The organism is Collinsella sp. AF36-3AT, from assembly GCF_003475205.1.
GTDB classification, from domain to species: domain Bacteria; phylum Actinomycetota; class Coriobacteriia; order Coriobacteriales; family Coriobacteriaceae; genus Collinsella; species Collinsella aerofaciens_AF.
In genome coordinates this window covers 57,672-115,207 of the sequence record NZ_QROZ01000001.1, presented here as the reverse complement: position 1 = coordinate 115,207, position 57,536 = coordinate 57,672, and the positions used below count along the sequence as shown (strand labels likewise).

Annotated in this window: 50 protein-coding genes, 1 tRNA gene and 1 pseudogene (2 of these 52 cut by a window edge); 32 read left to right on the top strand and 20 right to left on the bottom strand. The window is 60.5% G+C overall.

Annotation, left to right across the window (positions count from 1 at the left end):
* The 5 genes and pseudogenes from DW003_RS00485 to DW003_RS00465 all read left to right on the top strand — a co-directional run.
* Nucleotides 1-683: the 3' portion of an SDR family NAD(P)-dependent oxidoreductase gene (locus tag DW003_RS00485; RefSeq protein ID WP_006235414.1), read on the top strand. It extends 118 nt beyond the left edge of the window; the window shows 683 of its 801 coding nt (coding positions 119-801); the start codon falls outside the window, past its left edge; the stop codon is at nt 681-683.
* Between the two features lie 425 nt (nt 684-1,108).
* Nucleotides 1,109-2,248, top strand: coding sequence for a tRNA guanosine(34) transglycosylase Tgt (tgt, locus tag DW003_RS00480; RefSeq protein WP_055285790.1), 1,140 nt, complete (start codon nt 1,109-1,111; stop codon nt 2,246-2,248).
* A 213-nt stretch (nt 2,249-2,461) separates the two neighbouring features.
* Nucleotides 2,462-3,220, top strand: a pseudogene (locus DW003_RS00475) (TIGR00730 family Rossman fold protein).
* 112 nt (nt 3,221-3,332) lie between these two features.
* Nucleotides 3,333-3,632 carry a type II toxin-antitoxin system RelB/DinJ family antitoxin gene (locus DW003_RS00470; RefSeq protein WP_118386983.1) on the top strand — a complete coding sequence of 100 codons (300 nt, stop codon included), beginning with the start codon at nt 3,333-3,335 and terminating at the stop codon, nt 3,630-3,632.
* Nucleotides 3,633-3,634: 2 nt separating this feature from the next.
* Nucleotides 3,635-3,943 (top strand): type II toxin-antitoxin system YafQ family toxin, encoded by a 309-nt coding sequence (locus DW003_RS00465; RefSeq protein WP_118386981.1) that lies wholly within the window; start codon nt 3,635-3,637, stop codon nt 3,941-3,943.
* A 63-nt stretch (nt 3,944-4,006) separates the two neighbouring features.
* Here DW003_RS00465 and DW003_RS00460 read toward each other — a convergent pair whose 3' ends face one another.
* Both DW003_RS00460 and DW003_RS00450 read right to left on the bottom strand, forming a co-directional pair.
* On the bottom strand, nt 4,007-6,991 hold the full coding sequence (locus DW003_RS00460) for a DEAD/DEAH box helicase family protein (RefSeq protein ID WP_158573163.1): 2,985 nt from the start codon (nt 6,989-6,991) through the stop codon (nt 4,007-4,009).
* Nucleotides 6,992-7,731: 740 nt separating this feature from the next.
* Nucleotides 7,732-8,592, bottom strand: coding sequence for a DegV family protein (locus DW003_RS00450; protein WP_118386975.1), 861 nt, complete (start codon nt 8,590-8,592; stop codon nt 7,732-7,734).
* A gap of 156 nt (nt 8,593-8,748) precedes the next feature.
* On the opposite strand from DW003_RS00450, the gene DW003_RS00445 reads away from it, so the two are divergent.
* The 9 genes from DW003_RS00445 (at nt 8,749) to DW003_RS00405 (ending at nt 18,296) form a co-directional block, all read left to right on the top strand.
* Complete coding sequence (locus DW003_RS00445) at nt 8,749-9,411, top strand: HAD hydrolase-like protein (RefSeq protein WP_118386973.1); 663 nt, start codon at nt 8,749-8,751, stop codon at nt 9,409-9,411.
* A 53-nt stretch (nt 9,412-9,464) separates the two neighbouring features.
* Nucleotides 9,465-10,901 carry a M20 family metallopeptidase gene (locus tag DW003_RS00440; RefSeq protein ID WP_118386971.1) on the top strand — a complete coding sequence of 479 codons (1,437 nt, stop codon included), beginning with the start codon at nt 9,465-9,467 and terminating at the stop codon, nt 10,899-10,901.
* Between the two features lie 293 nt (nt 10,902-11,194).
* Entirely contained in the window at nt 11,195-12,133 is a 939-nt protein-coding gene (locus tag DW003_RS00435) for a phosphate ABC transporter substrate-binding protein (protein WP_117818366.1), read from the top strand.
* A 25-nt stretch (nt 12,134-12,158) separates the two neighbouring features.
* Nucleotides 12,159-13,067, top strand: coding sequence for a phosphate ABC transporter permease subunit PstC (gene pstC / locus DW003_RS00430; RefSeq protein WP_055252651.1), 909 nt, complete (start codon nt 12,159-12,161; stop codon nt 13,065-13,067).
* On the top strand, nt 13,060-13,986 hold the full coding sequence (gene pstA / locus DW003_RS00425; protein WP_233545411.1) for a phosphate ABC transporter permease PstA: 927 nt from the start codon (nt 13,060-13,062) through the stop codon (nt 13,984-13,986). Before pstC ends, pstA begins: the two co-directional genes overlap by 8 nt.
* Nucleotides 13,983-14,858, top strand: a complete 876-nt coding sequence (pstB, locus tag DW003_RS00420; protein WP_117564461.1) for a phosphate ABC transporter ATP-binding protein PstB — start codon at nt 13,983-13,985, stop codon at nt 14,856-14,858. The genes pstA and pstB overlap by 4 nt, the downstream gene beginning before the upstream one ends.
* A 203-nt stretch (nt 14,859-15,061) precedes the next feature.
* The gene (locus tag DW003_RS00415) at nt 15,062-16,921 is read left to right on the top strand and encodes an ABC-F family ATP-binding cassette domain-containing protein (RefSeq protein WP_118386967.1); all 1,860 of its coding nucleotides are present in this window, start codon (nt 15,062-15,064) and stop codon (nt 16,919-16,921) included.
* Nucleotides 16,922-16,927: 6 nt separating this feature from the next.
* Nucleotides 16,928-17,698: a Cof-type HAD-IIB family hydrolase gene (locus DW003_RS00410; protein ID WP_118386965.1), complete on the top strand. Its 771-nt coding sequence runs from the start codon at nt 16,928-16,930 to the stop codon at nt 17,696-17,698.
* Between the two features lie 208 nt (nt 17,699-17,906).
* Nucleotides 17,907-18,296: a metal-dependent transcriptional regulator gene (locus DW003_RS00405; protein ID WP_055252669.1), complete on the top strand. Its 390-nt coding sequence runs from the start codon at nt 17,907-17,909 to the stop codon at nt 18,294-18,296.
* Between the two features lie 279 nt (nt 18,297-18,575).
* Here the strand turns inward: DW003_RS00405 and DW003_RS00400 are convergent, their stop codons facing one another.
* The 5 genes from DW003_RS00400 to DW003_RS00380 form a co-directional block, all read right to left on the bottom strand.
* Complete coding sequence (locus DW003_RS00400) at nt 18,576-20,528, bottom strand: heavy metal translocating P-type ATPase (protein WP_118386963.1); 1,953 nt, start codon at nt 20,526-20,528, stop codon at nt 18,576-18,578.
* A gap of 100 nt (nt 20,529-20,628) precedes the next feature.
* Nucleotides 20,629-20,847, bottom strand: coding sequence for a cation transporter (locus DW003_RS00395; RefSeq protein ID WP_006235433.1), 219 nt, complete (start codon nt 20,845-20,847; stop codon nt 20,629-20,631).
* Between the two features lie 63 nt (nt 20,848-20,910).
* The gene (locus DW003_RS00390; RefSeq protein WP_117634970.1) at nt 20,911-21,276 is read right to left on the bottom strand and encodes a helix-turn-helix transcriptional regulator; all 366 of its coding nucleotides are present in this window, start codon (nt 21,274-21,276) and stop codon (nt 20,911-20,913) included.
* Nucleotides 21,277-21,665: 389 nt separating this feature from the next.
* Complete coding sequence (locus tag DW003_RS00385; protein ID WP_117817598.1) at nt 21,666-22,787, bottom strand: hypothetical protein; 1,122 nt, start codon at nt 22,785-22,787, stop codon at nt 21,666-21,668.
* A 641-nt stretch (nt 22,788-23,428) separates the two neighbouring features.
* Nucleotides 23,429-24,397 carry a DNA polymerase III subunit epsilon gene (locus DW003_RS00380; RefSeq protein WP_089572078.1) on the bottom strand — a complete coding sequence of 323 codons (969 nt, stop codon included), beginning with the start codon at nt 24,395-24,397 and terminating at the stop codon, nt 23,429-23,431.
* A gap of 171 nt (nt 24,398-24,568) precedes the next feature.
* On the opposite strand from DW003_RS00380, the gene DW003_RS00375 reads away from it, so the two are divergent.
* Nucleotides 24,569-25,657 (top strand): putative manganese transporter, encoded by a 1,089-nt coding sequence (locus DW003_RS00375; RefSeq protein WP_118386962.1) that lies wholly within the window; start codon nt 24,569-24,571, stop codon nt 25,655-25,657.
* 164 nt (nt 25,658-25,821) lie between these two features.
* On the opposite strand, the gene DW003_RS00370 is transcribed toward DW003_RS00375, so the two are convergent.
* Together DW003_RS00370 and DW003_RS00365 are read right to left on the bottom strand one after the other, a co-directional pair.
* A complete protein-coding gene (locus DW003_RS00370) occupies nt 25,822-26,304 on the bottom strand; it encodes a DUF188 domain-containing protein (protein ID WP_118386960.1) in 483 nt (160 codons plus the stop codon).
* Complete coding sequence (locus DW003_RS00365; protein ID WP_118386958.1) at nt 26,305-26,907, bottom strand: HdeD family acid-resistance protein; 603 nt, start codon at nt 26,905-26,907, stop codon at nt 26,305-26,307.
* Between the two features lie 235 nt (nt 26,908-27,142).
* Here DW003_RS00365 and DW003_RS00360 point away from each other — a divergent pair, with 235 nt between their 5' ends.
* From DW003_RS00360 to DW003_RS00350, 3 genes are all read left to right on the top strand, one after another.
* A complete protein-coding gene (locus DW003_RS00360; RefSeq protein WP_158573162.1) occupies nt 27,143-27,814 on the top strand; it encodes a nitroreductase family protein in 672 nt (223 codons plus the stop codon).
* Between the two features lie 83 nt (nt 27,815-27,897).
* The gene (locus DW003_RS00355) at nt 27,898-28,440 is read left to right on the top strand and encodes a histidine phosphatase family protein (RefSeq protein ID WP_055252053.1); all 543 of its coding nucleotides are present in this window, start codon (nt 27,898-27,900) and stop codon (nt 28,438-28,440) included.
* Between the two features lie 17 nt (nt 28,441-28,457).
* A complete protein-coding gene (locus tag DW003_RS00350; protein WP_118386954.1) occupies nt 28,458-29,093 on the top strand; it encodes a histidine phosphatase family protein in 636 nt (211 codons plus the stop codon).
* Nucleotides 29,094-29,224: 131 nt separating this feature from the next.
* On the opposite strand, the gene DW003_RS00345 is transcribed toward DW003_RS00350, so the two are convergent.
* Both DW003_RS00345 and DW003_RS00340 read right to left on the bottom strand, forming a co-directional pair.
* Complete coding sequence (locus tag DW003_RS00345) at nt 29,225-29,905, bottom strand: DUF1015 family protein (protein WP_118386952.1); 681 nt, start codon at nt 29,903-29,905, stop codon at nt 29,225-29,227.
* Nucleotides 29,906-29,944: 39 nt separating this feature from the next.
* Nucleotides 29,945-31,165: a M20 family metallopeptidase gene (locus DW003_RS00340; RefSeq protein WP_118386950.1), complete on the bottom strand. Its 1,221-nt coding sequence runs from the start codon at nt 31,163-31,165 to the stop codon at nt 29,945-29,947.
* A gap of 397 nt (nt 31,166-31,562) precedes the next feature.
* Here DW003_RS00340 and DW003_RS00335 point away from each other — a divergent pair, with 397 nt between their 5' ends.
* Nucleotides 31,563-32,369 (top strand): hypothetical protein, encoded by an 807-nt coding sequence (locus DW003_RS00335; RefSeq protein ID WP_147352169.1) that lies wholly within the window; start codon nt 31,563-31,565, stop codon nt 32,367-32,369.
* A gap of 347 nt (nt 32,370-32,716) precedes the next feature.
* Here DW003_RS00335 and DW003_RS00330 read toward each other — a convergent pair whose 3' ends face one another.
* The 3 genes from DW003_RS00330 to DW003_RS00320 all read right to left on the bottom strand — a co-directional run bounded on the left by DW003_RS00330 (nt 32,717) and on the right by DW003_RS00320 (nt 36,906).
* Nucleotides 32,717-33,880: a phosphoglycerate dehydrogenase gene (locus tag DW003_RS00330; RefSeq protein ID WP_118386946.1), complete on the bottom strand. Its 1,164-nt coding sequence runs from the start codon at nt 33,878-33,880 to the stop codon at nt 32,717-32,719.
* Between the two features lie 72 nt (nt 33,881-33,952).
* Nucleotides 33,953-35,077 (bottom strand): 3-phosphoserine/phosphohydroxythreonine transaminase, encoded by a 1,125-nt coding sequence (serC, locus tag DW003_RS00325; RefSeq protein WP_118386944.1) that lies wholly within the window; start codon nt 35,075-35,077, stop codon nt 33,953-33,955.
* Nucleotides 35,078-35,304: 227 nt separating this feature from the next.
* A complete protein-coding gene (locus DW003_RS00320) occupies nt 35,305-36,906 on the bottom strand; it encodes a potassium/proton antiporter (RefSeq protein WP_118386942.1) in 1,602 nt (533 codons plus the stop codon).
* Nucleotides 36,907-37,226: 320 nt separating this feature from the next.
* On the opposite strand from DW003_RS00320, the gene DW003_RS00315 reads away from it, so the two are divergent.
* Complete coding sequence (locus DW003_RS00315; protein ID WP_118386940.1) at nt 37,227-38,066, top strand: metallophosphoesterase; 840 nt, start codon at nt 37,227-37,229, stop codon at nt 38,064-38,066.
* 318 nt (nt 38,067-38,384) lie between these two features.
* Here the strand turns inward: DW003_RS00315 and DW003_RS00310 are convergent, their stop codons facing one another.
* Complete coding sequence (locus DW003_RS00310) at nt 38,385-39,965, bottom strand: lipopolysaccharide biosynthesis protein (RefSeq protein WP_233545409.1); 1,581 nt, start codon at nt 39,963-39,965, stop codon at nt 38,385-38,387.
* Between the two features lie 379 nt (nt 39,966-40,344).
* On the opposite strand from DW003_RS00310, the gene pckA reads away from it, so the two are divergent.
* The 5 genes from pckA to DW003_RS00285 all read left to right on the top strand — a co-directional run bounded on the left by pckA (nt 40,345) and on the right by DW003_RS00285 (nt 44,955).
* Entirely contained in the window at nt 40,345-42,015 is a 1,671-nt protein-coding gene (gene pckA, locus DW003_RS00305; RefSeq protein ID WP_118386938.1) for a phosphoenolpyruvate carboxykinase (ATP), read from the top strand.
* 227 nt (nt 42,016-42,242) lie between these two features.
* Nucleotides 42,243-42,962 (top strand): B3/4 domain-containing protein, encoded by a 720-nt coding sequence (locus DW003_RS00300; protein ID WP_118386936.1) that lies wholly within the window; start codon nt 42,243-42,245, stop codon nt 42,960-42,962.
* Nucleotides 42,963-43,130: 168 nt separating this feature from the next.
* On the top strand, nt 43,131-43,580 hold the full coding sequence (locus DW003_RS00295; protein WP_022093866.1) for a MarR family winged helix-turn-helix transcriptional regulator: 450 nt from the start codon (nt 43,131-43,133) through the stop codon (nt 43,578-43,580).
* Nucleotides 43,581-43,699: 119 nt separating this feature from the next.
* Complete coding sequence (locus tag DW003_RS00290; protein WP_117716817.1) at nt 43,700-44,554, top strand: DegV family protein; 855 nt, start codon at nt 43,700-43,702, stop codon at nt 44,552-44,554.
* A gap of 107 nt (nt 44,555-44,661) precedes the next feature.
* Entirely contained in the window at nt 44,662-44,955 is a 294-nt protein-coding gene (locus tag DW003_RS00285; RefSeq protein ID WP_255413725.1) for an MGMT family protein, read from the top strand.
* 385 nt (nt 44,956-45,340) lie between these two features.
* On the opposite strand, the gene trpS is transcribed toward DW003_RS00285, so the two are convergent.
* Together trpS and DW003_RS00275 are read right to left on the bottom strand one after the other, a co-directional pair.
* Entirely contained in the window at nt 45,341-46,390 is a 1,050-nt protein-coding gene (gene trpS, locus DW003_RS00280; RefSeq protein ID WP_117806382.1) for a tryptophan--tRNA ligase, read from the bottom strand.
* A gap of 161 nt (nt 46,391-46,551) precedes the next feature.
* Nucleotides 46,552-47,751 carry an MraY family glycosyltransferase gene (locus DW003_RS00275; RefSeq protein WP_117778434.1) on the bottom strand — a complete coding sequence of 400 codons (1,200 nt, stop codon included), beginning with the start codon at nt 47,749-47,751 and terminating at the stop codon, nt 46,552-46,554.
* A gap of 525 nt (nt 47,752-48,276) precedes the next feature.
* On the opposite strand from DW003_RS00275, the gene DW003_RS00270 reads away from it, so the two are divergent.
* From DW003_RS00270 to proB, 5 genes are all read left to right on the top strand, one after another.
* Complete coding sequence (locus tag DW003_RS00270) at nt 48,277-49,215, top strand: radical SAM protein (protein WP_118386934.1); 939 nt, start codon at nt 48,277-48,279, stop codon at nt 49,213-49,215.
* 151 nt (nt 49,216-49,366) lie between these two features.
* Nucleotides 49,367-49,439: transfer RNA gene (locus DW003_RS00265), tRNA-Ala, on the top strand.
* 64 nt (nt 49,440-49,503) lie between these two features.
* Nucleotides 49,504-49,956, top strand: a complete 453-nt coding sequence (locus DW003_RS00260; protein ID WP_118386932.1) for a hypothetical protein — start codon at nt 49,504-49,506, stop codon at nt 49,954-49,956.
* An 84-nt stretch (nt 49,957-50,040) separates the two neighbouring features.
* Nucleotides 50,041-51,546 carry a nicotinate phosphoribosyltransferase gene (locus DW003_RS00255; RefSeq protein ID WP_117583751.1) on the top strand — a complete coding sequence of 502 codons (1,506 nt, stop codon included), beginning with the start codon at nt 50,041-50,043 and terminating at the stop codon, nt 51,544-51,546.
* 79 nt (nt 51,547-51,625) lie between these two features.
* On the top strand, nt 51,626-52,753 hold the full coding sequence (proB, locus tag DW003_RS00250) for a glutamate 5-kinase (RefSeq protein WP_118386930.1): 1,128 nt from the start codon (nt 51,626-51,628) through the stop codon (nt 52,751-52,753).
* 101 nt (nt 52,754-52,854) lie between these two features.
* On the opposite strand, the gene DW003_RS00245 is transcribed toward proB, so the two are convergent.
* Complete coding sequence (locus DW003_RS00245; protein ID WP_118386928.1) at nt 52,855-54,273, bottom strand: alpha/beta fold hydrolase; 1,419 nt, start codon at nt 54,271-54,273, stop codon at nt 52,855-52,857.
* 112 nt (nt 54,274-54,385) lie between these two features.
* Here DW003_RS00245 and DW003_RS00240 point away from each other — a divergent pair, with 112 nt between their 5' ends.
* On the top strand, nt 54,386-55,672 hold the full coding sequence (locus DW003_RS00240; RefSeq protein ID WP_118386926.1) for a glutamate-5-semialdehyde dehydrogenase: 1,287 nt from the start codon (nt 54,386-54,388) through the stop codon (nt 55,670-55,672).
* 71 nt (nt 55,673-55,743) lie between these two features.
* Here DW003_RS00240 and DW003_RS00235 read toward each other — a convergent pair whose 3' ends face one another.
* Together DW003_RS00235 and DW003_RS00230 are read right to left on the bottom strand one after the other, a co-directional pair.
* Nucleotides 55,744-56,343, bottom strand: coding sequence for an HD domain-containing protein (locus tag DW003_RS00235; protein WP_117648366.1), 600 nt, complete (start codon nt 56,341-56,343; stop codon nt 55,744-55,746).
* Nucleotides 56,344-56,460: 117 nt separating this feature from the next.
* Nucleotides 56,461-56,946, bottom strand: a complete 486-nt coding sequence (locus tag DW003_RS00230; RefSeq protein ID WP_022094807.1) for a CarD family transcriptional regulator — start codon at nt 56,944-56,946, stop codon at nt 56,461-56,463.
* Between the two features lie 342 nt (nt 56,947-57,288).
* Here DW003_RS00230 and argS point away from each other — a divergent pair, with 342 nt between their 5' ends.
* A protein-coding gene (gene argS / locus DW003_RS00225) for an arginine--tRNA ligase (protein WP_118386924.1) crosses the window boundary here: on the top strand, nt 57,289-57,536 show its 5' end (the start). Its footprint extends 1,606 nt past the window's final position; 248 of the gene's 1,854 nt are visible here — the first part of the coding sequence; the start codon lies at nt 57,289-57,291; the stop codon falls past the right edge of the window.

Below are 57,536 nucleotides of genomic sequence, written 5' to 3'. Positions count from 1 at the left end.
CGAACCTCGTCATCACTGGCCGCAACGTCGCCAAGCTCGAGGCCGCCAAGGAGTCTCTCGAGGCTGAGTACGGCGTCAAGGTTCTTCCTGTTCAGGCCGATGTCTCCGCCGGCCAGGACAACGAGGCCGTCGTGCAGAACGTTATCGACAAGGCGATTGAGGAGTTCGGTCGTATCGACGCCGTCGTCAACAACGCTCAGGCCAGCGCCTCGGGTGTGACCATCGCCGACCACACCATGGATCAGTTTAACCTGGCCATTTATTCCGGTCTGTATGCCACCTATCTGTACATGCAGAAGGCCTATCCGCACCTGAAGGAGACCAAGGGCTCCGTGGTCAACTTTGCTTCGGGCGCCGGCCTGTTTGGCAACTACGGCCAGTGCAGCTATGCTGCCGCCAAGGAGGGCATCCGCGGCCTGACTCGCGTCGCCGCCAACGAGTGGGGCAAGGACGGCATCAACGTCAATATCGTTTGCCCGCTTGCTTGGACCGCTGCGCTCGAGAACTTCCAGGATGCCTATCCCGAGGCGTTCAAGGCCAACGTCCACATGCCGCCGGCGGGCCACTACGGCGACGTCGAGAAGGAGATCGGCCGCGTGGTCGTTCAGCTCTGCGGCCCCGACTTTAAGTATATGAACGGCGAGACCGTCACCCTCGAGGGCGGCATGGGCCAGCGGCCCTAACAGTTACGCGGTTCTACGAACCGCGTAACCAGTTGACGCTGCAAACCCGCCAGAGCGGCAATCTGCCTTTCAACTTCGGCGGCATGATCGAAAGATCAATGCCGCCTCGTTTCAAGGCACCTTGCTCGCTCTGGCGGGTTTTCGCTGTCGGTGCCATAGCATCGGCGTTTGTGTTGTTGACAGAAGGCCTCTCATGGGTAGCCGTTGGGGGTGTTCTTAAATGACTAGTCGAAAGGGACACTCTTGTCGGCACTTGGGGACAGTCCCTGAGTGCCGGCAGATTGGGACACTCCTTTGCAAGATGGCTGCGAAGACTGTCCCCAACGACTAGTCGTTTAATGCGCCAGTTTCTGTCGAGTCGGTGCGGTTCGATGGTTGCTCGTATAATGGTCTGCGTATGAACCGCAACCAAGGAGTTCCAGTTTATGGACCAGAGCCTCTTTAAATTCGACCTTATCGCCGAGGACCCGACCACGCACGCGCGCGCCGGCGTGCTGCATACCCCGCACGGCGACATCGAGACGCCGATTTTTATGCCCGTGGGCACCAAGGCAAACGTCAAGGGTATTCCCACCGAGACCGTCAAGCAGCTCGGTGCCCAGATCGTGCTTGCCAATACCTATCACCTGTCCATGCGTCCCGGCGAGGACACCATCGCCGAGCTGGGCGGACTGCACAAGTTCATGAACTGGCACGGCCCCATCCTCACCGACTCGGGCGGTTTCCAGGTCTTCAGCCACAACGACGCCGTCAAGCTCACCGACGAGGGCGTGCGCTTTATCGTCAACGATTACGACGGCCGCCACGTGTTCTGGACGCCCGAGGACAACATGGAAATCGCCATGAAGCTCGGCTCCGACATCTGCATGCAGCTCGACCAATGCCCCGGCTATCCTGCCACGCGTGCCTATGTCGAGCGCGCCGTGGAGCTGTCGAGCATGTGGGCCGAGCGCTGCTACAAGGCTCATACCCGTGATGACCAGGCACTTTTTGGCATCGTTCAGGGTGGCATGCATCTGGATCTGCGCCTGCGATCGCTGCGCCACCTGGAGGAGTGCGGCGACTTCCCCGGCTACGGCATCGGCGGCTACTCGGTGGGCGAGGACCATGAGACCATGTTCGAGACGCTGGCGCCGCTGGTTTCCGAGTACATGCCTAAGCACAAGCCGCGCTACCTCATGGGCGTCGGCAACCCTACCACGCTCGTGCGCGGCGTTGGCGTGGGCATCGACATGTTCGACTGCGTGCTGCCGACGCGCACTGGCCGCATGGGTACCGCGTTTTCGAGCGAGGGTCGCCTCAACTTCCGCAACGCGCGCTTTGCGCACGACGACGGCCCCATCGACCCCACCTGCACCTGCCCGGTGTGCACGGGCGGCTACAGCCGCGCGCTCATCCGTCACATGGTCACGCAGAAGGAGATGCTCGGCGGTATTCTGCTGTCGATGCACAACATCTACTACCTGCTCAACCTTATGCAGCGTGCCCGTCAGGCCATTATCGAGGGCCGCTACGGCGCGTTTGTGAGCGACTGGATGAACAGCCCTGCGGCGGTGGACTACTAAGAGCGGCGCGGGCGCTTGCAAAGCGCGGGCAACGGCAAGGGACGAGCGCCGGCCGGTCATCACGTTCGCTAACACCGTCTGCGCGACCGATGACCGATAGCTTGCAAGCACTTGATGCATCGTGGGTACCATACCGAATAGTTGATGTTCGGGCGGGTGTTTGGCGCATGGCGTCGACCCCGCCCGTTTTTCTTTTTCTCGATAGGAGTACCCATGATTAAGAATGAAAACGTCGAGGGCGAGCCTGCCTACGACGAGACGTACCGCCGCGGCCCCGTGGTCATGCGCGGCCCCATGATTCCTAAGGACAACACCTATGCCAACTTGCTGGCGCCCGAGGAGTCGACCGACTGGCTGCATGCCGATCCGTGGCGCGTGCTGCGCATTCAGGCAGAGTTTGTCGATGGTTTTGGCGCGCTTGCCGAGCTTGGTCCTGCAGTGACCATCTTCGGCAGCGCCCGCACGCCCAAGACCGATCCGCTCTACAAGGCCGCGCGCACGGTCGGTCGCAAGATCGCCCAGCGCGGCGTGGCGGTCATCACCGGCGGCGGTCCCGGCGTCATGGAGGCGGCTAACAGGGGAGCGGCGAGTGTCAACGGCAAGTCGGTCGGCTTGGGTATCGAGCTTCCGCACGAGCACGGGCTCAACAAATACGTGAACCTTGGCATGGACTTCCGTTACTTCTTTGTGCGCAAGACTATGTTCGTCAAATACAGCTCGGGCGCCATTGTGTTTCCCGGCGGGTTTGGCACGCTCGACGAGATGTTCGAGGTGCTCACGCTGGTGCAGACGCACAAGGTAAAGCGCATGCCGCTCGTGCTGGTGGGCACCGAGTACTGACAGGGTCTGTTCGACTGGCTCAACGGCCCGGTGATGGACGCCGATATGATTAGCCCGCTCGATCCGGAGCTTGTGCACATCACCGACGACCTCAACGAGGCCGTCGACATTGCCCTGAGTGGGCTGATGTAGGGTGCTGTGACTGTTGTTATAGTAATGTGAACGGCATACTGATGCTATTTAACATCAGTATGCCATCTAAACTGGGTATACTGATGCAAAAGACGAGGCGAGGAGGTCGCGTATGTCTACTGCAACGGTTAAGCCTACGACGGTTCGCATCGAAGAGGGGCTCAAGGAACAGGCGACTGAGTTCTTGGATACGGTTGGTCTGAGTCTCAATTCGTATCTCAACCTTGCTGTTCGGCAGCTGGTAAATCAACGAAAGATTCCTTTTGAGATTGTTGGTCGATCCGAAGTTCCCAATGAGGCAACGAGGCGTTCCATGGTGATTGCCGAGGCTCATGAGTTGGGGATTTTGCTGGACGATAGTCCGTCATTCAACAACGCTGATGAGCTTATGTCATTCCTCGATGAGGACTAGCGATGTTCGAGATTAAAGTCGAGGCTCAATTTAAGGCGGACTACAAACGAACGATGCGCATGCATCCGCAGTTAAAAACCGAGTTTAGGGCGGCGGTCGCAGAGCTTGCAGCTCGCGGCTCGCTTCCCGCGGAATATGGCGCCCATGAGCTTTCAAACCCGGGCGGAAACTACAACGGCCACATCGATTTCCATCTATCCGATGGCTTGGTCGATGTGGTCGTGCTCTACTTGCCGTATAAGACTAATCCTGTGATCCGACTGGTCAGAATGGGCTCGCATGAGGAGCTGTTTCAGGGCCCGCAGGGCTGATTGCTCGCTTATGATTCGCAGGGGATAGGGATTGATTCGCGGCCGATTGGCCAAAAACGGCCCCTATTCCACCGTAACTGTTGGAGACGTCCCGTTCGTGGCTGCGACCTCCGGTTCTCCTCTTCGCTGGATTTCGCTTAAAAGCTCGGCTGCAACTTCGCTGCTTTTGAAACGGATGCTGCAGTCCTCTTTCTTAGGAAAGGCCAGTAATGGAATGGTTCCGTACCAGACGGTTTCCTCGTCAATTACTGACGCGCACAGGCGCCCTTCGTCTTTGATGGAATAGTCGACGTTTATCTCGGTAAAAATCGCTTTCACGTCATTGTGCGGAGTCGAGGCAATTAAAATCTCAAGGGCAATCCCACGGGCGGCGGCGCCTGTGAGTACGGCAGCGAGCTTTGCGAGGCATGCAGCGGATGCGTAGGGCGCGGCAATAAAAATGCTTTTCGTTGCGCGCGCGATGTCATCCGCTAAGGCCTCCACGGCCCTTGCCGGCCTAACGAGGATGTTTTGATCGGCCCGTTTGTTGTCATTTGCTGCAAAGACTTCATACCCTAGCTTTGCGTAGGTCTTGAGTCTCTTCTGGTACATACGCGCGAGCATGGGTATCGACAAATCAACATAGTCGAATATCTCAACCCGCTGCTTGCCCTCGTGACTTCTATGTAGTCTGCCTGCCTGCTGCGTTATGCTGCCGTCCCAAGATATCGGTGTGGCAATGAGCAGAGTGTCAAGGTAAGACAGGTCGAAACCCTCGCTCAGAAGGCTTTCGGTTGCGATGATAATTCGATGCTCATGCTCGAAGCCGGGAAGGCTGTTCAGTATTGCCTTTCTTTCTTTGGCGTCGATTTCTCCGGTTAAGAGTATAGGTTCGTGTCCGCGGCTTTGAAGCAGTCTACATAGCTCTTCGGCATGTTTTTTCCTTTTGGATAGCACAAGCGGATGTCGACCGTTTGACGCGGTCTCGAGGGCATCGTCGACAATCGCTTCGTTTCTCGCTGTGTGCGCACACAGGAGATCGAGAACTTGATTAAAGGACGCCCCTGGTTCGTAGGCGGGTAGTCGAACTCCGGTAAAACGCGGCCTAACAACGCGCTGAATTCCCTGTTGGATTGCTTGCGTTTTTGGATCAATGACATGGCGAAGCGGGCCGCAGAGCATTGAGAGTGCTCGCGTGAGTCCGTCCGAGCGTTCGGGCGTCGCGGAAAGGCCGTATACATATTTGGCTGGAGCGGACTTGAGGACGAGCTCAAGCTGTGGTGCGGCTGCATGGTGACATTCATCACAGATGATGAGGCCGTAATCACGAACGAACTCCTTGGCTATTGGTTCTCCGGTCTGGGGGTCCTTGCTGGACAAAGACTGGAATGAAGCAATGTCGATGAGATGGCTTATGGCGGTTTTGCCTCCTCCGATTTGGCCAATGAGCGGAGGCTGCCTTTTACTGATTCGTCCTTTTGGGGTTCGAACTGGCTTTCTGTTATCCGTAATGTCGATAAACCGTTCGAGCTGGGATTTCCATTGGGCAATGAGCGCAGTCTTGGGAACGATGACAAGCGTTGGAAGACCGATGGCAGCAATAAGATAGGCTCCAATGACGGTTTTCCCGAAACCCGTCGGCGCGGACATGATCCCGTCTTCACAGTTGAGCATCTGTTCGGCGGCAATTTGCTGTTCAGGGCGAAGAGCCCCTTTAAATGTCATCACAATTGGATTGCCCGACATGCGCTTGTCTGAATAGTGAGCAGAAGCGCCGGCTTCTTGAAGCAGCCGCTCGAGTTGTGCTTTACAGCCTCTGGGAATCGCAACGCAGCCATCTCTAAGTTCGCTGAGGTCTATGTACCGCGGTTTGCCGAATACCGATTGGTGCATTGATTGGGCACGGAAGAATTCCGGGTTGGCAAATGTTGCAAGCCTGCGAACCTCCATCTGGGCGGCCGGGCTCAGAGATTTTTCGGTTATGTAGAGCATATCGGCTTGCGTGACGGGTAGCGATGACGGGAAGTCCTGCGGCGCGAGCGGAAGCCGCTTTCGCGGCCTCTGAGAATGTGGCGCGGCGGTGTTTCCCGCCACTGCAGCTGATATTCCATGCGGTTTATTGTCGATGCTTTCGATCAGATTTTGCACCGTTGCATGTGGAATCAGCTGAATTTGCGAAAGGTAAAGCCATTGATCGGGAAAGGGCTCAAATTGCTCGTCAACAAATACACTGTTCCCTTTTCGCTGCGCTTTTCCTTGAAAAGGCAGTGCTATGAGATTTCCGAAGCCGCCCTCAGGAATGGTGGACTGCGCGGGCAGCATCCGGTCAAAAGCTTCAAAGGTGATTGTCTTGTTGAGCGCCGCCGCTTCGGTGATAAGGCTGCTTCCAAATTCTCGTGCGATCTTTGCGCTGGTGAGCTCTAGGAAGAAAAACCAGACATGTGCGCCGTTACCTGATCTCGATCGCTCGACTGCAGCATCGATTCCATGGTTTTTTGCGACAAGCCGAATGGCGTTTGTCGCTTCTTTCCAATCGGATCCGTCAAAGTCGATGACCAGGACTTTTGTGTTGCTGTCACTATCGAGAACGTATTGACCTATGACGTCTCGGAGCCTGTCGTCGTTGCCTTTGAAATGGGCGATGATCGTGGCATCGCTCAGCTCGGGGAAGATGCGGTTGCCGCATTCCGCGCATTTGGTTTTCTGACGATTTAGTTTGGGGCAAATGCCTGCCTTCCACTCATTTGCGCAGGCTGGTGTATAGCCGATTCCCCCGTCTTTTCTGCGGTACCCATGAGCGTAAACATCTTTGCGGCCAGTAAAGAGATTGCGAAAGAGTTCCAATTTGTCGCGCGCTGTGCTCGCACTGGTGACGATTCCCTCGACCTGTGCCCGTCTATCGAAAGATTCGCCAGCTTTCTCCCATTCTTCCAGTGTTGCGTAACGGATGTCTGGACCGTTGCCGCAGATGACGATTTGGCTGTGCGGCTCCGATACATGGGCGACGGTTTTCTTGAATTGGAATAGCGTGCCCCCGATGAGGGCGTATTGATGCGTGACGGTGCTCATGTAAATGCCGTTCTTGTCGGAGTTCATTGAAATGAGGGTACGTTATTTTGATTTTTAAGGGACTCGACTCTGATTTTGGTTCGGCGATAGCGGAGTACACCTCCGTGAGTGGTGTTTGGCTGGTGTCAAAATGTGCGGTAGCTGTTGCTGAATGGGTTTTGGCGGCCATGAGGTGGGCTGGAGGCGCAGGAAACTATCCTCGAATAGACCCTGTGGGCAAAAAATGGTAAATATGAGTACTGTGGTTTGAGCAGTAACATATCATCTGGAAAGTATTTAAGACCAATCGATTCGGATTGGATAGAATCAACCCTCTAAATATGACGATTCGGGACTTTATGACGCTCGGAATTGACAGAAGATGGCAAATTCAGCCAGATTGCGCTGTTACTAAACTGGTAACAGTACTCATATTTGCCATTTTTTGCCCAGAGGGTATCGCAAGGGGGTTGGACAAAGCATCGATCGCCGCCAATTTCTCGATTGGCTGGTTGGGCGGCAATGAAGTTGCGGCGTAATGGGAAGCGTTTCGCGGCCTTTTGGCTAAAACGGCCCCTTTTCCGCCGCGACTCCTAAAAAGACGCCGGCGCGCCTTGAGTTGCGGCGCGTCGGCGTGATGGCTTTGTTGTGGCTGGGTGTACTTCGGTTGTTCGACGGCTTTGGCATGTCCGATCTTGCCAGGCAAGCCTTGTTACCGTTTAACGTTTGCCCAGATAAAACCTGCCAAAATAAACCTGTCCCTAATTGGCAGGTTGGTAGCGGGGGCAGTAGCTGATGGCGATGGCGTCGACGCCTACGTGGGTGGCGATGGTGCAGCCGATGGGGCCGGTGCCGGCATCGGCGTAGTCCTGGCCCGCGAGCGCCTGGCTGACGAGCTCCTGCTCCTCGGCGGCGCCGGTCGTGAGCACGCGCACGCTTGAGCCCGGATGCTCCGCCAAAAATGCGAGGCAATCGGCCATGGTGTTCGCAACGATGCGCTTGGCACCGCGGCCCTTTTTGATGGCCTTGATCTCGCCCGATTTCCACTCCGGCGAAACGGCCAGGCGAATGTTGAGCATCTGCGTCAGCTGGCCGGCGAGCTTGGGGGCGCGGCCGTTTTTGACCAGGTTCTCGAGCGTGCGAGGAATCAGCAGCAGGTGTGCGTCGGGTAGCGTCGCGCGGATCTGCGCCTCGGTCTCGTCCAGGCTGCGACCGTCCTCGCGCATGGCGAGCGCGTACTCCACCAGCAGGCCCTCGGCACCCGAGCCTGTGCGCGAATCGATGCAGCGCACGTCGAGCTCGTGGGTCTCGGCGACCAGACATGCGTTGGAATAGCAGGCGGACCACTCGCTGCACAGCGAGATGAAGATGGCGTTATCGTGGCCATCGGCGCGCATGCGGTCAAAGAGTGCCTTGAACTCGCCGGCGCTCGGCTGCGAGGTGTGCGGCAACTGCTCGGCGCCGGCCATGCGGGTGACGTATTCCTCGGCGGTAATCTGCACCTGGTCGAGCAGGTCCTCGCCCTCGATAATCACATGCAGCGGAATCACGTAAATGCCGAGCTCTTGGGCGCGGGCGGGGGAGATGTCCGACGTGGAGTCGGTTATGATGGCAAAAGACATAATTGCACCTTTCGTTGGGGCGCGGCAGCGCCGCCTTCTGAAAGCAAAGTGCGACAAGTATAGTGGAGTTGCTCTACATTGCTAGGTTCAATTGTTGAATAGTCAACAGTTTGAAGCGGTGGTGTGGAAATCATCAACTGGGGAAGAGGGGTGCCGATGGCGGCATTGCAACTTTGCGAGCGGCCGGTTGTGCTGTTCGATTTTGACGGCACGGTGGCCGATACGGGTCGGGCAGTGATGACCTCGACGCGCAAGACGCTGGCTGCGCGCGGGTTTTCGGAGGCGCGGATGGGTGACCTGCGCCGCATGATCGGGCCTCCGCTGTGGAAGAGCTTCCACGACTTTTACGGCTTTACGCGCGAGGAGGCTCTCGTGGTGGCCGACGAGTACCGTGCCTTTTTTGACGAGCTAGGACCGGAAGAGTACCCAGTGTTCGATGGGATCCCCGAGCTGCTCGACGGGCTGGCCGCCCAGGGCAAGCGTATGGCCGTGGCGACGTCTCGCATGGAGGCGAAGTGTATTGACATGGTGCATGAGCTGGGGCTTTGCCAGTTCGAAGCCGTGGTTGGCATGAATCCGCCTCAGGGACGCGAGACCAAGGCCGATTCGGTCCGCGACGCCCTGGCGGCGCTTGGCGCGACTGCCGACGAGGCCGTGATGATTGGCGACCGTTTTAACGATGTGGAGGGCGCGCACGCGATGGGCGTGCCGTGCGTCGGCATCTATTCGGGCGCAGCGGCGCCGGGTGAGCATGAGGCCGCGGGCGCCGATGCGGTGGTGCACTCGGTGGCCGAGCTTGCTAAACTTTTCGCTATATAAGTATGTGATGTGAGGGGCGGGCACGCTGCCGCTCATTGGTAAGGAGGTCGTCCATGAATCAGGTGGAGCAGAGCGTCGCTGAGTATGTCGACGAGGTCTGGGAAGATGTCGTCGCCGATATTGAGCAGCTGGTGAGTTATCCGTCCGTGGCAGTTTCTGCCGATGCAGAGCCCAGCGCGCCGTTTGGCCGCCCGGTCCGTGACGCGCTCGATTGCGCGCTCGGCATTGCGCAAAAGCTCGGCTACCAGACGAGCGACGACGAGGGCTATGTGGGCATTGCCGATATCCCGGGCCGCGGTGACAAGCAGCTCGCGACCATTTGCCATGTGGACGTGGTGCCCGCCGGCCCCGGCTGGAACACCGACCCGTTTGCGATGGAGCGTCGCGAGGGCTGGCTGCTCGGCCGCGGCGTTATCGACGACAAGGGTCCTGCCGTGCTGTCGCTCTACGCCGGCGCCTATCTGCTCAAGCACGGTATTACCCCGCGCTACACCTTCCGCGCGCTGCTGGGCTGCGATGAGGAAGTGGGCATGTCCGACGTTCACCATTATCTGGAGAACCACGCGAACCCCGACTTTCTGTTTACGCCCGATGCCGAGTTCCCGGTCTGCAATGCCGAGAAGGGTCAGTTTGGGGCGACGTTTGTGAGCTCCAAGATCGACGGCGGGCGCATCGTGTCGTGGAGTGGTGCCGAGGCGAGCAACGCCATTCCGTCGCAGTCTATTTGCGAGCTTGCGATTGCCGCCGATGAGCTGCCTGCCCCGGTCGAGAACGCTGACCGCCTGGAGATCACAGCACTCGATAACGGGCATGCGCAGATTTTCGCCCACGGTATTGGTGGCCATGCTTCAATGCCCGAGGGCACTATCAATGCCGTCGGTCTGATCGTGGCGTATCTGCGCGAGGCCGAGGACACGTTTGGCGCCCGTGACGAGCGCTTGCTGACGCCTGCCGAGCACGAGTTCGTCAAATTCTTGGCCTTTGTGCACGCGGATGCCTATGGTCGCGGCTTGGGAATCGATGCGACGAACGCGGCGTTTGGCCCGCTCACGTGCAACCCCGGCGTCATCCGCGTGGTGGATGGCCACATTGAGCAGGTCATTGACGTGCGTTTCCCCGACAGCACGAGTGCCGATACCATCCGCGAGCAGCTCGAGCCGCTCGTGGGCCGCTTTGGCGTGACGTGCCGTGTGGGTCGTGCCAAGGTGCCGTTCTCGGTCTCTGCCGACGATCCGGCCGTGAAGGCGCTTATCGATACCTATAACGAGTTTACGGGCAAGCATGCTGAGCCCTTTGCCATGGGCGGCGGCACGTACGCGCGCAACTTTGCCCGCGCCGTGTCGTTTGGCCCCGAGGAGACCGGCCTGGAGCTGCCCGCGTGGGGCGGCCAGATGCACGGCCCCAACGAGTGCGCCAACGAGGAACAGCTCAAGCAGGCGCTCAAGATTTATATCGTGGCGATCCTCCGTTTGAATGAATTAGAGCTTTAAGGTTTCGCGGTTTCCCAATCTAAGTTGCGGTGGAATAGTTCCTAAAATGGGCCATTTGATGGCCAAGCAGGAACTATTTCACCGCAACTTTGTTTTTATTGGTGTAAAAGGTGCGCCATGCTTGGGTGGGGATTGTTATCCGTTTGTAAAGGCTGGACAGAGCTTGCGGTAAGGGTCTATCAGATGCCCGTAAAAAACCGCAGTTGGCGCGGGCGCTGCCCGGTCGGGGCCGTATCTTTCCAAACAGCAAAGCGGGCAGGGTGCCCGCGAGTCGCATGTATGAAAGGAAGATCATGCTCGATCAGGCTTATTCTCGTCGTCAGTTCCTCGGCCTCGCTGGTGGTCTTGCCAGCATCGTCGGTCTCGGTCTCGTTGGTTGCGGCGGCTCCAACGCCGCCAACACCGCTGCTGAGGGCAGCGCCGCTGCTGCCGAGTCCGTCTCGGGCGAGGTAACCTACGACGGCGCCTCCTCGTTCCAGGCTCTCGTCGAGGCTGCTGCCGAGAAGTTTATGGATGCCAACCCCGACGTCTCCGTCTCCGGTTCGGGCAACGGTTCGGGCAAGGGCCTGACCGCTGTCGCCGCCGGCACCGTCACCATCGGTAATTCCGATGTCTTCGCCGAGACCAAGCTCGAGGCCGATCAGGTCAAGAACCTCGTCGATCACGAGGTCGCTGTCGTGGGCATGGGCCCCGTCGTCTCCAAGAACGTGACAGTCGACGACCTGACCCTCGAGCAGCTCAAGGGCATCTTCTCCGGCCAGATCACCAACTGGAAGGAGGTCGGCGGCGACGACGCCAAGATCGTCGTTCTCAACCGCAAGGCCGGCTCCGGCACCCGCGCCACCTTCGAGGCCGCCGTCTTTGGCGACGAGGCCGTCGACTTTAAGGGCGACGCCGAGCTCGACAAGTCCGGCGATGTCCAGACTCAGATGGGCAGCACCGACAACGCCATCTCCTACCTTGACTTCTCGCACTTCGATGACTCCAAGTTCAACGCCATCATGGTCGAGGGCGTCGAGCCCAAGAGCACAAACGTCACCGACGACTCCTTCAAGATCTGGGCGACCGAGCACATGTACTGTGCTAAGGACGCCGACGAGGCCACCAAGGCCTTCCTGGAGTTCATGCTTTCCGACGACGTCCAGGGCAAGCTCGTCGAGGAGCAGGGCTTTATTCCCGTTTCTGCCATGAAGGTCGTCAAGGACGCCAGTGGCAAGGTCTCCGCTAAATAAGTAATCGCCCCCGGAAAGGTTTGCAATGGCAAAACAGCTGCCAAAGCGCGAGCTTGAGAACGTGGGCCTGGGCGTCACGGGTGCGTGCGTAGCGCTCGTGACGCTTGTCGTTGCCGCGCTCATCTTTATGGTCGCCCAAAAGGGCCTCTCGGCTTTTTTCAAGGACGGCGTCTCGATCGTCGAGTTTTTTACCGGTACCAAGTGGGACCTGGCCAACACGGCCGAAAACGGCCTGCCCTACACTGGCGCCCTTCCCCTGATCGTCACCTCGTTTGCGGTCATGGTGCTCTCCACGCTCATCGCACTGCCCATCGCCATCGGCTCTGCCATCTTTGCGGTCGAGATCCAGCCTAAGTTTGGCTCCAAGGTTTTTCAGCCGCTCATTGAGCTTTTGACCGGTATTCCCTCGGTCGTCTTTGGCCTGATCGGTTTTCACGTGGTCGTCGGCCTTATGAAGAGCGTTTTCCACGTGAGCACAGGCCTGGGCATCTTGCCCGGCGCCATCGTGCTGGCCGTCATGATTCTGCCGACGATGACCACGCTTTCGGTCGATGGCCTGCGCGCCGTGCCCGATAGCTACCGCCAGGGTTCGCTCGCGCTGGGCTACACCCGCTGGCAGACCATCTGGCACGTGGTGCTCAAGTCCGCCATGCCGTCGCTCATGACCGCAGTCATCCTTGGCATGACCCGCGCCTTTGGCGAGACGCTCGCCGTGCGCATGGTCATTGGCGGCATCGAGGCCATGCCGACGTCGCTGCTGTCGCCGGCGTCTACCATCACCACCACGCTCACCACGTCCATGGCGGTCTATGCCGAGGGCTCGGCCCAGGACGACGTCCTGTGGGCGCTCGGCCTGCTGCTGATGGGCATGAGCCTCATCTTTATCCTGATCATCCATCTCATTGGCCGCAAGGGGGCGAAGGCTCGTGGCTAGCACGCGCATCCATATCGACGAGGCGAGACTCGGGCGTGTCCAAAGGCAAGACCGTATCGCCACGGGCATGCTGACGGCGATTGTCGCCATCGTCATGCTTATCGTCGTCTCCATGGTGGCCTACATCCTGTTCGAGGGTATCTCGACGCTGTTCCAGCCGGGCTTTCTCACGCAGCCCGCACGCGCCAACGGAACGCAGGGCGGCGTGCTCTACCAGCTGTTCGACTCGTTCTATCTGCTGCTGATTACCCTGATCATCTCGGTGCCCATCAGCCTGGGCGGCGCGGTCTTCCTAGTTGAATACGCGCCCGACGGTCCCATTCGCGACATCGCCTCCACCGCCATCGAGACGCTGTCCTCGCTGCCCTCCATTGTCGTGGGCATGTTCGGCTTTCTGGTGTTCTCGGTGCAGCTGGGCTGGAAGTACTCCATCATCTCCGGCGCCGTCGCGCTTACCATGTTCAACATCCCCATCCTGGTGCGCGTGATCCAGCAGGCACTCGAGGACGTGCCGCAAGCCCAGCGCGATGCGTGCCTGGCCATGGGCCTCACTCGCTGGGAGGCCACACTGCACATCCTGATTCCCGAGGCCATGCCCGCCATCGTGACCGGCATCGTGCTTTCGGCCGGCCGCGTGTTTGGCGAGGCCGCGGCGCTGCTCTTTACCTCGGGCATGAGCTCGCCGGTCCGCCTCAACTTCTTGAGCTTTAACCTGTCGAGCCCCACCTGCGCCTGGAACGTGTTCCGTCCCGGCGAGTCGCTGGCCGTGCACATCTACAAGATCTATGGCGAGGGCAGCCCCGAGGCCCAGCAGATCGTCTGGGGCACCGCGGCACTGCTGATGATTTGCGTGCTGCTGTTTAACGTAGTCGCCCGTATCGTGGGCAAGCAACTGGCAAGGAAGATGACGGCCGAATGAGCGATATGAATGCAACGCCCGCAACCGAGGCGGCCACGTCCGACACCCCCCAGGACTTTCTGTCGAGCGTGGGGGAGAGCGAGAGGCGCGTGCGCGTGAGCGGCAAGGCCGTGAGCGACGAGGTCGTGCTCTCCGCCAAGGACGTCAACGTGTACTATGGCGACCACCATGCGCTGCACAATACGTCGCTCGACTTCCACAAGGGTGAGATCACGGCGCTCATCGGGCCTTCGGGCTGCGGCAAGTCGACCTTCTTGCGTAGCCTCAACCTGATGAATCGCGAGATTCGCCGCTGTCGCGTGGAGGGCGAGATCAACTACCGCGGGCGCAACGTGAACACCAAGACCGAGAACACGTACGAGCTGCGTCGCTCCATCGGCATGGTGTTCCAGCAGCCAAACCCCTTCCGCAAGTCCATTCGCGACAACATCACCTTTGCGCCCAAGCGCCACGGCATCACCGACCGTGACGAGCTCGACCGCATGGTCGAGGAGAGCTTGCGTGGCGCCGCGCTGTGGGACGAGGTCAAAGACAAGCTCGACAAGAGCGCCTACGCGCTTTCGGGCGGTCAGCAGCAGCGTCTGTGCATTGCGCGCACGCTGGCGCTCAACCCCGACGTAATCCTGTTTGACGAGCCCTGCTCGGCGCTCGACCCCATCTCGACGCTGGCGATCGAGGACCTCATGTCGTCGATCGTGGCCGACCGCGCCATCGTCATCGTGACGCACAACATGGAGCAGGCGTCGCGCGTGTCCAACCGCACGGCGTTTTTCTACATGGGCGATATGGTCGAGTACGACGAGACCGACGAGATTTTCCAACGGCCCAAGGATAAGCGGCTGAATGATTACCTCACCGGCATGTTCTCCTAGTCCGGGACATGCTTGAGGCCCGCGGCGGCCACGGTTGCCGCGGGACTGATTGGAGAGGCGGGTCATCTCTTGCGGGAGATGGCCCGCCTTTTTGTGTCGTGTGCTGGTGCGCTTGCCCAAAACCACCACGAAGGCGCCCGTCCCCTTTGTGGTGGTTTTCGCTATCATGGAGAACGTTGAATTTCTACGAAGGAGCAGGGCATATGGCGATTCTTTTGGGATGCGATTCCGTCAGCCTAGAGTTTCCCACCAAGCATATTTTCGATAGCGTGACGCTCGGCGTGGACGAGGGCGACCGTATTGGTATTGTCGGCAAAAACGGCGACGGCAAGTCGACGCTGCTGAGCGTGCTCGCCGGCACGCTGGAACCCGACGACGGCCGCGTGACGCACCGCCGCGGCACGACGATCGGATTGCTCGGCCAAAAGGACCAGCTTGTCGACACCGATACCGTGCATCATGCCGTCGTGGGCGACACGCCCGAGTATGAGTGGGCGTCGAGCCCCCGTACGCGCCAGATCCTCGCCGGCCTCATTAGCGATGTGCCCTGGGAGGGCATGGTAGGCGAGCTCTCGGGCGGTCAGCGCCGCCGCGTGGACCTCGCGCGCCTGCTGATCGGCGACTATGACGTGCTCATGCTCGATGAGCCCACCAACCATCTGGACATGCGCACCATCAACTGGCTTGCGCGTCACTTAAAGGCCCGCTGGCAGCGCGGTCAGGGCGCGATGCTCGTGGTCACGCACGATCGCTGGTTCTTGGACGAGGTCTGCACCAGCATGTGGGAGGTTCACGACGGCCAGGTCGATCCCTTCGAGGGCGGCTATTCGGCATATATCCTGCAGCGCGTGGAACGCGACCGCATGGCCGCGGTTACCGAGGAACGCCGTCGCAACATGGCACGTAAGGAGCTCGCGTGGCTGAGCCGCGGTGCCCAGGCGCGCTCCACCAAGCCCAAGTTTCGCGTGGATGCCGCTCGCGAGCTGATCGCCGACGTGCCGCCCGTGCGTGACGAGCTGGAGCTCAAGCGCCTGGCCGTGAGCCGCCTGGGCAAGCAGGTTATCGATGTGGTCGACGTGGACGCCGGCTATGCGGATACCGATGGCGCGCCCAAGCAGGTGCTCAACGACGTGACCTGGCTCATTGGTGCGGGCGACCGCTATGGTCTTTTGGGCGAGAACGGCGCCGGCAAGTCGACTTTGCTCGACGTGATCCAGGGCAAGATCGCGCCCCTGCGCGGCCGCGTGAAGATCGGCCAGACGGTGCGCTTTGGCGTGCTGTCGCAGCAGCTCGAGGAGCTCGAACCCTACATGGGCGACACGATCCGCGAGGTGCTCAGCCACTATAAGAAGTACTACGTCATTGACGGCAAGGAGACTTCACCCGAGAAGCTCTGCGAGCGTCTGGGCTTTACGACGCAGCAGCTCTGGAGCCGCATCGGCGATCTTTCGGGCGGCCAGCGCCGTCGCCTGTCGCTGCTGCTGACGATCCTGGACGAGCCCAACGTGCTCATCCTGGACGAGCCCGGCAACGACCTGGATACCGACATGCTGGCGATTGTCGAGGACTTGCTGGACGGCTGGCCCGGCACGCTGATTCTGGTGACGCACGACCGCTTTTTGATGGAGCGCGTGACCGACCAGCAGTGGGCGCTGCTCGACGGCCACCTGACGCATATGCCCGGCGGCGTCGACCAGTACCTGCGCCTGTGCAACGCCACCGCCGAGGGCGAGCCCGTGGGTGCACCGAGCGCCAAGACCGGTACGTTCGACACCGGTGCCGCGGCGGCTGCGGCCGAAAAGCCCAAGTCGAGCGGTCAGCCCAACGGCCTTTCCAATGCCGAGCGCCAAAAGCTCCGTCGTGAGGTGAGCTCGCTCGAGCGCAAGATGGAAACGCAGCGCGCTCGCGTGGAGGAGGCCGAGGCCGCCATGGCCCAGGTCGATCCCACCAACTACACGGCGCTGGGCGAGCAGCAGGCAAAGATCGACGAGGCCCACGCCGCCATGGACGAGCTGGAGATGGCGTGGCTCGAGGCGAGCGAAAAGCTTGAGGGCGAGGAGTAGGCGAGAATGATCAAAGCCGCGTTTTTCGATATCGACGGTACGCTGCTGAGCTTTAAGACCCACCGGATTCCGGCGTCGGCGCAGCAGGTGCTCGACAGCTTTCGCGAGCAGGGGATTGCGTGCGTGATCGCCACGGGCCGTCCGATCTACCAGATGCCGGACTGGCTGTTCGACCTGGGCTGGGATGCGTACATTACGCTTTCGGGCCAGCACTGCTTTGATGCCGAGGGGGTTTACCGCAGCTGCCCGATCGATCCGGACGACGTCGCGGTGATTGTGGACCAGGTGGCGCAGGGGCGCTACGACTCGCTGTGCATGCAGGGCGAGAACTCGTTTGTGAACCGCCTGTCCGAGCGCGTGGTGACGGCCGGCAGCAACGCGGGAATTGTCTACCACGAGGAGCCGTTTGAGCACGCCTTTGACGCGCCGGTCTACCAGTTTTGCGCCTTTGTGGATCCGGCCGACGAGCATATCGTGACCGACGCCGTGTCGCATTCGCTCACCACGCGCTGGTGCGACCTGTTCTGCGACATTATTCCCGCTAACGGCGGCAAGGACCTGGGTGTGGCAGCGACGCTGGAGCGCCTGGGTGTCGACGCGAGCGAGGCGATCGCCTTTGGCGACGGCGAGAACGACCTGTCGATGTTCTCGGCCGTGGGCACAAGTGTGGCCATGGGCAACGCGCAGGATACCGTGAAGGCCGCAGCGACCTACGTGACGACCGCCGTAGACGACGACGGCATCTACAACGCCGCGAAGCACTTTGGCCTCGTGTAGCTGCGACCCGGCACTTGGGGACGCTCCTTATCTGCCGGCAGCTGGGGACACTCCTTGCGGGGCGTTCCCATTTTGTTTTCATCTCGCACGTTTTGTGAAACGCGGCTAACTTTTTGGTCAATGCAGTAAGACATGGTCAACTTTTGCGGTAAAGTAAGCCAAGGAAAGTATCCAAAGGCTAACTAGCAATCATCGCGAAAGGCGGCCCATGGCCCTACGTGAATCCGGAGAAGACTATCTCGAATCGATCTACGTCCTATCGGAACGTCAGGGCATCGTGCGCTCGATCGACGTTGCCGAATACTTGGGCGTAACCAAAGCAAGCGTCTCTAAAGCCATGGCGGCCTTGGAGAGCACCGGCTACGTGGAGATGGGCAAACGCGACGTGCATCTGACGGAACGCGGTCTTGAGGTTGCCCGTCAAATGTGGGAGCGCCACTGCTTTTTTGTAGGTCTGCTAGAGGACGCAGGCGTAACGCCCGAGGTCGCGTCGCAAGAGGGCTGCCACATGGAGCACTGCCTGAGCGAGGAGAGCTTCGAGAAGCTAAGATCGATGCTGAGACGGGAAGATGTAGCGGGTCCAACAACAGAAGCCTAACTGACCCACAGTAGCGCGGAGTTCACGCAAAGCGCGAACCAGCGACCGGGACCAGCGGCCCTTTCGGCCAAGTCCATTTCAGCAAAGGAACCCCGCCAGCAAGCGATGCCCAAGAACCGCCAGCTGTGTCAATGCAGGCCGGGGCCGGGCTTGGTTTTGAAAACACTCCGCAGCGCGAGGCCCGCCTTTCCGTTGCTCCGCAGGAGCAAGAAAGACGGGCCTCATGCGCGAGGACGTTTTCAAAACCAAGCCCGGCCCCGGCCGGAGGGACCACGAGCGCTACAGGTTCTTGACACCCATCGCGCGCATGGCGTTCAGGATGGCGATGATCGCCACGCCCACGTCGCCAAAGACGGCAAGCCACATATTGGCGATGCCCAGCGCTGCCAGCACAAGGATGAGCAGCTTAATGCCCAGCGCAAAGATGATGTTCTGCCAAACAATCGACATGGTCTTGCGCGCCACGCGAATAGCGCGGGAAATGTCGGACGGCTTGTCGTCCATCAGCACCACGTCGGCGGCCTCGATCGCGGCGTCGGAACCCATGGCGCCCATGGCAATGCCCACATCAGCGCGCGTAAGCACAGGCGCGTCGTTGATACCGTCGCCGACAAAGGCGAGCTTGCCCTTGCCACTTTCGGCCGCGAGCAGCGCTTCAACACGCTCGACCTTGTCGCCCGGCAGCAGCTGCGCGTGGAACTCGTCGAGGCCGAGCTGCTTGGCCACAGACGCCGCAACCTCCTCGCGGTCGCCCGTGAGCATGACGGTGCGGTTGATACCGGCGGCATGCAGGTCGCGAATCGTTTGCTCCGCATCGGCCTTAACGGTGTCTGCAATCACGATGTGGCCGGCGTACACGCCGTCAACGAGCACGTGGAGGATCGTGCCGACAACCTCACAGTCCGGTGCTTCAACGCCGGCCGCGGCGAGCATCTTGGCGTTGCCAACGACGACGTGCTTGCCGTCGATGGTTGCCGTCACGCCGTGGCCCGCGTCGTTGGCGGAGTCGCTCACGCGCTTGGGGTCGACCTCGCCCTGGTAGGCGTCGCGCACGGACTGCGCGATGGGGTGATCGGAGAACGACTCAGCAAGGGCTGCGACTTCGAGCAGCGACTGCTCGGTATAGCCAGCCTCGGGGTGCACCGCGACGACTGAGAACGTGCCGTTGGTGAGGGTGCCCGTTTTGTCGAAGACGATGGTGTCCACGTCGGCGAGCGTCTCGAGGTAGTTGGAGCCCTTGATGAGAACGCCCAGCTTGGACGCGCCGCCGATGCCGCCAAAGAAACTCAACGGTACGCTGATCACGAGGGCGCACGGGCAGCTGACGACCAGGAAGGTCAGGCCGCGCAGGATCCAATCGGACCAAGCGCCAGTCACCAGGCCGCCGCCAAGCGCGAGCACCGCGGCAGCGCCAGTGACGGCGGGGGTGTAGACGCGGGCAAAGCGCGTGATGAAGTTCTCGGTGCGCGCCTTCTTTTCGCTGGCATTCTCCACGAGCTCCAGAACACGCGCGACGGTTGACTCGCCAAAGGGCTTGGTGGTGCGCACGTGGATGAGGCCCGTCATGTTGATGCAACCGCTGATGATATCGTCGCCGGTCTTGGCCGGGCGGGGGACCGACTCGCCCGTGAGTGCGGCGGTGTCGAGCTGGGTTTCGCCCTCGACGATGACGCCGTCGATAGGCACGCGCTCGCCGGGCTTGACCACGATCACGGTGCCGACGGCGATGTCATCGGGAAAGACCTGTTCGAGTGTGCCGTCGGCTTGCTCGACGTTAGCGTAGTCGGGCGCGATGTCCATCATGGCACTGATCGACTTGCGGCTCTTGCCCACGGCGTATGCCTGGAACAACTCGCCGACCTGGTAGAACAGCATGACAGCGGCGCCTTCGGCCATGTGCGGGTCGGTGTCGGGGAAGAGCACCATGGCAAACGCGCCGATGGTCGCGACGGCCATGAGGAAGCTCTCGTCGAAGGCCTTGCCGCGGCGGATGTTATTGAATGCCTTTTGCAGTACGTCGTAGCCGGCAATCAAAAACGGCAGGAGGGACAGCACAAAGCTGGCGTAGATGTCGCCCGGGGTGCCGAATGCGGCGGTGAGGGTGCCGAGCTCATCGAGGGCGTACACCACGGCAAAAATGCCTAGCGCTACCAGGATGCGGTTGCGCTTATGCTCGAGTGACTCTTTTTTCTTGCGCTTCTTCTTTTCCTTTTTGGGGTCGGCGGTGGCCATGACTCGTATCCTCCCATTTGAATGTATGAACACTCGCTCATATAATTTCGCGAGCAAAGGCCGCGGCAAGCGCGGCCTTGCAGGTTGGCGTAAACCTGGGCTAGAGAATGATCTCGCAGTCCGGCTCGGCATCGGCGGTGAACTCAACGACGCGGTCCAGGACCTCGTCGAACTCGGCGTCGTCGGCCTCGAGCGTCAGCTTCTGGGTCATAAAGTTGACCGAAACGGACTTGACGCCATCGAGCTTAGCCAGCTCGTCCTGAAGTTCACGCGCGCAGTTGGCGCAATCGATCTCGTCGAGCTTAAACTGCTTTTTCATGGTGGGTTCCTTTCCCTGTGTTAGCGGTCTGGGTGCCGGCCGCGCTGATACCGTGGTTGATTGCTATTCGCAGATATGGCTCATGCCCTGGTTGAGCATGGTGTAGACATGATCGTCGGCGAGCGAGTAGAGAATGTTGCGGCCGTCGCGGCGGAACTTGACCAGGTGCGACTGCTTAAGCGTGCGCAGCTGGTGCGACACCGCAGACTGCGAGGTCGCGGTCGCTTCGGCGATGTCAGCCACGCAGAGCTCGCGACCCATGAGGGCATAGAGAATCTTGATGCGTGTGGTGTCGCTGAAGACCTTGAACAGGTCGGCCAGGTCGTACAACAGCTCCTCGTCGGGAAGGTCCTCGGGCGAGCAGCTGGTGGGAATCACGGGCTCGGTGGCCTCGATGTCGGGTTTCGTTTCATCAACGCGGATGCTCATTGCAATATCCTTTCATATGAACATGCGCTCATATAACTTACTTCCGATTATATGAGCGCATGTTCATATGTCAATACAATTTACGTTAATTTCGATGACTGCTTGCCGCCTCTGCGATTTTCTGCGGGTTGGGAGACATCGACGCAATGCTCGCCAACATATTTCGAGATGTTCGGCCAGCATGCTAAGAAAGCCACCTTGAGAAGCATTAGAACTGTTCATATTTGTACTTTATCGTGTTGAATACCGCGAGAATCAGTTCTTCCTCTACGGGAGTTCCTGCAGAATCAGTTTTATCTAAAGTTATATTGAGCATTGCTGCAGCCAATCTGGCACATCGGTGGCCGAATAAGTCGAAAAATGTAGGTGGACATCCGCAGAGATCGCCTTTAGAAGAGCGAATTCTCAATTAGATCAATAATCGTGTCGTCTTCCGTGCGGTTTTCATCGATTTTTGCGAACATGTCGCATTCCCAAGGCCCATTGATTTCCTCAGCAAGGGCCCCGACGTGTTGCATGTCGTCGGGTTCTGGTACATCGTTGATGCTCGGGTCATCAGCTTGCGGATATTGGCTTGCAATTTCGCGCTTGGCGGCCTCTTCTTCTTTGAGTGTCTCCAGGACGCGGCGACCGTATTCGAAGTAGCGCCGCAAGACAAATTGACGAAGAGTTTCTTGCAGGATGGCGAAGTTATCCGGGAGTCGACCGGGCCATATCTTCTCGCGAATGCGAATCGCTTCCATGACCCGCCTAAAAGCGGACTGCTTGAAAAACGAATGACGACTAACTGTGATAACGGCATATCCCATGTTTCGCAGCGTGTTTCGGCGTTCCTCGTCAATTGATTGCTGTTCGGGCTCGTCGTGGTAAAAGCCGTTGTATTCGATATCGGTCATCGAATTTTCGAGCAGCGCGTCGAGGTAGAAAACCGTCCGTCGCGTTAGGGCGGCGTATCTTTTGGGGACTGGGATCGGATAGTCCGTTTTGATAGCGCGTATGGCTAAGCCACCCATTGACTTGGGCATTGTCAGCATCATGACAAACGCCGTTTCGAGTGGGGAGCGACAGCCTTCGCGTACATAAGAAAGTGCCTTAAGTGCTTTATTAGATCCACGATACCCCGATGCCTCTGAAAAGAAGGCTCTGAGCTCTTCAACGCTGGTTAGGGCTGGGCGCTCGCGATATTGAGTTTCGTCGGACGTTCCAAGCGCGTAGGAGCCGCAGATTTCAAAGTAATACTCAACGAGCTCCGAAAGGTTGAGGTCGGCTGCTGCTTCTAACGCGCACAGCTTGATATCGACGATGTAGACGTTCGGCTCGAGTTCTAGGTAGCTTTCTGCATCAAACGTATAGCGCGTGCAGTGGCAGATGCAGCCCTTGCGGTGCCTTTTGGCATTATTGGAAAACGTCAGCACATGGATGCTTTCAGAATCGACATTCTTTCTGTTGAGCCATGCTCGCGCCGCTTCCAGGTTGGACGTGGTCGGCGCAGACACCTTGATCTTTTCCATAGATATGGGATCGGTCGCGTGGCTTGCGAGCGAGTTGACTGTTTGGTATACAGCGCGTGCCGTGGTATGTGACAGAACGATTCCCATACGCGCATGATGGCATAGCGGACGCCATATACGCTCGAAACTTCGGGCAACGGTATTGGGGCGCGGCTTATCTTCTGCGAACGGTGGGTTTTTGAGCTGTCGTATTGAGGGGGGGGCAGCTTCGGCTGGGGAGGTTTCTGTCGGCTGCCCCATTTTGGTGAACTTTAGTTGCGGATTCGTAGCTTCTAAGCGTTTTTGCCGACCGCTCAGATGCCTCACCAACATAATTTGAGTTATTCGGCCTTATCCTATACGAATGGTGCGATCGCAACGTCCTATTCGAATTGATTCAGGTAGATTTATAGGGCTTGGTTGCGAAATTGGGGCGACTATAGCGCTCGATTGCGGTTCAAGGGGCCTTAACTAGTGGTTCAGCTGGCCGAACAACTCGAAAAATGTAGGTGGGCCAACCTGCCGACTATGTGAAGCACGCGTATTTGCTCGTTTTGATGAAAACTAGGGTGCAGCCATAAGGCTGCGCCCTAGTTTACTGCGTGCCGGTGTGCCCAGACGGATTGCGCTGTGCCTGGCAGGCGCTCCCGCAGATGGATCGGTTATTTCGCGAATAGGTTCTTGAGGTTGAACTCGGCTTGGACGGTGCGGAGCATGAGGTCGGTGTCGTCCAAGCCCAGGTGCTGCTCGTTGGCGTCGGCGGCGAGGGTTCCACGGCGGCGCGCCCAGTTCTCGAGCGCGGCTGGGGCGGACTCGCGGGGGAGCGAGCGCACGTCGGCGTCCAGGCTGCGGCAGATCTGGCGCGAGTCGATGACGATGATCTTGCCGGCGCGGCGTGCCTCGGCGTAGCCGTCCAGGTGGATCTTGAACCAGCTGTCCTCAAAGGCGGCGTTGTGTGCCATGTACGGGTACTTCTTCATAAGCTTGAGCAGCTGCTTTTGCAGCTCTTTGTTCTCGCGGAACGGCTTTTTGCCGTCGATGTCGTCCCAGGTGATGTGGTGGATATTCGACAACGGCACATCCTCGCCGCGGTAGATGTCGGGCAGGCCGCAGTAGTGTGCCTCGGCGTCATGCGGGACGGCGTCGCTGGTGAGCTCCATGATCTCCCAGCCCACGTTGATGATATAGCCGCGCTCGGGTGCACGGCCGGTGGTCTCGATGTCGATACCGAGCACGGTGCCCTGGATGGGCTTGCGGGCGTAGGCCACGCCGAGCGCGTCGCGGTCGCCGCGGATTTCGCGCATAACGGACGCGGCGGTGCGCTTTTGCATCTTGCCGATGGCGGCGCAGGTGTCGGCATCGGACAGGCCGCGCGAGAGCGTCGCGGGCGTCACGTTGCGCAGACGCGCCTCGCCAATCTGGTCGCACAGGTCGCGGTTGCGGTCGGCCAGGTCGCGCACGGTGGCAAAGTCGAAGCCGGGGTCGCCCTCGGCGGTAAAGTACTCGGTCTCGAGCACCTTGAGGGCCTCCTCGCCCTTCTGGCGCTCGGACTCCATGGCGCCGTGGTCGCCGTAGATAAACATGGGGATAAACGGCTGGCGCTCGTATTCGAGTGCTTGCGATACGTTCATATGCTACTCCTTGGACGGGCCGCGTTGTGCGGCTCGAGGTTACTGAGTTATGGCGAGATGATAGTTTACCATAGGCAACTATTGGCACCGCGCCCGGGACAACTACAATACCCTAGTTGACCGCTAGGACTTTTACAATGCTGCCGAAAGACACGAAAGGTTCCATCCGTCATGGATTTACTGATTGATATTCTGCTCGACGCCGGCAAGGACACGCTGTCGCTGGTGCCGTTTTTGTTGGTGACGTATCTTGCTCTCGAGACACTTGAGCACGTTGCGGGCGACCGCGTCAACGGCGCTATCAAGCGCGCCGGCGCTGCGGGTCCCGTGGTTGGCTCGCTGCTGGGCATGGTGCCGCAGTGCGGATTTTCGGCCATGGCAGCAACGCTGTACGCCGGCCGTGTCGTGACCTTGGGCACGTTGGTGGCGGTGTTCCTTTCGACCTCCGATGAGATGCTGCCGCTGTTGCTTGCCGAGCAGGTTCCCGTGCAGACTATGGCGATGCTTTTGGCTTCGAAAGCGCTGATCGCACTGGTCACGGGTTTTATCGTGGACGCTGCCATTCGCGGCCTGCGCCGTAACGCCCGCGCGCACGCGGCGATTCGCCGTACCGTGCTGGGAACCGCGGCCAACCCGGCCCACGTGAACTGCGCGCACGACGACCACAGCGGCGGTGACATCATCGGCGAGGTGGCCGAGGCAGGCGTGAGCGCCGACCACATCCACGAGCTGTGCGAGCGCGACCATTGCGGTTGTGATGAAGACGAGGACGAGCACGAACACGGACATGGCCACGATCACGGTCATGAGGGCGAACATGAACACCATGATGGTCACGGTCACTCTCACTCCCACGAAGGGACGCCTGTCCTGTCGATCATCCGCAGTGCGATCTCGCACACCGTGCAGGTCTCGGTATTCATTTTTCTGGTGACGCTGATTCTGGTCGCCGTGCTCGAGACGTTCGGCGAGTCCGCGATCGAGCAGTTCCTGCGCGGCAACGAGACACTCGCTGTCCTGGGTTCGGCGCTTGTCGGGCTGATTCCCAATTGCTCGGCGAGCGTGGTCATTACACAGCTGTATCTGGAAGGCGCGCTGCAACTGGCGCCGATGCTCGCCGGCACGCTCATTTCCGCCGGCGTGGGTTATCTGGTGCTGTTCCGCACCAACCGCAGCGCCCGCGAAAATGCCGTGTTCCTGATCATGATGTACGTCATCGGCGCTGGCTGGGGCCTCATCCTCTCCGCCGTTGGCCTCTAAGTAGGCCTAAAAAATGGGCTTCAAATAGCCATGCTCAGCGCCTGCGCAATGCGGCGACGCATGGCATTTTGAAGCCCGTTTTTTGTTGAGCCATGGATTCCGAGCGCTCACACCGCTCAAAACAAAAAGGTAGATTTTAGGCATGTCTCAAAAATCTACCTTGGTTAGTGCAGCAACTCGGTGAGGTTGCGTTTAAAGCGGGCGCGGTCTTCGCTGGTAAATGCTGCCGGACCGCGAGTGCGTCCGCCGGCGCGGCGTACCTTCTTTTCCTCGTGGCGAATAAACAGCTGCATGTCGATAGTCGCCTTGTCGTACGCGCGCCCGCGCACACCGATGGCGGCGGCATCGCGCCCGAGCACCATGCTCGCCAAGCCAATGTCCTGCGTCACGACCACGTCGCCCGCCTGCAGGCGTTCGACAATGGCAAAGTCGGCGCTGTCGGCGCCCACGCTCACGTCGAGCGTCGTGACCCAAAAGCCGCGTCGCGCGTGCTCGGCATCGCGCGGGTCGTCGCGGCGAATGTGTCGTTCCAGGTTTTGCGTGCTGTTGCCGGCGATAACAACGGCGACGCCCGCCCGCCGCGCGCAGTCAATCGACTCGCGCGTGACCGGGCAGGCGTCGGCATCAATAAAGAGCGTTCGCGGCATCTAGTGCACCAGTTTGCCAAATTGAATGGCGCGAACAATGAGCGTTACGCCAAACACCAGCAGCGCGGCGCCACTAAAGATGACAAGCATCTTGGCCGACCACAGCGGATAGATAAACACGAACAAGCCGGCGATGATGGAGAGTGCACCGCTCAGGATGGCAAGGGCGCGGTTGGACGAAAGCTCGGACTCCAGAATGGACATGACACCTTCGACAATCCAGCCAAAGCCGGCCACGATAACCACCATCGTGGTGAGTGTCGCGGTCGAGAAGGCCTGGTTGCGCAGGATTATGACGCCGCCCAGGATAATGAGTAGGTTGGAGATGATGCTCGTCACGCGCCAGCCAGTGGGCAGCAGCGGCTCAAAAATGGCAGTGAACAGCCTGATGGCAGCGGTGATTACAAAGTAAAAACCCAGGACGGTCGTCAAAAAGACGAGGGACTTGGCGGGTGCAAAAAGCAGCGCGATGCCAGCAATGAGCGCCACGACGCCCGTGATGGCGTAGATCCAGCGCACGGCCTTGACGGCTTTGCCCGCCATACTTTTCTCGTCAAATCCAAACTGGCTCGATTTTTGGTCATCGTTCCTAAAGATACCCATAACGTCTCCTTTCCGTGCGGCGTAAGCCTTGATCGTTACAACCAGTATCGCCTAAAGGCGCTGGCGTATGGGTCGGGGAGGGCGAAACGTAACCCAAAGGCCCCGAATTGTTTCCGTTGTTCCCCACGTCGCGATTTTCTATTCAACAGGTGTAGAACATTGCAGCCCTGTTCGTTATTGCCTACGTTTTGGGTTAGATTCTCCTAAGAACAATTGCCCGAAATTGGGGGTCCCTATGAACGAAGCAGTTCCCGAGGCGCCGGTAAGCGCTGAGTCGATGGCAAAGCAGGGTTGCGAAAAGCTCGGTCTGGAAGCGTTTGATGCGCTGGTCCGTCGTGCCCGTACGTGCCGTCGCTTTGACGAGTCTATGCGCGTGCCGCGCGAGTTTTTGCTCGAGCTGGCGGAACTGGCGCACCTGGCTCCCTGCGGCGCCAATGCTCAGCGTCTGCGCTTTCACGTGGTGAGCGGTGCCGAGGATTGCGTGCGTGTATTTGATGAGCTTGCATGGGCCGGCGCGTTTAAGGATTGGCCGGGTCCTGCCGAGGGCGAGCGCCCGACCGGCTATATCGCGATTCTGGCCGAGCGCGCCGTTCCGGGCAAGCCTGCCGCTCCCATTACCGAGGTCGACACGGGCATTGCCGCGCAGACGATGATGCTCGCCGCCCGCAGCGCCACGCCCGAGGTGGCAGCCTGCATGTTCAAGGCCTTTACGCCCCGCGCGATCGAAGCCATGGGGCTCAATAACGACAAGTATGAGCTCAAGCTGATCATGGCGTTTGGCGTTCCGGCCGAGACACAGGTGATCGATGCGATCGATTCCAACCCCGACGGCTCCATCAATTATTGGCGCGACGAGGCGCAGGTGCACCACGTACCCAAGCGTCCGCTTGCCGACGTGCTGCTGTAGTTGTGCGTCGTTGCGGTGCAATCCGGCGGCAAAATCACCACAAAGGCTCCTGTCCCCTTTGTGGTGGTACGAGGGGAGGGTGTGTGGCAGATCTGTATTTGGTGCGGCATGGGCAGACTGAGCTCAATGTGCAGAGCATTTTGCAGGGCTGGCACGATTCGCCGCTTACGGCGCGCGGGCGCGAGCAGGCGCTGACGGCGCGTACGGCGTTTGCGGCGCGTGGCGTGGCCTTTGATCATGTGTATTCCTCGCCGTTGGGCCGGGCGCGGCATACGGCCGAGCTTATCGTTGGCGAGGGCCGTTCCATTGAGCTGGTCGATGACCTGCGTGAGTGGCATTTTGGCTCGCTGGAGGGCACATCAAATCGCGAGATGCCGCCGCAGCCCTGGGGCGATTATCCTGTTGCCTTTGGCGGCGAGTCGGAAGTGCAGCTTCAGTCGCGCATGGTCGCGGCGCTGTCCCGTATTATGGCCAGGCCGCAGCACGACTGCGTGCTGGCGGTTTCCCATGGCTCAGCCTGCCAGGAGTTTCTTGAGTATGTGACTGGCGGGGGAGAGCTGCCCGACAACGGTGCCGTGCTTCATTTTGGCTATTGCGACGGGGCGTTTTCGCTCTTGGGCTGGTAACGAACGAAAGGACCCCTATGAATAAAGATCTGTATCTGGTCCGTCATGGACAGACGATATTCAACCTTAAGCGTATCATTCAGGGGTGGAGTGATTCGCCGCTTACGCAGTTGGGTTGCGACCAGGCGGCGCGCGCCGGCATGTTTTTACGTGCGCGCGGCATTGAGCCCGATCATGCCTACACCTCCACGCTTCATCGCACCGAGCAGACTATCGCCAACTTGTGGCCGGGCTTGGCGTACGAGCGCCTGGACGGCCTGCGTGAGTGGTTCTTTGGCGACTTTGAGGCCGAGCGCGTGATGCTCATGCCCGAGCGCCCGTGGCGCGATTTCTATCGTCAATTTGGCGGCGAGGGCCAGATCCAGGTGCGCGAGCGCATGGTGGCGACGCTGACCGAACTCATGCAGCGTCCGGACCATACGTGTGTGCTCGCGGTAAGCCATGGCTCGGCTATCAAGGAGCTTATGGATCACGTGAAGGGTGCGGCGGCCGACGAGCGCGATCGCGTGCCGGGCAACTGCTCGGTGCTGCACTTTGCGTTTGACGACGAATCCGACACGTTTGAGTTGGTCGAAGTCTTTACGCAGGAGGATTACGCGCGCGAGCTGGGGCTTGAACCGCTTGTAGCGGCAGTAGGCCCGCAGCGCGGGTAGCGCTGGCGTTGCGGCGCGGTTTGCCGGCGAAATTGTTTGATGCGAAAGGGGCGGGGATGCATGCACGGGCATTGCATCCCCGCCCCTTGTTTGTTTGGATGCTGGGTTTTCCAGCTTCGCGTTTGAGTCCGCTAGAACCGTGAGATCTGGTGAGTGAGCAGACCCGTCGGAACCTGCGGCGCGCCGCCGCTGACCTGCGCGGCGGGGAAGAGCGCAGCTACGGCAAAGTTGAACGGCTCTTTGCCGGTGTGCGTTCCGGCGGCACGGGCCTCATCGGCCAGAATCTGCGATGCCCCAGCCAGTGCGGCGGCATAGGCGGAGTCACCGGCGAACACGGGGTCGGGTGCCTGATCGAGCATGGCACGGATGGCAGCAACGGCGTCCTCGCGCTTGACCTCCCACACACGGTGCGTAATGCCGGCGGGGTCGGTGACGGCATAGAGCGACGCGCCTTCTTTGGCGGCGCCGAGGATGATATCCATGACGGGCGAGGCTTCGTAGGCGAGCGTTACAGGGCGAGGCTGCACCTTAAGCTCGGCGATTGCGCGGGCGGCTGCGGCCGCATCTGCGGAGGACGCGTTGTCGTCCGTCAGTACACCAACCGGGCAAATTGCCACAACGCCCGTCACGCGTCCCAGCTCTCCCGAACACTCGTACACGTAATACGCCGCGCCTGGATCCTTGAGCATTAGGCCGTCAGCAATGGCGCCGCGCAGGGCGTCGTTGCCGCTCAGGATACCGCCCATCGCAGGCAGCGCCTCGAGCACGCGGTCCTGAGCTGGGCGGATGCAGGGAAACGGAAGTGCTTTCATGGGCGGTCCTAACGCGCGAGTCGGTTTGTTCGCGGCTTATTATGCCCCAACTTGGCCGCTTGCGTCCCAGAGCGTGTTATCGGCAAGCGCGATGAGCACGTTTTGGCAGCGAACGATATCGGCATGGGGCACATACTCGTTGGGCTTGTGCGCGAGCGCCAACGAGCCGGGGCCGTAGCTCATACAATTGCGGTTGCCTGTCTTGCCGGCAATGACGGCAGTGTCGGTGTAGCCGGTAAAGAAGCCGACGGTCGTGTCCGTGCCCGTCACATCGTCTGCTGTGCACTTGAGCGCAGCTAGAAGGGGAGAGGCCGGATCGCGCTCGATGGCGGGGCGGTCGCCTGTCACGGTATAGCTTCCATGGCAGCCTGGGACCGCGGCTTCGGCGGCGACAATGGCCTGCTCTACCATGCGCGTCGCGGCGGCCGTATCGGTCGGCGGGGTCAGGCGCATATCGACCCAGACCTTAGCGTGGTCGGGCACGACATAGGGACGGTAGCCACCCTCGATCTGTCCAAACGTGATGGTCGATGGCCCCAGCTCCTCATGTAAAGGCAGCGTCGCAAACGTGCGACGAAGCGAGCACACGACCTCGGCTATGGCGGCGACGGCGTCGGCGCCCTTCCAAGGCTGGCTTGCATGAGCCGTGACGCCGGCCATCTCGATCTCGAACCACGTGCGACCCTTGTGCGCCACCTGGATCTGCCCGTCGGTGGGCTCGGTGTCCAGCACCCATTCGCGCGAGCCGACCCAGCCAGCATCGATCGCGGCCTCTGAGCCGCGCATGAAGTCTTCCTCGTCGACCGAGCAGATGAGCGAAAAGCCGCGGCGTGGCAGCGCGCCATCCGCCGCCACGCGCTCGAGCGTATGGACCAGTGCGGCAATGGCGCAGGCCAGGCCACCCTTCATATCGCAGGCACCGCGGCCATAGAGTTTATCGTCGCGCACAACCGCCCCAAGCGGTTCGATGTCTGCGTCCCAGCCATCGCCCAAGGTGACGGTATCCATGTGGCAGATATAGATCAGCCGCGGCTCGTCGCTTTGGCCCGGCACGGTGACTTTAAGGTTGCGGCGCCCGGGCAGCACTTCGAGCTCCTCAATCTGCACGGCATCGAGCGCAGAACTATCAAGTTGTGCCAGCTGCTGCTCAATGAGCCTCTTAATGAAGCGCTCAATTTCATCCTCATACGCGCCCGGGTCTGAGCTGTCGATCCGCACGAGCTCCTGCGCAAGCCGCCAGGCAAAATCCTCATCAACCATATGCAACCTCACAATCAGTTTGCTTTCCAAACCGATTGTAAGCCTCCTGAGAGATCCGCGACGTGGGCGTGGCAGTATTTACCGTTCGCAGGCCGAGCCAGCGCGTTTGCCGTCCGAGCGGGTTCACAAGCGACGCAGCGGGTACGTACCCTTCATGGACGACATGCTGTGCGACATATCTGCCTTTCGGTATCACCGGATACCTCCACAGGTCTTGGCAATAATGCCGGACCTGCCCGATTCTGCGGACGATCCGCGCAGGGAGCACCTATGTGAGCATCCGCTCGTCACGCATTTCCTGGGCACCCCGTTACACGTGTTGGCGCAGGGCAGCTGCGGACGTAAGGGCGATCGCATTGTCAGGCATGTTTGGAACGGGGAGAGGCCGTTTGATTCCATGCGACAGACAGAGTTTGGCCTCGATGTCGCGTCCCCGCTCTTTACCCTGCTGACCCTGGCTTCCTCGGTCTCAAACGAGCGTTTAATCATGTGCATGTATGAGATGTGCGGCACCTTTGCCGTGTGCAAGATTGCGCCTCAGGTAAAGTCGGCACTTGAGCAGGCATATGGGAGCCGATGGAGTGACGCACGGTCGGGCTGGGAAAACGTAAAGGATGTCTCGGGGAATCCAACGGACTTGTGGAAACGACCTCCCTTGATCGAGCTCTCTGAGCTTACAGAGTTCGTCGATAAGGTCCGGGGGCTCCGCGGCGCTAAATCGTTCATACGAGCCGCGAAATGCATTACGGGGGTGGCGGCATCGCCGCTCGAGGTCCAGGCTTCGATGCTGTTTGGCCTTACGAGGTTGCGCGGCGGCGAAGGGCTGCGCCTTACCAATAACGTCGAGATTCGCTTGACGCACAGCGCCCGCCTGATTTCGGGGCTTGATAGGCGCTATGCCGATATCCTGCTGGCAAATAAGGACGGCAGCCGAGAGTGTCTGGTTGAATGCCAGGGTAAAGCCATTCACGGATCCATTGAATCCAAGATTTCGGACTCCGATCGAACGACGGCGCTGCAAGCGATGAGATACCCCGTCATTCTGATGACCTATGGTCAGCTGGCCGACTCCGATGCCTTCCGCGTGGTGATGGAGCTCATCATGTCCTATCTCGATGTGCCGCTGAAAGACAAGACGCCGCGACAGCAGGAGCTCGAACGGCGGCTTCGTGAGGAGATTTTTATCGATTGGGCAGGAATGTAGCCGCGCGGGTGGAAAACGGTCGCGCGGACTAGAGTTTTGGTCACAAAAAGACTTATATTTCGCCTTGGAGGGGCCTTAAAAATGCTATCTAGAATAAGTTGTTTCGGAAAATGGACAGTCAACTTACATTCGGCACATAGAGATCGATTTTTACCTACTAAAGTCCCTGATAAAGCTGTTTATCAAAGCGGGTGTGCTTAGCGACTTGAGCCTCACTATCGATTATCTGAAAAAACTTGTTCTGGGTATCATTTTAAAGTCGTCCGGAGCAACAAAATCGGCCCCCGTTTCGTGAAAACGGGGGCCGAATGGGCTTCGTGGTCTGTCTGGCAGGATTGGCGCCGGCGCTATTTAATCACGCGCACACGATACATCGACGGAATTTGCTTAAGTGCCTCGATCGTGCTGCCGTCCAGGTGCTCATCGGTGTCGAACATGGTGTAGGCGTTCTCGCCAGCGGACTCGTTGGTCATGCGCTGCACGTTGGCGTTGTCCTTGGCGAGAATGGCCGTGATCTGGCCGATCATGTTGGGCACGTTGGCATGCAGGCAGGCAATGCGGCTTGCGGCGCGCGCCTTGCCCATGCTGCAGGCGGGGTAGTTGACGCTGTGCGCGATGTTGCCGTTTTCCAGGTAATCCTTGAGCTCGCTGATGGCCATGTCGGCGCAGTTGGCCTCGGCCTCGCCGGTGCCGGCGCCCGAATGCGTGGTGATAAACGTGTTGGGCATCTTGACGGTCTTGGGCGTGGCAAAGTCGCAGCTAAACCAGCTGAGCTTGCCCGCGCGCAGGGCGGCGTCGACGGCGTCCTCGTCAATGATGGTCTCGCGCGCGTAGTTGATGAGCACGGCGTCCGGGGCCAGCAGGTCGATCTGCTCGGTGCTGATCATGCCGATGGTATCGGCCTTGCTGGGCACGTGCACGGTGAGGTAGTCGCAGCCGCGGCAGAGGTCCTCGAGCGTGCCCACGCGCTGCACCTCACGACTCAGCACCCATGCGTGCTCGACGGAAATGAACGGGTCGTAGCCGTAGACGTCCATGCCCAGATCGACACAGGCGTTGGCGACCTTGGAGCCCACGTTGCCCAGACCGATGACACCGATGCGCTTGCCCTTGAGCTCGCGGCCCACAAAGGCCTTCTTGGCCTTTTCGGCATCGACCTGAATCTCGGGGTCGTCGGCGTTGTTGCGCACCCAGTTCATCGACTGCACGACGCCGCGGCTCGAAAGCACCAGCATGCCCAGGACGAGCTCCTTGACGGCGTTGCTGTTGGCACCGGGGGAGTTAAAGACGACGACGCCCTTCTTGGCGTACTCCTCGACGGGGATGTTGTTGACGCCGGCGCCGCAGCGGGCGATGGCGCGGATGCCCTCGGGCAGCTCGTAGCCGTGCAGGTCGGTGGAGCGCATCAGGATGGCGTCGGCCTCCTCGGCGGTGCCCACAAACTCGTAGCCCTCGCCAAACTCGACTTTGCCGTCTTTGGTGATGTCGTCGATAGTCTTAATCTTACGCATGGAAAAACTCCTTAGCAGGTTTTGATCTAAACAGGGTGGTTTGAGATGGCTGGTCGGCCCGCGCGTTGCGGGCTAGTTAGATCGCGGACTCAAACTATGCTGCGCTTCGAAGTCCTTCATGTACGAGGCAAGTGCCTGCACGTCTTCCATGGTTACGGCGTTGTAGACGCTGGCGCGCATGCCGCCCACCAGGCGATGGCCCTTGACGTTTTGAATCTGGTGCTTGGCCGCGCCTGCGACAAAGGCCGCGTCGAGCTCGGCGTCGCCGGTGCGGAAGGTGACGTTGGCGATGGAGCGGCTGTCGGCCTGCGTGGCGCCATGGAACAGCTCGCTGTGCTCGAGCAGGTCATAGAGCAGGTTGGCTTTGGCCCAGTTGCGCTCGGCCATGGTTGCGAGCCCGCCGGTCTGCTCCACCCAATGGAACACCTTGCCGCATACGTAGATGCCAAAGGTGTTAGGCGTGTTGAGCATGGAGCCCTTGGCGGTCTGGGTCTTAAGGTCCATGTACTGCGGCGTCTGCGCAAAGGCGGGGCCATCTGCGATGAGATCGTCGCGCACGATGACCACGGTCACGCCCGCGGCGCCGGCGTTTTTCTGAGCGCCGGCGTAGATGAGTCCGTAGCGCTCGACGTCGAGCGGCTGCGACAGAAAGCAGCTCGAGACATCGGCGACCAGCGGCACATCGCCGCAAGCGGGCAGCTCGTGGTACATGGTGCCAAAGATGGTGTTGTTCTGGCAGATGTAGACGTAGTCGAGCCCTTCGCCCGCGGCCTCGGCGGCAATGCGCGCGTTGATGTCGGCCATGTCGGGGATGCGGTCGAAGTTGGTGTCCTCGGAGCTCGCGAGCAGCACGGCCTCGCCATATTTGGCGGCCTCCTTGTACGCCTTGTTGGCAAAGTTGCCGGTGACGACGTAGCCGGCGCGGCCGCGGCGCATGAGGTTCATGGGGATGCCCGCAAACTGCAGCGTGGCGCCGCCCTGCAAAAACAGGACACGGTAGTTGTCGGGGATACTCAGCAGGCGGCGCAGGGTTGCCTCGGCGTCGTCGATAATCTGCTGGTACATACTAGATCGATGACTCATTTCGAGCACGGACATGCCGCAACCGCGGTAGTCCATCATCTCGTCGGCGATCTCGGCAAGCACGCTGGTGGGCAGTGCGGCCGGGCCTGCTGAGAAGTTGTGCACACGTGCCATCTTCTAGGTCCCCCTCGGAGTCGTTTGAACGTTCGGGATACTTTAGCACAGTGGAGCGCCGGGCGCGACCGCATCACGGTAAAACTCGAGTGCGCCGCTATGATTTACAGGATGGTTACATGGGGGAGAGGTGCTTTACTTCTCGGGCAAATCCAAATCTGCGAGCGAAGGCATGAGGTTCTCTAGGCGCTTGATTTCTTCGTCGCAAATTAGCTAACCCCTGGTCACTACGACGCGAGCGTGGCGATGACGGCTTCGTCGCCGGCGTATATTAGGGTGTCGCCGTCGGGGATGATGGTTTGGCCGTCGCGCTTGAGCATCACCACGATAAACGGGTGCTTGCCCTGCGGCACGTCGCGCAGGCGCTGACCGGCCAGGCGACCGTGGGGCGTCACGGTGACCTCGCGCAGCGTAACCTCGGCACGCTCTTCGAACGTTGGGGCTGCCATCACCAGAAGGTCGCCTTCCTCGATGACGGTATCGCCGTTGGGCAGTACCGGGTGCGCCCCGTCGCGCAGCACCAAGACCACGAGCATGTCCGTCGCGCTGCCAATATCGGCGAGCGAGCGCCCGGCAAACGGATGGCCAGCGCCCACCTTGAGCTTTACAAACGACATGCCGTCCTCGTCGTGGTAGTCGTTAAAGGTGCGGCGCACGTCGCCGGCCGCATCGATCATATCGAGTTTCTTCGCCACCGCCGGCAGTAGCGAACCCTGCACCACAATGCTCGATACGGCAATCACAAACACCAGGTCAAATAGGTCGTGTCCGCCGGGAACGCCGGCCACCACAGCAAAGAGGCTAAAGACGACCGAAGCCGCGCCGCGCAGACCCGCCCAGCTTACGAGCGCGACTTGGCGAGGATTGGTCTTAAAGGGCGCCAACAGCAGGCCGACGGCGATGGGGCGGCTCACGAAGAGCATAAACGCCATGAGCGCCAGGCCCGGCAACAGCATTTGCGGCAGGCGTGCGGGCGTCACGAGCAGGCCGAGCAAGAAGAAGATCGTCATCTCGGCCATCTCGGTAAGGGTGTCAAAGAAGTGCGCCATCTCGACCTTGCCGGTGATGTCGCTCGCACCCAGCACAGTGCCTGCCAGGTATACGGACAAAAAGCCGTTGCCGCCCAGATAGCTCGGCAGCGCGTAGGCGACGATCGCCACGGCGAACAAAAAGATGGTCTGCGCGCCCTCGGCCGTTGCGTGTGCGCGTTCAATCAGGCGGCTGGATATCCAGCCGATGGCAAGGCCCAGCCCCACACCCAGGATGATCTGCTTGGCCAGCAGCACGGGAATATCGATGTTGCCGCCCGCCGCGAGGGTTGCGAGCACCGCGGTGAGCATGTAGGCGACGGGGTCGTTGGAGCCGGATTCGACCTCGAGCAGCGAGTCGGTGCCGCCCCTCAGCGACAGGTTGTGTTCGCGCAGCACGCTAAAGACGCTCGCCGCATCGGTCGACGCCACGACCGAGCCCAGCAGCATGCCGCCGATCCAGTCGAAGCCCAGCGCGAAGTGTGTGAACACGCCGGTGATGCCGGCGGTGACGACGACGCCGAGCGTGCTCAACAGTACCGCCGGTGCGGCGACAGGTTTGGCACGATCGATATTGGTGTTAAAGCCGCCGTAGAACATGATGAATAGTAGCGCCGTGCTGCAGACGGTTTCGGTAAGTGCGTAGTCGCTAAAGTCGATGTGCGCCGGGCCGTTGACACCCAGCAGCATGCCGAGCGCGATAAAGATGAGCAGGGTGGGGAAGGGGAGCTTTTTTCCGACGGGCTTGATGGTCAGGCACAAAATGATGACGAGGCCGATAAAAAGAAGGATCTGGTTCATGGATAGTGTCCGCTCCTGGGTGGTTGGCGTGGCACGGTCAGTTATCTGCGGTTATTTGTACCCAAAGGTGGTGGGTTTATGGGGGCGGATTGCTGACATGCGCATTTTCGACACGAGGCCGGGGCGGGGGCGGCGCTGGGCGGGGTGTTGATGCTGGTGACGCGGTATTTCCGGGGTGTGCGGGCGGCCGCTTGTGGCCGTTGGCTGCGCCGGCACTTTCCAGCTTTATTGCAACGGAGTACAATGGGTAACGTTTAAGTTCAACTTGAAGTTTTAGTCGTGGCATCGGGCTTCGGCCGTAATGCAGGGAAAGGCGTTCCATGGCGATCTATGTGACATCTGATGCTCACGGGCACGTGCGCGCGCTGGACGAGGCCCTTTCCAAAATCTCGCTGACGTCCGACGACACGCTGTATGTGCTGGGCGACATGATCGACCGCGGTCCCGATCCGGTCGGCGTCATCAACTTGGTGCGGTCGCTGCCCAACACTCGCGTGCTTAAGGGCAACCACGAGCAGATTATGCTCGACGCGATCATTGGTCAGGACCTGCTCGATGCCGAGACCTGGGATATCAACGGCGGTTGGACCACGCGCCAGCAGCTCAACGAAATGGAATTTGAGGCGTACGAGGAACTGGTGCGCTGGATGGCCGGGCTGCCGCTCTATGCGGTGGTCGAGACTGCCGAGCGGCCGTACCTGCTGGTGCACGCCGGCATTCAGGCCGAGGCGGCGCGTGCGTTTTTGCTTGAGCATGGTGTCGATTGCGGCGACGGCAGGGGAGCGGTCGATGCCGATAGCGAGTTGCTACAGCAAATGCTCGCCGTGCAGTCGTCTGATGACTTGCTCTGGATTCGTCACGGCTACTGGGATGCTCCGACGGGGCTGCTTTCTGCCGAGGGCAAGGGTCCGGTCGTGGTGAGCGGCCACACGCCCACGGTATCGCTGGGGCGCTATTGCGAGGTTGGCGGTTTGGCGGGACTCGACGAGGAGTCGGGCCGCGGGCAGATTGTGCGCTTGGGTGGCGAGGGTGCCGCCGGCGTGCCCGATCGTATCGATATTGACTGCGCGGCGGCCACCGGTTCCGAGTTCGGCCGCGTTGGCATCCTGCGCTTGGACGACGGGGCGGAGTTCTACGCAAACATCAACCCGGGCGAATAAACGCTGCAAGGGGTAGCTAATTTGGGACGGGGTCTTTTTGACTACTTTTGTCCTTCTGCCCACCAAATGATTTTTCTGGGACGGGGATTAAATAATCATTTGGCTGCCCGCTAACTAAGTGAGTAGACTTTTTTGGAGATGCCGAGCACCCAACATATTTGCCTCAATAAAACCGCAGGTCACAGACTTGTGCTTTGTCGGCGTGGTCGGGGATTCGGTAAAAGTCTACTCACTTAGTTTTGCGTGATGCATATTGTCCGCAACGAGACCCCAGTCGGAGTGATTCCATCGCAAATTCCGGTGACCGGGGGCAACTAATTAGGCGCCGTATGGGTTCCGGTCGCGCTCGATGCGCTGGCGGATGTGGACGTACTCGACAATCAACAGCACCAGCAGTAGGGCCATGATAGCCAGGTAGCTTACGACGGCACCCATCAGGCCCAGCAGATTGATCAGGATCACCGGGAGCACCACGCTCACGGCAAAGCAGATCAGGTAGATCTTGGTGACGTCTCCAGCGTGGCGCAGCACCGTGATGATGGCGTAGATAAAGTCGATGGCCGCGGTTACGCCGCCGGCGACGACCATCAGCAGTGCCAATGTGCGGTAGCGCTCAAAGTTGAGCCCGTACATAAAGCTCATGAGGGGAATGCCGGGGCCGGCCATAAATGCGGCGCACACGCCGGTGATGGCCACAATCAGCGCCATAACGGCAATAATAATCAAGTCAAAACGGCGGCGCTTGCGCGGGTTCGCCCAAATGCTCGACAGACGCAAAAGCTGCGGTTTATAGATAAATCCGATGCTCAGCAAAATAGCCTGTGCCGGAAAGAACAGGGCATTAAAGTACAGCTGGTATTTGTAGGCCAGCGTGCCTTCCATCACAAACTTGGGCATGCTCTCGATGAGGTTGAACAGGAACAGTGCACCAAAGAGCGGAGCGCACTGGACAAACAGGTGGCCGACCTCGCGCAGGCTCACGCGACGCGATTTTTCGGTCTCGAGCAGGGCGAGCGGCGCGGTGACCAGCACGAGCGAGGCGATGGCGGTGACACCCATGGCCATGGCCGCGATGGGCATGCTGTGTGTAAGGAACAACGCCAAGCTAAAGACCGCGATGACGCCGACGGAGCGTAGCGTTTGGCTCATGCCGGCCAGGTAGAGTTTATCGGCCTGCTGCAGGCGACCCTCGTACACGTCGGCGATGCCGTCGATCACCTTATACAGGTAGACGCCCAGGCCGATCGTCGCCATCTGCGCGTCATAGCCGCGGGCGCTGCTGTACATGAGGCCGCAGCCTAGGGCGAGCGCTCCGCAAAGCCAGCGGTTGAGCTGGTAGGAGGCAAAGGACGTCGTTTCGTCGATGTCCGAGACCTGAAAATTGCGCACGCCGTAGTTGCACGCGATCATGATGAGCGTGCCGGTGACAAAGGCGATGGAGAACTTACCGGCTTCCTCGGCGCCCACAAGCTGCGTGGACACAATGGTGAGCAGGGGAAACGCGAAGCCCCACACGGCGGTGCCCAGGGTATTCCAGAGATAGTCGCGGCGGGTGGCGTGCTCCTCGTATTCGGCTTCCTGCGTGGAGAAGCCGCCGCCGTAGACGGCGCCGAGCAGACGGTTCCACCAGGCGTTCACCATGCGGTGAATGGGGCCGGGCTCGCGATCGCGCTCGCGGCGACGGCGCGTGGCCTGTCCGCTGTTGGGGCCGCCGGCGTTGCGCTGGCTCAGCTCCTGGATGCGCGCGAGCTCTTCGGCTGTGTGAGAGGCGGGGAACAGGCCGTTCTCGATGCGTCCGCCCTGGGCCTTTGCGGTACCGCCGCTCGTTGCGGCGGGGTCGGCGACGCCATTGCGGCGGGCGATGGCGCGGCGAATGCTATCGAGGGGCGTGATGCTCAAAGCGGAGTCCTTTCTGTTGCTGCGCTCTAGTATAGACGCGGCGGCGTTTGCTCGTGTTTTTGAACAGGTTGTTCAATAATTTCGGCGGCACCATTCAGTAGTCGATACTTGGGGACGTTCCTTATGTGCCGGCATTTTAGGAACGTCCCTAAGTGCCGGTATCCGGGGACACTCCTTGGTTGTTGCCTGTTCATGAGTGTCCCCAACGACTAGTCGTTTAAGAATGTCCCCAATGGCTAGGCCGCTTGCCTGTGATTTTTGACCGTTGGGCGGGCGCTTCGCCGTTGCCGCAAAAACGTTTTTGCATATCGGGTACAACGAGCTTTACGTGAGTAAAGTGCGCGTCGCGTCCACGTGTCGCGTTTTTAAAGGAGGCCCCATGCCTGGTGTTACCCCTGCAGATGTTTTGTCCAACTTTGGTATTACGCTGGTCGAAGATCCCGCCGAGAATCAGCCCCGTCTGCTGGTCGATCTACCCGCCGCGGAGCTCGTCGAGCACGCTATCCGCCGCGAAGAAGGCCGCATGGCATCCAACGGCGCGCTGGTGATCGAGACGGGGGAGCGTACCGGCCGTTCCCCCAATGACCGCTTTATCGTCGACACCCCCGATGTCCACGACAAAATTGCCTGGGGCGCCGTCAACCGCCCGCTGTCCGTCGAGAGCTATGAGGCCATCAAGGCCGGCATCGTCGACTATCTCAACGAGCGCGACGTGTTCGTCACCCGCGGCATGGCGGGCGCCGACCGCAACCACACGCGTCGCCTGCTCGTTGCCTGCGAGCGTGCCAGCCAGGCACTCTTTATTAAGCAGATGCTCGCCCGCCCGCTCGCCCGCGAAATCGCGCGCACCGGCGAGCCCGACTTCTGCGTGCTCGCAGCGCCCGGTTACCAGTGCGACCCTGCCATCAAGGGCCTCAACTCCAGCGCCGCCGTGGTCATCAATTTCCAGGAACGCGTGATTCTGGTCGCCGGCACCGGCTACTCCGGCGAGATTAAAAAGTCGATCTTTAGCGTTATGAATTATTTGCTGCCCGTCGAGGACGACGTGCTGCCCATGCACTGCTCGGCTAGCATGGATCCCGTCACGCATGAGACCGCCGTGTTCTTTGGCCTGTCGGGCACCGGCAAGACCACGCTTTCGGCCAACCCCACGCGCCTGCTGATCGGCGACGACGAGCACGGTTGGTCCGATATGGGCATCTTTAACATCGAGGGCGGCTGCTACGCCAAGTGCGAGGGCCTGGACGCGTTCCACGAGCCCGAGATCTTCAACGCTGTTCGCTTTGGCGCCATCTGCGAAAACGTGGTGCTCGATGAGAATCGCAAGCCCAACTATGATGACGTCTCGATCACGCACAATACGCGCGTGGCCTACCCCGTCGAGCATATCCCCAACGCGTGGACCAAGGGCATGGGCACCACTCCGAGCGTCGTACTGTTTTTGACCTGCGATGCCTTTGGCGTGTTGCCGCCCATCTCGCGTCTAACGGCCGATGCCGCCATGTATCACTTTGTGACGGGCTTTACGGCCAAGATCCCCGGCACCGAGGTCGGCGTCACCGAGCCTACGCCCACGTTCTCTTCGCTGTTCGGCGAGCCGTTTATGCCACTCGACCCCATGGTTTACGCCAAGATGCTCGGCGAGCGCATTGCCGACGGCCGCACGCGTGTGTACCTGGTCAACACCGGCTGGATCGGCGGCGGCTACGGCGTGGGTCATCGCATCGAGCTTGCCTACACGCGCGCCCTGGTGGCCCGCGCCCTCGACGGCACCATCGAGGACAGCGAGTTCGTGCACGACGACATCTTTAATGTCGACATTCCCACTACGTGCCACGGTGTGCCCGACGGCATCCTGGTGCCGCGCCAGTACTGGCAGAGCACCGCGCGCTTCGACGAGGCCGCGCACAACCTGGCGGTGATGTTCGAGGAGAACTTCGAGAAGAAGTACTCGCACCTGCCCGAGTCCGTCAAAGCCGCAGGCCCGCACGTTCAAGTACACGCCGACGCCCGTCATCGCGGCCGCGGGCTGCTGGGACTTCGCCACTAGCTTCGCCGTGAGTCCATATCCACCACAAAGGGGACAGGCACCTTTGTGGTGGTTTTGCTCGCGTGGATGACTCGGGTTACAATGCGCCTGACATATCGTCCCCTTCTCCGGATGGGGACAGCGCAAGCGTTCTTGTGACGGCACCGTAGGACTTTGAAGGTGGCCGTTGTAAGGGCACTTTTTGTTTAGGCGCCCTCACTCGGGCGCGCACGATGAAGGGAGCACGTATGAAAGGCTTTATTGCCGAGGATTCATTCTGGGAGCTGTTTCCGCAGGCAGCGGTCGGTGTTGTGGTCGTGGAGGGCATGAAGCCCACGGCTCAGATTCCTCAAGAGGACGTGGATGCGATTGCGGCGTTGCTCGACCGCGCCAATATCGATGTGGAGCGTCATCTGACCAGCGACACTATCAGCGAGAACGCACCGGTCAAGGCATGGCGCGAGGCCTATCGTCTGTTCAAGACCAAGAAAGGCGCCCGCTGCTCGATCGAGAACTTGCTCAAGCGCGTGCTCAAAGGCAAGCCGGTGGGCCACATTACGCCCGCGGTGGACATCTACAACACGGTGTCGCTGACCTACGCGCTGCCCGTGGGAGGCGAGGATCTGCATGCGATCGAGGGAGACCTTCGCTTGAAGGTGACCGACGGTGGCGATGCGTTCTTGCCTCTTGGCGAGGAAGCGGATGACCCGACGCTGCCCGGCGAGCTCGCCTACATCGATGATGCGGGCGCCGTGTGCCGCTGCTGGAACTGGCGCGACGGCGTTCGAACGGCCCTGTCCGACGATTCGGCCGACGCGTTCCTGGCGATTGAGTGCGTGGAGCCCGAGCGAATGGAGGACTGCCAGGCCGCCATCGACCGTCTTGCCGATTTGCTCGAGCGCTATCTGGGAGCGACGGTTGTCGTTAAGACGCTTGTGACCCGCGACAATCCCTGTGTGGAGCTGTAGCGGCGCCTAGAACCTATTGATGCCCAAAATCACCACAAAGGCGCCTGTCCTTTGTGGTGATTTTTATGTTGATGGGTCAACAAATGAGGCACGCAGGGCCGGCGGTCGCTGGATACGGCTAAGATGTTTACCCGTTAGCATTATGCAAGCGAAAGGCGGTCGTCTCCCATGCAGCAGAACGACGAGACACGTTTCGAGGACTTTGTCGGACTGATCAGCGGGCTCTACAAGGAGATCCAGCGCATTAAGACATCCGAGGGCGCAAGGCTGGGCCTCAAGGGCTCCGACGTTATGTGCCTGTACTATCTTGAGCGCAGCAAGGACGGCCTGACTGGTGCTGACCTGGCTCGCATGGCAGGCGTGACCCGTGCCGCCGTTTCGCGCACGCTCGCGCATCTGGAGGAGGGCGGTTACGTTGAGGTCGATGATTCGGGCGATGCCGCCGTTAAGTATCGTGCTCCGGTGCGCCTGACCGCTCTAGGCGGCGAGAGCATGAGCGAGGCGGACCGCATCATTCGCGAGGTGCTCGATACCACCGGTAAGGCTATGGGTGTGGAGCAGCGCGAGCAGATGTATGCGTCGCTGCGCACGATTCTCAACACCTTGCGCGAGATCTAGAGCCGCGCTGGAGCTAGCTTTCAGCCAAGAACTGCATCGTCCCGTTTGAGCGCGTACGCCGTGCCGGGACATTGCTGTCAAAATTCCCTGCGCGAGACCTGCGCAAGAAAGGATTCGCTATGTCCGTCCGCATTATTACCGATTCCGCCAGCGATATGTCGCCGGCGGAGCACCCCGCTCTGCGTGTTCTGCCGCTGTCCGTCACCTTTGGCACCGATGTGTATATGGATGGCGTCGACATCGATCACCAGCGCTTTTACGAGATGCTTGTGGAGCGCGACGAGCTGCCCAAGACCGGCCAGGTCAACCCGTACGCGTTTTCGCAGGCGATTGCCGAAGCACGTGAGGCCGGCGACGAGGCTGTGATTATTACCGTGGGCGCTAAGCTATCAGGCACCAATCAGAGTGCCCGTACCGCACTTGCCGAGGCGCCAGGTGGCGACGTGTTCGTGGTAGACAGCAACAACGTCACCCTGGGCGAGCGCGTCCTGGTCGAGTATGCGCTGCGCTTGGTGGACGAGGGCCGCAGTGCATCTCAGATCGCGGCGGCTGTCGAGGCCGTGCGCGACCGTGTGGTGGTTATCGGCCTGCTCGAGACGCTGGAGTACCTGGTGCGCGGCGGTCGTCTGTCTGCTGCGGCCGGCGCCGTGGGCACGCTGCTCAACGTGAAGCCCGTGGTGGCTGTCGAGGACGGTCTGATCGTGCAGCTGGGCAAGGCGCGCGGTTCCAAGAACGGCCGCAACCTGCTGAACCAAAAGGTCGAAAAGGCGGGCGGCATCGACTTTTCCATGCCGCTGGCGCTCGGCTATACGGGTCTTTCGGATGCGGTGCTCAAGAAGTATATCGAGGACAGCGCGGCACTGTGGGCTGGTCACACCGAGGGCGAACTGCCCGTTCACACCATCGGCGCCACCATCGGAACCCACGTTGGCCCCGGCGCCGTGGCAGTAGCCTTCTTCCAGCCCGCCAACTAACCGACCTGCCATAAACCATCACAAAGGTGCCTGTCCCCTTTGTGATGGTTTATGCTTTTCCGGGTGGAAGGGAGCGAGCAATGGCGTCTTAGGGCTTTTTTGATCGGGTGTACGGGGTGGTCGAGCAGATCCCCGAGGGGATGGTCGCCACGTATGGTCAGGTGGCGCTGCTTGCTGGACGTCCACGAAGTGCGCGGTACGTGGGGTATGCCCTGCATGGCAATCCGCGCCCCGGCGAGATTCCCTGTCACCGCGTGGTGTTTGCCGATGGCCGCATATGCGATGGTTTTGCTTTTGGCGGTCCCGATGCTCAACGTGAGCTTTTGCTAGGGGAGGGTGTGGCGTTTAAGGACGACATGCACGTCGACTTGGCCGCCTGTCGCTGGCCTGCAGGGCTCTAGCGGCTCTGCCGTGGTTAAAACCACCACAAAGGTGCCTGTCCCCTTTGTGGTGGTTCTAGTTTACCTGAGCTAACTTATGGAGAAGCTATGGGGGAACATATTGACGCTACAAAGTAAACCACGGTGAACTATATTGTATTCAGCAACGGAGCAGGCAATAGGCGATGAAAAAGCCTGCCCTGTTGAGTTTGATTCGCATTCCTCCCCTCTGTGCGATTCAACGGTGTACTTCGGGAACAGGCCCGCTGGCAACTAACTGCCAGCGGGCCTGTTCCTGTTTTTCGGGGGAGTGCAATGGGCAGAGCCGAACCGGTCGGGCACCAAAAAAGGCGGACGCACTAGCGCCCGCCCTATAGCAATCGAAAGTTCTAGCCAGCAGATCGATCTAGTACACCATGCCCATGGCGTCCTGAACCTCGGCCAGGGTCTGCTCGGCAATCTCGTTGGCGCGACGGTTGCCCTCGTGCAGCACGTCCTTCACATAGTCCAGGTCGTTTTCGTAGCGCTGACGACGCTCGCGGATCGGCGCGAAGTACTCGTTGACGGCCTCGGTCACGTACTTCTTGAGCTGGCCGGAGCCGCCCATGCCAATCTCTTCGGCAATCTCGACCTCGGAACGGCCAGTGCAGATGGCGGCCGTCGAAAGCAGACCGGACACGCCGGGGCGGTTCTCGGGATCGAATGTGATCATGCGCTCGGAGTCGGTCTGGCTCTTCTTGATGCGCTTGGCCGTCTCCTCGGCGGTCATCGAGATGTTGATGGCGTTGCCGTAGCTCTTGCTCATCTTGCGACCGTCCAGGCCCGGCAGTAGCGGGGTCTCGGACAGCAGCGCTTCGACCTCGGGGAACACTTTGCCGTAGCGGTTGTTAAAGCGGCGGCCGATGGTGCGGGTGAGCTCGATGTGCGGCAGCTGGTCGCGACCGACGGGCACCACATTGCCCTTGCAGAACAGGATGTCGCAGGCCTGGTGCACCGGGTAGGTGAGCAGAAGGCCGGTGAGCTCGTGGCCCGAGGCCTCCATCTCGGCCTTGACCGTGGGGTTGCGCGCCAGCTCGGCCTCGGAGACCAGCGACAGGAACGGCAGCATGAGCTGGTTGGCGGCGGGCACGGCGGAGTGCGCGTAGATCATGGTCTTGTCGGGGTCGATGCCGCAGGCAAGGTAGTCCATGACCATGTTGTACACGTTGTCCTGGATGTGCTCGGTCGTGTCGCGGTCGGTGATGACCTGGTAGTCGGCGATGAGTACGTTGGTCTTGGCACCCATGTTCTGCAGCTCCACACGGCCCTTGAGGGTGCCGAAGTAGTGACCCAGGTGCAGGCGGCCGGTGGGGCGGTCGCCGGTAAGCATGGTGAACTTCTCGGGCGTTTTTGCCAGGCCCTCGCGAATGGCGTTGCTCTTTTGCAGCGCGACTTCGTAGCTGTTCTCGTTTGGCATGATTACTCCTAACGTATGTTCATTGGTCAAGATGATAACGCGTTTATTGGAGGGGCGGGTCGTAAGTAGGCGAGGGGCGGGAGATCGGCGGCATGTGCGATGGGCGCGGCATGGCTGCGCGTTTGGCCGGCGGCGCCTGGGCGCTTCCTCGGCAGCTTACCCTAGAGCTTGTGGTGGCGCTCTTCCTTACGTTCCTCGGCTGCCTGCTCCTCCTGCTTAAAGGCGGGGTCGTCGGGGGTGACGAGCTCGTCCTCGTGTGTGCGCTTGTTGTAATGGTGGCGCAGCACGGGCTCAAACAGATGTAGATGCTTGGCAAAGGCCGCCGAACCAATGGCGAGCACGGTAAAGATGAGCACGCGCATGGGCACCTCGACCTGGTTAATCGCGGCGGCGCCGGCCGAAAGCATGATGCACCAGGCGTAGATGAGGAGCACTGCCTGTTTTTGGTTGTAGCCTTCTTGGATCAGGCGGTGGTGGATGTGGCCCTTGTCGGCCTGCCCGATGCTAATGTGGGCGCGCTTGCGGCGCACGATGGCGCTAAACGTGTCGATGATGGGCACGCCGGCAACGATGAGCGGAATGATAAGCGAGGTGAGCGCGGCGGTGCGGCTCACGTTGAGCAGCGAGATGGAGCCCAGCGCAAAGCCCAGAAGCAGCGACCCCGAGTCGCCCAAGAAGATGCTTGCGGGGTTGAAGTTGTAGCGCAAAAAGGCCAGACAGGCGCCAAAGAGCGCAATGGAGAGCGCGGCGGCGTCGATGCGGCCCGAGAGAACGGCCATCGAAAACATGGTGAACGACGCGATGCCGCAGATGCCCGTGGCCAAGCCGTCGAGGCCGTCGATGAGGTTAATGATGTTGGTGAATGCCACCAGATAGATCACGGTGATGGGGTAGGCGAGCCATCCGAGCATGATCTCGCCGGGGGCAAACGGGTTGACGATGACGCCGATCCGTAGGCCGCCGATACAGGCGATAAGCGCGGCGAGGACCTGTCCGGCCAGCTTTTGCTTGGGCTTGAGCTGGAAGACGTCGTCGATAGCGCCGGTCGCAAAGATGACGGTAAAAGAAAGCGCAAGTATGGGGTAGCTGATGTGCAGACGGGGGTGGGGCACCAAAACGGGCGGCCAACCCAGGTACCAGGTGCCTAGGATTTGCACAATACAGGCAACGACCAGGCCCAAAAACACCGCCGTTCCGCCCAAACGCGGGATGGGCTTGGTGTTGATGCGGCGCTTAGAAGGATAGTCGACGGCGTCGAGCTTAATTGCCAAGCACTTGACCAGGGGCACCGTGAGGAAGGTCGTGATGAAGGCCGCTGCTGCCACGCATAGATACGGTATGTAGCTCGGGGATGAAGCCATGAATCTAAAAACCGCCAAGCGTCGAAGGAAAAGGTCAAAGGTTGCTAAGCGCAAAGGGCATAGCCGAACCATGATACTCGACCAAGGGGGGTGCATGGAATTGCACGCAGCGATAATCACGCGCTTACCAGATATTAGGGTATTGTCGATAGCTTGTCGGGATACCGGCGGGGATCCATATGGGCTGTAATGGTGGTTTTCGGCAAAAGAAAACCACCCCCCACGTTACGAAAATGAACCCACCTAAAACAGGTGGGTGCCCTCATCGACTGTTCCAGCGTCCTTAACAACGAAGGATACCTGTACTAGGTACGACTGTGTGGGCTCCCTAAATAAACGCGACGGTTCACCCAGTTGCTCCGCGGGGGGCGGAATACCTACATCATAAAGCGGCACTTTGTGGATTCCAGTCTTGACATTACAAAAATCGTGTCGGACGATTACGGCGCCTTATGGACGGAGCCGTCTACGCGGCCTGGCCCTTTACGTTTGAGCTGCTGAATCGTTGTTTTGGAGCATGTTTTTATGCCGACGTCGTTGACCGAACTTTTTTCGCCCGCCTGCCATTTGTGTCCGCGCCGTTGCGGTGCGGCGCGCGATGAGGGCGCGCGCGGCGTATGCGGTGCTAACGACACGCTCAAGGTGGCCCGCGCGGCGCTTCATATGTGGGAGGAGCCGCCTATCTCGGGCGAGGCCGGTTCGGGCACGATTTTCTTTAGCGGCTGCTCGCTCAAATGCGTCTATTGCCAGAACCACGAGATCTCGACCGGCAATTTTGGCCTTGAGATTTCACCTGAGCGCCTGGTCGAGATTATGCTGGAACTGCAGGACCAGGGCGCCAACAACATCAACCTGGTGACTGCGACGCATTATGCTCACCTGCTGCCGGCCGCGATTGCCGCAGCGAGGGAGCGCGGGCTGGACATCCCGATCGTCTACAACACGAGCGGCTATGAGCGGGCGAGTGCCGTTGCTGCCTTGGGTGACTTGATCGATGTGTGGCTCACCGACTTTAAATATGCCGATGCCGGGCTTGCGCAGTCGCTTTCTCATATTAAGGACTACCCGCGCGTGGCCGTGTCGGGTCTGGCCCAGATGGCGCGCGAGATCTATCGCCGCGGGGGAGAGCTGATGGATGACGACGGGCTCATGAAGCGCGGCATCATCGTGCGCCACCTGGTGCTGCCGGGGCATGCTGACGACTCGTGCCGCGTGTTAGACCTGGTGTGGCAGACGGTGGGCGACGTGCCGATCTCGGTCATGAACCAGTACACGCCCAATGCGCTCATGCGCGAGCAGGGCGGCGACCTGGCACGCGCCGTGACGCGCGAGGAGTACGAGCAAGTGCTCGACCATGCCGACGATCTGGGCTTTACGACGATGTTCTGGCAAGAGGGCGGCGCGGTAGACGAGAGCTTCACCCCGGCCTTCGACACCACCGGTGTTCTTACCAGCGCAAAGTAGTGCGTTCGTCGATGATTTTTCTGGGACGGGGATTAAAAAATCATCGAGAGGATTGCCTGCTCGAAAAGTTGCCAAAATAGCCGCGCCCCAAAAAGACTGGTTATTGGGCGTTGACAGTTGGCGAGCCGTAGGTAAAATATCGACTTGTCCTGGGGACGTAGCTCAGTTGGGAGAGCGCTGCCGTCGCATGGCAGAGGCCGAGGGTTCGACTCCCTTCGTCTCCACCCTTGGATTTGATAAGCCGCTGACATTGTGTCGGCGGCTTTTTTTAAAAGAAAGGGCTGTACCATGGCCGAGCTTGAGTCCCAACCATTGTCCGACGAGGAGCGCGCTGAGTTGGAAGAGCTCCGCGCTGAGAAGGCCCGCCGCGAGGCCCAGGAAGAGGCCCGTCGCGAGCGTGAGGAGCTGGCTGCCCTGCGTGCCGAGCGTTCGAAGGCCGAGGAGGTCGCCGCGAACGCCGCATCCGCGCCGGCGCCCGCACCCAAGCCCGCTGCCGCGAAGCCTGCACCTGCCGCGCCCAAACTTCAGCCTAAAAAGGCCGTTCGTCCCAAGTCCGTCGAGCCCAAGCCGAGCCGTGACGAGATGACCTTTGCCCAGCGCATGGTTGCCTCCAAGGAGCCTACGGGCGAGAACGAGATCCCTGGCATGGCGCCGGCTCAAAAAATCATCATTGTCCTTGCCCTCATCGCGTTTGTCATCTTTATGAGCTACACGATTCTGACCAGCATGGGCCTGCTCTAACCGATTTGCATCGGCCGTCATGTCCGCATCCTCTGCTCTCGTCCAACCCTCAAATTCTGCACCACACATCCGAAAGGTCGCCCCATGGCTTTGACCGACATCTCGCATCCCACCGACATTGCAATGCTCACCGATCTGTACGAGCTCACTATGGCCCAGGGCCTGTGGGAGAGCGGCAAGGCCAATGAGCAGGGTTGTTTTACCGCGTTTTACCGCGACCATCCTTTTGGCAGCGCCTATGCCGTCATGTGCGGCACCGCCGAACTGCCCGAGCTGGTCGAGAATCTGCGCTTTACGCCCGAGGACATCGACTACCTCGCCTCGCTCCAGGCCCCTGCCGGCGGCGCGATGTTCAAGCCTGGATTCCTCGACTACCTGCGCGATTTTCGTGCGCATGTAAACATCGACGCCGTGCCCGAGGGCGAGCTCGTCTTTCCGCGCGAGCCCATGGTGCGCGTCACCGGCCCCGCGCTGGAGTGCCAGCTGCTCGAGACGGCGCTGCTCAACATCGTCGGGTTCCAGACGCTTGTCGCCACCAAGACGGCGCGCGTGGTGCTCGCCGCCGACGGTCGCCCCGTGGCGGAGTTTGGCCTGCGCCGAGCCCAGGGTCCCGATGGCGGCCTGGCCGTTGCGCGCGCGAGCTACGTTGCCGGCTGCTCCTCTACGTCCAATGTGCTCGCCGGCCGCCGCTACGGTATTCCCGTCTTTGGCACACATGCGCACAGCTGGGTGATGAGCTTCGATTCCGAGCTCGAGGCCTTCCGTGCCTTTGCCAAGTCGAGCCCCAAGAACTGTACGCTGCTCATCGACACCTATGACGTGCGCGAGGGCTGCGAGCATGCCATTACGGTTGCCAAGGAGATGGAGGCGGTGGGCGAGCGTCTATCGGCTATTCGCATCGACTCCGGCGACCTCGCCAAGCTCTCCAAGTATGTGCGCGGTCGTTTTGATGCCGAGGGCCTGCCCTATGTGGGGATCTCGGTTTCTAACGATCTGGATGAGTACACGATTCAGTCGCTGCTCGACCAGGGCGCGCCCATCGACAGCTTTGGCGTGGGTACCAAGCTCGCGACCTGCTATGACCAGCCGGCGCTGGGCGGCGTGTACAAGCTTTCCGCCCGCCGTGCGAGCGAGGCAGATCCATGGACGCCGGTGGTCAAGCTCTCCGAGCAGCCCTACAAGCGCACGATCCCGGGCGTGCAACGCGTGCGCCGTTATTACGACGGCTTTGGCGGCCCGGTCTGCGACATGATCTACGACGAGGACCATCTGGCGGGGGAGGGCGCCGCGCGCGGCAATACCCTCGTGGCCGTGAATGATGCCGCCCTGGTGACTGACGTGTCCGAACTTGAGTATCGCGAGCTGCTGGTGCCGATCGTGCGCGATGGCAGTGCGGTGGCTCCGCGTGAGAGCATCCAGGACGCGCGCGAGCGCTGTGCTTGGGCGCTCGATCATCTGGACGCAGCTTTCAAGCGCTTCCTGTACCCGCAGACCTATGTGGTGGGCATGGAGCAGGGCCTGGCTCAGGTGCGCGACGAGCTCGTACGCAAGAACATGGCCGCGGCCTCTGCTTTTCCCTGGGCTCACTAATTCCTTGGGCGGTAGGGGCGAGTCACGCTCCCTTGGCCGCCAGCTCGGCCGAACCCTCCACAGTTGATTGGTTTGACGTATGACGACTTCTTATAAAACGATGGTGGTAAAGATCGGTTCGTCCACGGTGGTGGGTGCCGATGGCAAGGTCAACCGCGCCTTTATCGGCGGACTTGCCGATCAGGCCGCAGCGCTGCGCAAGCTCGGCTGGCGTCTGGTCGTGGTGAGCTCGGGCGCTATCGCCTGTGGCTATCCCGTGCTGGGCTTCGAACGCAAGCCGGTCGGTGACCTGCCGAGCTTACAGGCTTGCGCCTCGGCCGGTCAGTGCATCATCTCGTCGGCCTACGACGAGGAGTTCCATGCGCGCGACCTGCTCACCTCGCTCGTACTGCTCACGCGCCACGACACGGCCCGCCGCACGTCCTACCTGCATGCGCGCGACGCCCTGCTGCGCCTCGTGGAGCTTGGCGTGGTGCCGGTCGTCAACGAGAACGATACCGTTACCGTCGATGAGATTAAGTTTGGCGACAACGACACACTGGCGGCGCTTGTGAGCTGCCTGGTTTCTGCCGATCTGTGCGTGACGCTCTCGGACATCGATGGTCTCTATACTGCCAATCCGCATGAGGACCCCACGGCCGAGTTTGTTCCTGTCGTGCATAAGATCGATGCCAAGATTATTGCCTCGGCGGGCGATTCTTCCACATCGGTGGGAACGGGCGGCATGATTACCAAGATCCGCGCGAGCCGCATCCTGATGACGGCGGGCATTCAGAGCGTGATTTGCTCGGGCGAGGAGCCCGATACGCTCGTGCGCCTCGCCCGCGGCGAGAGCGTGGGCACGCTGTTCGATCCGCCGGCGGAGCGTCTGGACATCGCACCCCGCAAGCTGTGGATCGCACTGGGCGACAAGGCGCATGGCTCGGTGACGGTCGATGATGGTGCTGCGAAGGCGCTGGTCAGCCGTGGCTCTTCCTTGCTTGCGGTGGGTATTCGCGAGGTCGATGGCCAGTTTGCCGAGGGTGATGTGCTCGATGTGTGCGACCCGAGCGGTATGGTCGTCGCCCGCGGTATCGCTGAGGCCGATTCGGACGTGCTGGAGCTTGCAGCCGGTCGCCGCCAGGACCAGATCGCCGGCAACCGCCTGCTGGCAGACCTGGCCGAGAAGCCCGCGATCCATAGGGACAACTTGATAGTGTTTGCATAAAGAGAGGCAGCGCTGTGGCTCGTTTTGCCAGCAGTGCTGCCTCTCCTTTTCCGGCACTTGGGGACGTTCCTTTTGTGCCGGCAGACGGGGACACTCCTTTGCTAGAAGATCTGGCGCAGGTTTCCGCGGTTGAGGGCTTCGTCGAAGAGGTGCTTGAACACCACGCTGCCGTGCAGGCCATCGTGTTCAAACTCGTTCGTCACCCAGGCATGCGAGTTGCCCACGCGGCTGAGCGTATCGAGCTGCAGGCCCGAGTCCACGTACATGTCATCGAAGTACACCGCGGCCTGGAGCGGCACCTCGTTGCAGGCCAGGCGCTGCGGGTCGTAGATCTTGTCCCAGCTGGTGTCCTCCATCAGCAGATCCATCGCGGGCTTGAAGGGCTTGAGCTCGGGCATCTGCTCGAACATCCACGGGAACATGGCCTCGCCGGTAAACATGAGCGGGCGCGCGAGGGTGTCGAACTCGGCGCGGTGTGCCTTCTCTTCAGCTGCGGCCCAGCCAATGGGCATAGTGTCACCGTCGGCGTATATGAACTCCTGCAGCGTCCAGTACAGCGGATTCGTGCGCGTGTTGGTACGCTCGAAGGCGCGCATCAAAAAGCTGTCGGATACCGAGAAGCCGCAGCTCAGTGTACCGTTGCCTGTAACAAACGCGTGATCGATAATCCAATGCATGCGCTCAAAGCTCGGCTTCATGCCAAAGTCGCTGCCCATGAGCTGTAGGCGCTCGACCGTCATCGGCGAGCCGTCGAGCAACACGGGCTTTTGCTCCTCGAGGGCATCTGCCAGGGCCGCCACGCGCTCGACGTCGGCGGGGTAGCGGTCGTAATACTGCTGCGTCTTGGCTGCCATGCGTGGGAAGGTGTGCGCGTAGACCTCGCTGGCGCTCGCCGGCACGTGCGGAATGCCGCCGCAGGTAAAGCTTGCCGCCACGCCCTCGGGGAAGAGCGACAGATAGCTCAACGTCAAAAAGCCGCCGTAGCTCTGCCCGAGTGTGACCCAGGGCTTGCCGCCAAAGCCCACCAGGCGCAGGTACTCAAAATCGCGCACGATGGAGCTGGCGAGGTGGCGCTTGAGGAAGTCCGCCTGCGAGCGGGCCGCATCGGCGCCGGCTGCCTCGGCGCGATCGCCCAAGGTGGCAATCGTGCGTCCGTCCACGCAGCTACTGCGTCCGGTGCCGCGCTGGTCGGGCAGGACCACGCGGAAGTGCTTGACGGCCTCCTCGATCCAGCCATCGCTTGTGGGTGACAGCGGACGCGGGCTCTCGCCGCCGGGGCCGCCCTGCAAAAACAGAAGCAGCGGCAGATCGTCGTTGATGCGGTCGGGCGCGCAAACCACGCGGTAGAAGAGCTTGATGCTCTCGGGCGCGCCGGCGATTGGTGCCGGCATAGCGCCGCGGCGCATGGTGCTGCCGACGGCCAGGAGCATTGGCTCCAGGCCGCGCCAGTCGAGGGGGACGTCGATGCTGTGGTCCTCGACATACAGGCCGGGGACGTGGTACGAAGTAATGAGGGCCATGTGAGTCTTCCGTTCGTTGCGGTGTTTCGGGTTGACCAATTCTACCGCCGCGGGCGAGGCCATGCGCAAATCGGCTACCATGGTTGCAAACTTCTAGGAGAAAGGGCCGTCCATGTCGGTCGATATAGCCACGTATGTCCACGATCTTGCCGTTGCCGCTAAGGCAGCGTCGGCCTCGCTTGCCACGGCGAGCGACGAGCAGCGCCAGGAGGCCGTGCGCGCCATGGCCGCAGCACTGCGCAACGGTATCGACTCCATCGTCGCCGCCAACGAGCTCGATATGTCCGCTGCGCGTGATGCGGGCACCTCGGTCGGATTGCTCGATCGTCTGCTGCTGACGCCCGAGCGCGTCGAGGGCATGGCCGCCGGCCTGGAGAAGCTCGCCGAGCTGCCCGATCCCGTGGGCCGCGTGCTCGATCACCGTGTGCTTGCGAGTGGCGTGGACCTTACGCGCGTGAGTGTGCCGCTGGGCCTGGTTGCCATGGTCTACGAGGCGCGCCCCAACGTGACGGCCGATGCCGCGGGCATCTGCATCCGCACCGGCAACGCCTGCATCCTGCGCGGCGGTTCGCTGGCCTATCACTCGTGCGCCATGATTGCCGAACTGCTGGCCGATGCACTCGAGGCCAAGGGTTTCCCGCGCGAGGCTATCTCGATGATCGAGTCCACCGACCGCGAGGCCACCGGCGAGCTCATGAAGCTCCGCGGCATCGTCGACGTGCTCATTCCGCGTGGAGGTGCGGGCCTGATCCAGCGCTGCGTGCGCGAGTCGCTCGTGCCGGTGATTGAGACAGGCACGGGCAACTGCCATATCTACGTGCATGAATCCGCCGACTTTGATAAAGCACTCAACATTATTGTCAATGCCAAGACCCAGCGCGTGGGCGTGTGCAATGCCGCCGAATCGCTGCTGGTTGACCGTGCCGTTGCAGATCGCTTCCTGCCCGCAGTCGTTGCCGTGCTGCACGGCCACGGCGTGCTGATTCACGGCGACGATGCCACGTGCGCCGCATGCGCCGACGCTGGGCTTGTCGAGGGCGACGACTATGTTGCCGCGACTGAGGAGGACTGGGGCCGCGAGTACCTGGCGCTCGAGATGAGCGTGAAGGTCGTGGCGAACGAGGACGAGGCCATCGCGCACATCAACCGCTATGGCACCATGCATTCCGAGGCCATCATCGCCGAGGACACGGATGCTTGCGAGCGCTTTCTGGATGCGGTCGATGCCTCGGCCGTGTACGCCAATGCCAGCACGCGCTTTACCGACGGCGGCGAGTTTGGCCTGGGCGCCGAGATCGGCATCTCGACCCAAAAGCTCCACGCCCGCGGTCCCTTTGCCGCCGAGGCCCTCACCACCTACAAATACAAGCTCCGCGGCACCGGCCAGGTCCGTCCCTAAACCTGTTGCAAACGAAAAACCACCACAAAGGCGCCTGTCCCCTTTGCGGTGGTTATAGGTGGCGTGGGCGGTTAGGCCTGGAAGGTGTCGCGATCGGGAGCGAAGGATTGCATGGCCGCGATGGTACGGTCGAAGAGCTCGGGAAGCTCCCAGCCCAGCATCTCGGCGCCCTGCGAAATCACGTCACGCGAGCAGCCGGCGGCAAAGCGCTTGTCCTTGAACTTCTTCTTGAGCGACTTGGTCGTAAAGTCCATGACGCTCTTGCTCGGGCGCATGACGACGGCGGCTCCGATCAGGCCGGTGAGCTCGTCGCAGGCGAACAGTATCTTTTCCATCTGCAGTTCGGGCTTGGGCAGCGAGGTGTTGAAATCGGACGTGTGCGTCTGGATGGCGCGAATGAGCTCGGGAGAGGCGCCCTCGCCCTCGAGGATCTCGGCCGCATAGATGGTGTGGTTCATGGGGTCATCCTCATGCTCCTCCCAATCCAGGTCGTGCAGCAGGCCGACGATGCCCCAAAACTCCTCGTTCTCGGGGTCGAACTCGCGCGCAAAGTAGCGCATGGTGCCCTCGACCGTTTCGCCATGGGTGATGTGGAACGGGTCCTTGTTGTGCTCGTTGAGCAGTTCGAACGCACGGTCGCGGGTGATTCCGGCGGTAAGTGGCTCTGCCATAAGAGGCTCCTTGTGCTCGTAGGTATCGCTAAGAATGAATACTACTAGAACGACTAGAACGAAAAAACCACCACAAAGGTGCCTGTCCCCTTTGTGGTGGTTTTTGGCGCGGATGGGTTAGTTGAGGGCGGCTTGGGCTAGGCGGGCTTCGGCGTCCTCTTCGGTGACGCCCAGGGCCACGGCGAACTCCTCAATGGAGCGGCGCTTGGCCTCCTTGAGTACGCGCATGTAGTAAGAGCTGGGCTTTTTATCAGCTTCCTCGGCCTGGCGAATGCGGTGCATCATGGTCTTTGCCACGCGGACCGTCTCGGGCGCGCCCAGCTTGAGCTGCTGCTTAAAGTGCGTCTCCTCAAGCGAGCTGTTACGCTCGGTAAAGGTGTCGCACTCCAGCTCGTCATAGTGGCTCAGCAGGTGCTCGGCATCTTGCTGGGAGATGGCGGCATGCAAACGATCGGCCTGCGCCACGGGGTACATGAGGATCGTCTGCGCATGTCCCTGCTTGGTCTCGAGCAACAGCATGGGCTGCGGCGTGTCGTCCCTAAAACCGACGACGGTGCAGACTCCCTGACCCGGATGAATGACGTGTTGACCGATTGAGAACATGCTACCTCCAACTTATACGAATTTACGTATGTCTAGAATAACACGCTGACGTGCGCAAACCCTTACTTTATGCAGGAAAAGCACACAATTCTGATAGGTAAGAGTATTCGATAACAGACGCAGCTCATTCACACCTTTATGCATTTTCAACGCCTGCATAATCTGCAGGCAGACCGGCATCTTTGAGTGACTCCATGTAAGCTGTAGTCATTTTTGTGCATATGCAATATCTATTAGCTTTACCCTGCGACAGTGCCCGTCGCTTGTGATAGAGTGCTACAAACTCTGGCTTTTGCCCTACGAGTGACCAAGAGCTCGGGGGCTTTAACACAAGGAGGATCTATGCCCGAGAAGATTGAAGAGCTGGTACGCGCTGCGCTTGCAGCGGCCCAGGAGGCCGGCGACCTTTCCGCATTTGAACTTGACGATTGCGCTATCGAGCGACCGGCTGATACTTCTCATGGCGAGTGGACCTCCACCATGGCTCTGAAGTCCGCCAAGCTGGCTCACTGCGCCCCGCGCAAGATCGCCGAGGCCGTCGTTGCCCATATGCCCGAGGACCCCGCGATCGAGAAGGTCGAGATCGCCGG

Coding starts and splice junctions, on each gene's coding strand:
- tgt (WP_055285790.1), top strand. CDS start 1,109: ATGGACCAGAGCCTCTTTAAATTCGACCTTATCGCCGAGGACCCGACC.
- DW003_RS00470 (WP_118386983.1), top strand. CDS start 3,333: ATGTCTACTGCAACGGTTAAGCCTACGACGGTTCGCATCGAAGAGGGG.
- DW003_RS00465 (WP_118386981.1), top strand. CDS start 3,635: ATGTTCGAGATTAAAGTCGAGGCTCAATTTAAGGCGGACTACAAACGA.
- DW003_RS00460 (WP_158573163.1), bottom strand. CDS start 6,991: ATGAGCACCGTCACGCATCAATACGCCCTCATCGGGGGCACGCTATTC.
- DW003_RS00450 (WP_118386975.1), bottom strand. CDS start 8,592: ATGTCTTTTGCCATCATAACCGACTCCACGTCGGACATCTCCCCCGCC.
- DW003_RS00445 (WP_118386973.1), top strand. CDS start 8,749: ATGGCGGCATTGCAACTTTGCGAGCGGCCGGTTGTGCTGTTCGATTTT.
- DW003_RS00440 (WP_118386971.1), top strand. CDS start 9,465: ATGAATCAGGTGGAGCAGAGCGTCGCTGAGTATGTCGACGAGGTCTGG.
- DW003_RS00435 (WP_117818366.1), top strand. CDS start 11,195: ATGCTCGATCAGGCTTATTCTCGTCGTCAGTTCCTCGGCCTCGCTGGT.
- pstC (WP_055252651.1), top strand. CDS start 12,159: ATGGCAAAACAGCTGCCAAAGCGCGAGCTTGAGAACGTGGGCCTGGGC.
- pstB (WP_117564461.1), top strand. CDS start 13,983: ATGAGCGATATGAATGCAACGCCCGCAACCGAGGCGGCCACGTCCGAC.
- DW003_RS00415 (WP_118386967.1), top strand. CDS start 15,062: ATGGCGATTCTTTTGGGATGCGATTCCGTCAGCCTAGAGTTTCCCACC.
- DW003_RS00410 (WP_118386965.1), top strand. CDS start 16,928: ATGATCAAAGCCGCGTTTTTCGATATCGACGGTACGCTGCTGAGCTTT.
- DW003_RS00405 (WP_055252669.1), top strand. CDS start 17,907: ATGGCCCTACGTGAATCCGGAGAAGACTATCTCGAATCGATCTACGTC.
- DW003_RS00400 (WP_118386963.1), bottom strand. CDS start 20,528: ATGGCCACCGCCGACCCCAAAAAGGAAAAGAAGAAGCGCAAGAAAAAA.
- DW003_RS00395 (WP_006235433.1), bottom strand. CDS start 20,847: ATGAAAAAGCAGTTTAAGCTCGACGAGATCGATTGCGCCAACTGCGCG.
- DW003_RS00390 (WP_117634970.1), bottom strand. CDS start 21,276: ATGAGCATCCGCGTTGATGAAACGAAACCCGACATCGAGGCCACCGAG.
- DW003_RS00385 (WP_117817598.1), bottom strand. CDS start 22,787: ATGGAAAAGATCAAGGTGTCTGCGCCGACCACGTCCAACCTGGAAGCG.
- DW003_RS00380 (WP_089572078.1), bottom strand. CDS start 24,397: ATGAACGTATCGCAAGCACTCGAATACGAGCGCCAGCCGTTTATCCCC.
- DW003_RS00375 (WP_118386962.1), top strand. CDS start 24,569: ATGGATTTACTGATTGATATTCTGCTCGACGCCGGCAAGGACACGCTG.
- DW003_RS00370 (WP_118386960.1), bottom strand. CDS start 26,304: ATGCCGCGAACGCTCTTTATTGATGCCGACGCCTGCCCGGTCACGCGC.
- DW003_RS00365 (WP_118386958.1), bottom strand. CDS start 26,907: ATGGGTATCTTTAGGAACGATGACCAAAAATCGAGCCAGTTTGGATTT.
- DW003_RS00360 (WP_158573162.1), top strand. CDS start 27,143: ATGAACGAAGCAGTTCCCGAGGCGCCGGTAAGCGCTGAGTCGATGGCA.
- DW003_RS00350 (WP_118386954.1), top strand. CDS start 28,458: ATGAATAAAGATCTGTATCTGGTCCGTCATGGACAGACGATATTCAAC.
- DW003_RS00345 (WP_118386952.1), bottom strand. CDS start 29,905: ATGAAAGCACTTCCGTTTCCCTGCATCCGCCCAGCTCAGGACCGCGTG.
- DW003_RS00340 (WP_118386950.1), bottom strand. CDS start 31,165: ATGGTTGATGAGGATTTTGCCTGGCGGCTTGCGCAGGAGCTCGTGCGG.
- DW003_RS00335 (WP_147352169.1), top strand. CDS start 31,563: ATGCGACAGACAGAGTTTGGCCTCGATGTCGCGTCCCCGCTCTTTACC.
- DW003_RS00330 (WP_118386946.1), bottom strand. CDS start 33,880: ATGCGTAAGATTAAGACTATCGACGACATCACCAAAGACGGCAAAGTC.
- serC (WP_118386944.1), bottom strand. CDS start 35,077: ATGGCACGTGTGCACAACTTCTCAGCAGGCCCGGCCGCACTGCCCACC.
- DW003_RS00320 (WP_118386942.1), bottom strand. CDS start 36,906: ATGAACCAGATCCTTCTTTTTATCGGCCTCGTCATCATTTTGTGCCTG.
- DW003_RS00315 (WP_118386940.1), top strand. CDS start 37,227: ATGGCGATCTATGTGACATCTGATGCTCACGGGCACGTGCGCGCGCTG.
- pckA (WP_118386938.1), top strand. CDS start 40,345: ATGCCTGGTGTTACCCCTGCAGATGTTTTGTCCAACTTTGGTATTACG.
- DW003_RS00300 (WP_118386936.1), top strand. CDS start 42,243: ATGAAAGGCTTTATTGCCGAGGATTCATTCTGGGAGCTGTTTCCGCAG.
- DW003_RS00295 (WP_022093866.1), top strand. CDS start 43,131: ATGCAGCAGAACGACGAGACACGTTTCGAGGACTTTGTCGGACTGATC.
- DW003_RS00290 (WP_117716817.1), top strand. CDS start 43,700: ATGTCCGTCCGCATTATTACCGATTCCGCCAGCGATATGTCGCCGGCG.
- trpS (WP_117806382.1), bottom strand. CDS start 46,390: ATGCCAAACGAGAACAGCTACGAAGTCGCGCTGCAAAAGAGCAACGCC.
- DW003_RS00275 (WP_117778434.1), bottom strand. CDS start 47,751: ATGGCTTCATCCCCGAGCTACATACCGTATCTATGCGTGGCAGCAGCG.
- DW003_RS00270 (WP_118386934.1), top strand. CDS start 48,277: ATGCCGACGTCGTTGACCGAACTTTTTTCGCCCGCCTGCCATTTGTGT.
- DW003_RS00260 (WP_118386932.1), top strand. CDS start 49,504: ATGGCCGAGCTTGAGTCCCAACCATTGTCCGACGAGGAGCGCGCTGAG.
- DW003_RS00255 (WP_117583751.1), top strand. CDS start 50,041: ATGGCTTTGACCGACATCTCGCATCCCACCGACATTGCAATGCTCACC.
- proB (WP_118386930.1), top strand. CDS start 51,626: ATGACGACTTCTTATAAAACGATGGTGGTAAAGATCGGTTCGTCCACG.
- DW003_RS00245 (WP_118386928.1), bottom strand. CDS start 54,273: ATGGCCCTCATTACTTCGTACCACGTCCCCGGCCTGTATGTCGAGGAC.
- DW003_RS00240 (WP_118386926.1), top strand. CDS start 54,386: ATGTCGGTCGATATAGCCACGTATGTCCACGATCTTGCCGTTGCCGCT.
- DW003_RS00235 (WP_117648366.1), bottom strand. CDS start 56,343: ATGGCAGAGCCACTTACCGCCGGAATCACCCGCGACCGTGCGTTCGAA.
- DW003_RS00230 (WP_022094807.1), bottom strand. CDS start 56,946: ATGTTCTCAATCGGTCAACACGTCATTCATCCGGGTCAGGGAGTCTGC.